Origin of the sequence: Aliidiomarina sanyensis (assembly GCF_003987175.1) — a bacterium.
GTDB lineage: Bacteria > Pseudomonadota > Gammaproteobacteria > Enterobacterales > Alteromonadaceae > Aliidiomarina > Aliidiomarina sanyensis.
The window spans coordinates 287,925-333,461 of sequence record NZ_PIPM01000002.1; the positions used below are offsets into that span (position 1 = coordinate 287,925).

41 protein-coding genes (1 of these 41 cut by a window edge) are annotated in these 45,537 nt (G+C 51.3%); 20 read left to right on the top strand and 21 right to left on the bottom strand.

What is annotated here, in order from left to right:
- The 4 genes in view from CWE11_RS03585 to mnhG are tightly spaced (at most 17 nt apart) and all read left to right on the top strand, a layout consistent with a single transcriptional unit that may run on beyond the window.
- Positions 1 to 1,426, top strand: the 3' portion of a protein-coding gene (locus CWE11_RS03585) for a Na+/H+ antiporter subunit D (RefSeq protein WP_126776226.1). The gene continues 86 nt to the left of window position 1, outside the view; only the last 1,426 of its 1,512 coding nucleotides appear in the window; its start codon lies beyond the left edge, outside the window; its stop codon occupies positions 1,424 to 1,426.
- Positions 1,423 to 1,896, top strand: coding sequence for a Na+/H+ antiporter subunit E (locus CWE11_RS03590; protein ID WP_126776227.1), 474 nt, complete (start codon positions 1,423 to 1,425; stop codon positions 1,894 to 1,896). The genes CWE11_RS03585 and CWE11_RS03590 overlap by 4 nt, the downstream gene beginning before the upstream one ends.
- A 17-nt stretch (positions 1,897 to 1,913) precedes the next feature.
- Positions 1,914 to 2,183 carry an MrpF/PhaF family protein gene (locus CWE11_RS03595; protein ID WP_126776228.1) on the top strand — a complete coding sequence of 90 codons (270 nt, stop codon included), beginning with the start codon at positions 1,914 to 1,916 and terminating at the stop codon, positions 2,181 to 2,183.
- Positions 2,176 to 2,610 (top strand): monovalent cation/H(+) antiporter subunit G, encoded by a 435-nt coding sequence (gene mnhG, locus CWE11_RS03600; protein WP_126776229.1) that lies wholly within the window; start codon positions 2,176 to 2,178, stop codon positions 2,608 to 2,610. Before CWE11_RS03595 ends, mnhG begins: the two co-directional genes overlap by 8 nt.
- A 55-nt stretch (positions 2,611 to 2,665) precedes the next feature.
- Here the strand turns inward: mnhG and cysK are convergent, their stop codons facing one another.
- Complete coding sequence (cysK, locus tag CWE11_RS03605) at positions 2,666 to 3,661, bottom strand: cysteine synthase A (RefSeq protein ID WP_198675577.1); 996 nt, start codon at positions 3,659 to 3,661, stop codon at positions 2,666 to 2,668.
- Positions 3,661 to 4,557 (bottom strand): serine O-acetyltransferase, encoded by an 897-nt coding sequence (gene cysE / locus CWE11_RS03610; protein ID WP_338022160.1) that lies wholly within the window; start codon positions 4,555 to 4,557, stop codon positions 3,661 to 3,663. Before cysE ends, cysK begins: the two co-directional genes overlap by 1 nt.
- Before the next feature lie 120 nt (positions 4,558 to 4,677).
- On the opposite strand from cysE, the gene CWE11_RS03615 reads away from it, so the two are divergent.
- Positions 4,678 to 5,982, top strand: coding sequence for a metal-dependent hydrolase family protein (locus tag CWE11_RS03615; RefSeq protein ID WP_126776231.1), 1,305 nt, complete (start codon positions 4,678 to 4,680; stop codon positions 5,980 to 5,982).
- Positions 5,983 to 6,032: 50 nt separating this feature from the next.
- On the opposite strand, the gene CWE11_RS03620 is transcribed toward CWE11_RS03615, so the two are convergent.
- Both CWE11_RS03620 and yihI read right to left on the bottom strand, forming a co-directional pair.
- Complete coding sequence (locus CWE11_RS03620) at positions 6,033 to 6,491, bottom strand: DUF2489 domain-containing protein (RefSeq protein ID WP_241971712.1); 459 nt, start codon at positions 6,489 to 6,491, stop codon at positions 6,033 to 6,035.
- Positions 6,492 to 6,551: 60 nt separating this feature from the next.
- Positions 6,552 to 7,049, bottom strand: a complete 498-nt coding sequence (gene yihI / locus CWE11_RS03625) for a Der GTPase-activating protein YihI (RefSeq protein WP_126776233.1) — start codon at positions 7,047 to 7,049, stop codon at positions 6,552 to 6,554.
- A gap of 847 nt (positions 7,050 to 7,896) precedes the next feature.
- Here yihI and CWE11_RS03630 point away from each other — a divergent pair.
- Positions 7,897 to 9,696, top strand: coding sequence for a DUF885 domain-containing protein (locus CWE11_RS03630; protein WP_126776234.1), 1,800 nt, complete (start codon positions 7,897 to 7,899; stop codon positions 9,694 to 9,696).
- Between the two features lie 89 nt (positions 9,697 to 9,785).
- Here CWE11_RS03630 and CWE11_RS03635 read toward each other — a convergent pair whose 3' ends face one another.
- Together CWE11_RS03635 and yihA are read right to left on the bottom strand one after the other, a co-directional pair.
- Complete coding sequence (locus CWE11_RS03635) at positions 9,786 to 10,733, bottom strand: DMT family transporter (protein WP_126776235.1); 948 nt, start codon at positions 10,731 to 10,733, stop codon at positions 9,786 to 9,788.
- Positions 10,730 to 11,341, bottom strand: a complete 612-nt coding sequence (yihA, locus tag CWE11_RS03640; RefSeq protein ID WP_420808384.1) for a ribosome biogenesis GTP-binding protein YihA/YsxC — start codon at positions 11,339 to 11,341, stop codon at positions 10,730 to 10,732. Before yihA ends, CWE11_RS03635 begins: the two co-directional genes overlap by 4 nt.
- 200 nt (positions 11,342 to 11,541) lie before the next feature.
- Here yihA and CWE11_RS03645 point away from each other — a divergent pair, with 200 nt between their 5' ends.
- Entirely contained in the window at positions 11,542 to 12,183 is a 642-nt protein-coding gene (locus tag CWE11_RS03645) for a c-type cytochrome (RefSeq protein ID WP_126776237.1), read from the top strand.
- A 204-nt stretch (positions 12,184 to 12,387) separates the two neighbouring features.
- Here CWE11_RS03645 and polA read toward each other — a convergent pair whose 3' ends face one another.
- Positions 12,388 to 15,189: a DNA polymerase I gene (gene polA, locus CWE11_RS03650; protein ID WP_126776238.1), complete on the bottom strand. Its 2,802-nt coding sequence runs from the start codon at positions 15,187 to 15,189 to the stop codon at positions 12,388 to 12,390.
- A 473-nt stretch (positions 15,190 to 15,662) separates the two neighbouring features.
- Here polA and elbB point away from each other — a divergent pair, with 473 nt between their 5' ends.
- Entirely contained in the window at positions 15,663 to 16,316 is a 654-nt protein-coding gene (gene elbB, locus CWE11_RS03655; protein WP_126776239.1) for an isoprenoid biosynthesis glyoxalase ElbB, read from the top strand.
- 52 nt (positions 16,317 to 16,368) lie between these two features.
- Here elbB and CWE11_RS03660 read toward each other — a convergent pair whose 3' ends face one another.
- The 3 genes from CWE11_RS03660 to aroE all read right to left on the bottom strand — a co-directional run bounded on the left by CWE11_RS03660 (position 16,369) and on the right by aroE (position 20,450).
- Positions 16,369 to 17,571, bottom strand: a complete 1,203-nt coding sequence (locus tag CWE11_RS03660; protein ID WP_126776240.1) for a YdgA family protein — start codon at positions 17,569 to 17,571, stop codon at positions 16,369 to 16,371.
- A 72-nt stretch (positions 17,572 to 17,643) separates the two neighbouring features.
- Positions 17,644 to 19,569, bottom strand: coding sequence for an SLC13 family permease (locus CWE11_RS03665; RefSeq protein WP_126776241.1), 1,926 nt, complete (start codon positions 19,567 to 19,569; stop codon positions 17,644 to 17,646).
- Entirely contained in the window at positions 19,566 to 20,450 is an 885-nt protein-coding gene (gene aroE, locus CWE11_RS03670) for a shikimate dehydrogenase (protein ID WP_126776242.1), read from the bottom strand. Before aroE ends, CWE11_RS03665 begins: the two co-directional genes overlap by 4 nt.
- A gap of 5 nt (positions 20,451 to 20,455) precedes the next feature.
- Here aroE and CWE11_RS03675 point away from each other — a divergent pair, with 5 nt between their 5' ends.
- Positions 20,456 to 20,914: a group II truncated hemoglobin gene (locus CWE11_RS03675; protein WP_126776243.1), complete on the top strand. Its 459-nt coding sequence runs from the start codon at positions 20,456 to 20,458 to the stop codon at positions 20,912 to 20,914.
- Between the two features lie 26 nt (positions 20,915 to 20,940).
- Here CWE11_RS03675 and CWE11_RS03680 read toward each other — a convergent pair whose 3' ends face one another.
- From CWE11_RS03680 to dprA, 6 genes are all read right to left on the bottom strand, one after another.
- A complete protein-coding gene (locus CWE11_RS03680; RefSeq protein ID WP_126776244.1) occupies positions 20,941 to 21,585 on the bottom strand; it encodes a hypothetical protein in 645 nt (214 codons plus the stop codon).
- 113 nt (positions 21,586 to 21,698) lie between these two features.
- Entirely contained in the window at positions 21,699 to 22,634 is a 936-nt protein-coding gene (gene hemF, locus CWE11_RS03685; protein ID WP_126776245.1) for an oxygen-dependent coproporphyrinogen oxidase, read from the bottom strand.
- A complete protein-coding gene (tsaC, locus tag CWE11_RS03690; protein ID WP_126776246.1) occupies positions 22,631 to 23,314 on the bottom strand; it encodes an L-threonylcarbamoyladenylate synthase type 1 TsaC in 684 nt (227 codons plus the stop codon). Before tsaC ends, hemF begins: the two co-directional genes overlap by 4 nt.
- Positions 23,256 to 23,816 (bottom strand): DNA topoisomerase family protein, encoded by a 561-nt coding sequence (locus CWE11_RS03695; protein WP_126776247.1) that lies wholly within the window; start codon positions 23,814 to 23,816, stop codon positions 23,256 to 23,258. The genes tsaC and CWE11_RS03695 overlap by 59 nt, the downstream gene beginning before the upstream one ends.
- 14 nt (positions 23,817 to 23,830) lie before the next feature.
- Positions 23,831 to 24,307, bottom strand: a complete 477-nt coding sequence (locus CWE11_RS03700; RefSeq protein ID WP_126776248.1) for a DUF494 family protein — start codon at positions 24,305 to 24,307, stop codon at positions 23,831 to 23,833.
- A gap of 5 nt (positions 24,308 to 24,312) precedes the next feature.
- A complete protein-coding gene (gene dprA, locus CWE11_RS03705) occupies positions 24,313 to 25,425 on the bottom strand; it encodes a DNA-processing protein DprA (RefSeq protein WP_198675578.1) in 1,113 nt (370 codons plus the stop codon).
- A 163-nt stretch (positions 25,426 to 25,588) separates the two neighbouring features.
- On the opposite strand from dprA, the gene def reads away from it, so the two are divergent.
- The 4 genes from def to trkA are packed head-to-tail and all read left to right on the top strand — an operon-like array spanning position 25,589 to position 29,813.
- Positions 25,589 to 26,101, top strand: a complete 513-nt coding sequence (def, locus tag CWE11_RS03710) for a peptide deformylase (RefSeq protein ID WP_126776250.1) — start codon at positions 25,589 to 25,591, stop codon at positions 26,099 to 26,101.
- A gap of 3 nt (positions 26,102 to 26,104) precedes the next feature.
- Positions 26,105 to 27,073 (top strand): methionyl-tRNA formyltransferase, encoded by a 969-nt coding sequence (gene fmt, locus CWE11_RS03715; RefSeq protein WP_198675588.1) that lies wholly within the window; start codon positions 26,105 to 26,107, stop codon positions 27,071 to 27,073.
- On the top strand, positions 27,066 to 28,397 hold the full coding sequence (rsmB, locus tag CWE11_RS03720; RefSeq protein ID WP_126776252.1) for a 16S rRNA (cytosine(967)-C(5))-methyltransferase RsmB: 1,332 nt from the start codon (positions 27,066 to 27,068) through the stop codon (positions 28,395 to 28,397). Before fmt ends, rsmB begins: the two co-directional genes overlap by 8 nt.
- Before the next feature lie 36 nt (positions 28,398 to 28,433).
- Positions 28,434 to 29,813, top strand: a complete 1,380-nt coding sequence (trkA, locus tag CWE11_RS03725) for a Trk system potassium transporter TrkA (RefSeq protein ID WP_126776253.1) — start codon at positions 28,434 to 28,436, stop codon at positions 29,811 to 29,813.
- A gap of 58 nt (positions 29,814 to 29,871) precedes the next feature.
- Here trkA and CWE11_RS03730 read toward each other — a convergent pair whose 3' ends face one another.
- Both CWE11_RS03730 and CWE11_RS03735 read right to left on the bottom strand, forming a co-directional pair.
- A complete protein-coding gene (locus CWE11_RS03730; RefSeq protein ID WP_126776254.1) occupies positions 29,872 to 31,371 on the bottom strand; it encodes a TrkH family potassium uptake protein in 1,500 nt (499 codons plus the stop codon).
- 84 nt (positions 31,372 to 31,455) lie between these two features.
- Positions 31,456 to 33,423: a transglycosylase SLT domain-containing protein gene (locus CWE11_RS03735; RefSeq protein WP_198675579.1), complete on the bottom strand. Its 1,968-nt coding sequence runs from the start codon at positions 33,421 to 33,423 to the stop codon at positions 31,456 to 31,458.
- Positions 33,424 to 33,613: 190 nt separating this feature from the next.
- On the opposite strand from CWE11_RS03735, the gene fadB reads away from it, so the two are divergent.
- The 3 genes from fadB to tusA all read left to right on the top strand — a co-directional run bounded on the left by fadB (position 33,614) and on the right by tusA (position 37,296).
- Positions 33,614 to 35,755, top strand: a complete 2,142-nt coding sequence (gene fadB / locus CWE11_RS03740) for a fatty acid oxidation complex subunit alpha FadB (protein WP_126776256.1) — start codon at positions 33,614 to 33,616, stop codon at positions 35,753 to 35,755.
- Between the two features lie 18 nt (positions 35,756 to 35,773).
- Positions 35,774 to 36,937, top strand: a complete 1,164-nt coding sequence (gene fadA / locus CWE11_RS03745; RefSeq protein ID WP_126776257.1) for an acetyl-CoA C-acyltransferase FadA — start codon at positions 35,774 to 35,776, stop codon at positions 36,935 to 36,937.
- Between the two features lie 116 nt (positions 36,938 to 37,053).
- A complete protein-coding gene (tusA, locus tag CWE11_RS03750; protein ID WP_126776258.1) occupies positions 37,054 to 37,296 on the top strand; it encodes a sulfurtransferase TusA in 243 nt (80 codons plus the stop codon).
- A gap of 15 nt (positions 37,297 to 37,311) precedes the next feature.
- On the opposite strand, the gene CWE11_RS03755 is transcribed toward tusA, so the two are convergent.
- The 3 genes from CWE11_RS03755 to CWE11_RS03765 are packed head-to-tail and all read right to left on the bottom strand — an operon-like array spanning position 37,312 to position 39,545.
- Positions 37,312 to 37,794, bottom strand: coding sequence for a GNAT family N-acetyltransferase (locus CWE11_RS03755; RefSeq protein ID WP_126776259.1), 483 nt, complete (start codon positions 37,792 to 37,794; stop codon positions 37,312 to 37,314).
- 20 nt (positions 37,795 to 37,814) lie between these two features.
- Complete coding sequence (locus tag CWE11_RS03760) at positions 37,815 to 38,930, bottom strand: serine aminopeptidase domain-containing protein (RefSeq protein WP_157981281.1); 1,116 nt, start codon at positions 38,928 to 38,930, stop codon at positions 37,815 to 37,817.
- 24 nt (positions 38,931 to 38,954) lie between these two features.
- Positions 38,955 to 39,545, bottom strand: coding sequence for a DNA-3-methyladenine glycosylase I (locus CWE11_RS03765; RefSeq protein ID WP_241971714.1), 591 nt, complete (start codon positions 39,543 to 39,545; stop codon positions 38,955 to 38,957).
- A gap of 98 nt (positions 39,546 to 39,643) precedes the next feature.
- Here CWE11_RS03765 and glyQ point away from each other — a divergent pair, with 98 nt between their 5' ends.
- The 4 genes from glyQ (at position 39,644) to CWE11_RS03785 (ending at position 45,341) form a co-directional block, all read left to right on the top strand.
- Positions 39,644 to 40,561 carry a glycine--tRNA ligase subunit alpha gene (gene glyQ / locus CWE11_RS03770; protein WP_126776262.1) on the top strand — a complete coding sequence of 306 codons (918 nt, stop codon included), beginning with the start codon at positions 39,644 to 39,646 and terminating at the stop codon, positions 40,559 to 40,561.
- Positions 40,562 to 40,563: 2 nt separating this feature from the next.
- On the top strand, positions 40,564 to 42,633 hold the full coding sequence (glyS, locus tag CWE11_RS03775) for a glycine--tRNA ligase subunit beta (RefSeq protein WP_126776286.1): 2,070 nt from the start codon (positions 40,564 to 40,566) through the stop codon (positions 42,631 to 42,633).
- A 153-nt stretch (positions 42,634 to 42,786) separates the two neighbouring features.
- The gene (locus CWE11_RS03780) at positions 42,787 to 43,791 is read left to right on the top strand and encodes a 2-hydroxyacid dehydrogenase (RefSeq protein ID WP_126776263.1); all 1,005 of its coding nucleotides are present in this window, start codon (positions 42,787 to 42,789) and stop codon (positions 43,789 to 43,791) included.
- The gene (locus CWE11_RS03785; RefSeq protein WP_126776264.1) at positions 43,791 to 45,341 is read left to right on the top strand and encodes an L-lactate permease; all 1,551 of its coding nucleotides are present in this window, start codon (positions 43,791 to 43,793) and stop codon (positions 45,339 to 45,341) included. Before CWE11_RS03780 ends, CWE11_RS03785 begins: the two co-directional genes overlap by 1 nt.
- Positions 45,342 to 45,537 lie beyond the last annotated feature (196 nt).

The following is a 45,537-nucleotide window of genomic DNA, read 5'->3' on the forward strand; positions in this document are numbered from 1 at the left end:
GCGGGTTCTATCGCTTGTAGGAAGCATTGCACTACTTGCCAGCAGCATCTGGCTCATGGTGTCGGTGCTCCGTGAAGGCCATGTCGTGATGTACATGGGGAATTGGGTTGCGCCATATGGCATTACCCTTGTGGGAGATATGCTGAGCGCCATCATGGTCGTACTGACCGGTATGATGGCGGTCGCCATTGCTATTTTCTCGCTCTCTTCTGCCTCTAAAAGTCACGAGCGCTTTGGCTATTACCCACTGATGCACTTGTTGTTGGCTGGGGTCGCTGGGTCGTTCCTAACCGGTGACATCTTCAACCTATTTGTTTGGTTTGAGGTGATGCTGATCGCATCGTTCGCTTTACTCATTTTGGGTGGTGAACGGGCACAGATGGAAGGTGCGGTGAAATACGTCACTCTGAACCTCCTGTCGTCCGCCATCTTCCTCAGTGCCATCGGTCTGCTTTACGGCATTACCGGCACCCTGAATTTTGCTGACATCTCCGTCAAACTTGCGGCGGCAGAACACACCGGCATGGTCGATGTCATTGCCGTCATGTTCATGATTTCATTCGGCATCAAGGCTGCGGCATTCCCCTTGTTCTTCTGGCTACCCGCGTCCTATCACACGGGTCCGGTCGCCGTGTCTGCCCTGTTTGCTGGATTGTTGACGAAGGTTGGTGTCTACGCACTATTCCGCGTGTTTACCCTTATCTTCAACCAGAATCCGGATTTCACCCATGAGTTATTGTTGTGGGTAGCAGTAGGCACCATGCTGACCGGTGTACTCGGTGCGGCGGCACAGTTCGAGTTCCGTCGGATTTTGTCATTCCATATCGTCAGTCAGATTGGTTACATGATTTTGGGGCTTGCACTATTTACACCGCTCGCGATTATTGGCGGCGTGTTCTACATCATGCACCACATCATTGTGAAGACGAATCTCTTCTTGATTAGCGGGATTACCCATCGCTTGCTCGGAACTTACGATCTCAAGCGCCTGGGAGGCATGTACAAAGCAAGGCCCTTCTTGAGCATCTTGTTCCTGATTCCTGCTCTCTCACTCGCCGGAATTCCTCCGCTCAGTGGGTTCTTTGCCAAGTTCATCATCATTAAGGCGGGTATTGAAGTCGAAGCATGGTTTGTCACCTTTGTCGCCTTACTGGTTGGCTTACTGACCTTATACTCAATGATTAAGATTTGGGCCGAAGTGTTTTGGAAGAAGCTTCCTGAGGGGATTGACCCCACCCCGCTTAAAGAAGGAAAAACATCCGGTTCGTTGGCTGTCTTGTATTTGCCGGTTGTCTTACTGGCGGCCTGTACGCTCGTAATCGGCTTACACGGCCAGCCCATTTATGAGTGGGCCGAATTCTCAGCCAGTCAGTTATTAAATCCGGAAGGCTACATTGACGCCGTATTGGGAGGAAATCGCCCATGACAGGATTTATGTGGAATCTGTTACTCGCGCTCATGTGGGTCGTTTTGACCGGAGACGTGGGTGGAATCAATCTCTTGTTCGGCTTGCTGATTGGATACTGTGTGCTTGGTGTAATGCAGCGGCAAATGCCTAGTTTGCGCGGCTATACCCGCCGTTTGCCGCGCTTGATTCGCTTTATTGGATTCTTTATCAAAGAATTGATCGTTGCGAATCTGCAGGTTGCATTCGACATCATCACACCCGTTTGGCATATGAAGCCTGGTGTGATTGCGATGCCACTGGAAGCGAAAACAGAGCTTGAAATCACCATGGTGGCAAATCTTATTTCGATGACGCCGGGAACCCTCAGCTTGGATGTATCCGATGACCGCCGGGTTCTCTACATTCATGCGATGTTCTTGGATAACGAACAAGAACTGCGTGACAGTCTTAAAGATATGGAGCGTCGGGTTCTCGGAATCCTGCGCTAAACGCTGAAGGAGGCATTGTGCATTATATTTATTTGATTACCTTCGGCTTGCTTAGCATAGCGCTCGTGCTTATTTTTGCACGCTTGCTTATCGGGCCGACTTTACCGGACCGCGTTGTGGCACTCGAACTGCTGGCAACCGTCATTGTTGCCATGACAGGAACCTATGCAATTTTCCATGATCGCTCCAATTTTATCGATGTAGCTATCGTGGCCGCATTGACCGCATTTTTAGCGGCCATTGGTTTTGCCCGTTTCTTAGAGCGAGGAGGCCCGCGCGATGACTGAGACCGTGATTAATGTATTGATCTCCATCTTCATGCTGTCGAGCGGAATCTTTATTCTGGTCGCTGCGGTCGGTATCTTGCGCTTACCGGATTTGTTGACCCGCATGCATGCGAGCACGAAAGCGGGGGCGCTCGGCGTTGCTTTGATGATGGTTGCAGCTATGTTGCACTTCAATGACTTGGTATTGATCGCCAAGGCCATGGCGGTGATTTTGTTTATTTTCATCACTGCACCGGTTGCCGCTCATGCCATTGGGCGTGCCGGATACTTTGTAGGCGTGCCGATCTGGGTCAAAACCGTCAAGGATGAGCTATTTAGCAATTATGATGCGGACACACACCGATTGCGCAGCGGGATGGAAACTAAAGAAGAGCTCGCGAAGCCATCGAAAGATAAACCTCGCATACGCATAAGCTCGAAGAAATAAAAAAACGGGAACTTCGGTTCCCGTTTTTGTTACGTTGGTTCGTGAGGTGAGGTGCCTAAGGCTCGAGCTCCTGCTCGGTAAATAACTCCTTAAACAACGGAGTACTCAAGTAACGCTCAGCGGAACTTGGCAAAACCACCACAATGTTCTTGCCCGCATAATTCGGGAGCTGCGCAATGCGGATCGCAGCCACAACTGCTGCACCGGAAGAAATCCCCGCTAGAATCCCTTCTTCACGACACAGCCGCAACGCCATGGCATAAGCGTCTTCATTGGTGACTTGCTGGGTACCCGCTAATAAACTGAGATCGAGGTTTGCAGGCACAAATCCGGCACTAATTCCCTGGATTTTATGAGGCACATGCGTCAATTCCGCGCCTGCCAAGGTTTGGCTAATCAAAGGGCTATCAGCTGCTTCGACCGCCCAACAATCCACCGCTTTGCCGACTTTCTGAAAGTATCGGCCGACGCCGGTCAAGGTTCCGCCGGTGCCAACCCCAGCAACAAAGGCGGCAATTTTTCCCCGTAAGCTATGATCAATCTCCGGACCGGTTGTCTGCTCATGAATCGCTGGATTTGCAGGGTTTTCGAATTGCCGAACGTAGATATATTTGTCGGGCTCCGCCTCCATCATCTCTGCAACTTTCGCTAGCGCGCCCTTCATGCCGTTTTCTGCCGGCGTCAGCACGAGCTCTGCACCAAGGGCTTTCATCAACTTGCGTCGCTCGAGACTTGCGGATCGCGGCATCACCAATGTCACCGGAATTCCTTTACTCGCCGCCACCGATGCCAAGGCAATCCCGGTATTTCCTGATGTTGATTCCAGAAGGACTTTACCGGGCCGAATCAGACCTTTGGCCTCCGCATCGGCAATCAGGCCATATCCCAGACGGTCCTTCACGCTTCCCGCGGGATTTCGACTTTCGAGTTTTGCATAGATGTTTGCCTGGAGCCCAGCCGGAAGCACGCGATTAAGCTTTACCAGTGGCGTGTAGCCAATGCTCTCGGCAACATCAGAAAAAACCGTTGGGATTTGTGGCGATTCTTGCATTACTCCTCCGATTCCATTTGACTCCGCGCTTTTTCGGCCTTGTCCTTCTCCGCGAGCACTTCTTCGTCTTCCAGCTCAATTTTTGGCAGTTCGCTGCAAACATTACCACCCATTCGATTGATGGCATTGCACATTTCTGCAACCCGCTCGTCCAAAATATACATATGGTCGAGCATTCGGCCCATGGAAGTTGCGACGGGGTCGGGGTTATCTGCCGAAACCGCGTAAGCATCAAATCCATATTTGCGGGCGATGGCCTCGCGCTTGCCGTCTTTATCGGCCGCAGCTTTGACGGAACTTGTGGCGACGATACGGCCAGGAATCCCTACCACGGTCGCGCCAGCGGGAACATCTTTCACCACAACCGCATTCGAACCGATTCGCGCATGCTCACCAATTTGCAGCGGCCCAAGAACCTTCGCGCCAGCACCAATCACCACACCATTGGCAAGCGTTGGATGACGCTTCCCGGCCTTCCAACTTGTTCCGCCTAGCGTAACGCCATGATAGAGCGTACAGTCATCGCCGATTTCAGCGGTTTCTCCGATCACCACACCCATACCGTGATCGATAAAGAAACGCCGTCCAATTTTCGCGCCGGGATGGATTTCCACTCCGGTAAGCCATCGCGCGATGGTCGAAATCCAGCGGGCAAGCCACTTCAAGCGCCACTGCCAAAGACAATGACTGAACCGATGAATCCAAATCGCGTGGAGCCCCGGATAATTGGTCAACACTTCAAAGAAATGACGAGCCGCAGGGTCACGTTCGTACACGCTGGCAATATCTTCACGGATTCCGCGAAATAACATAGAACACTCTCGCTCAGCAGATGATGTTTTGCGGCAAGGCGTCTGTCGAGCCGCTCGAAATATGCTACTTTGTGGTAAGTATATCGTTTATCAAGGGCCTCGGTGAAGCCAAGGCTGGGAATGATATACGCAGCATACGGACTTACAGCCTAAACCTTAGCAAAAAAACCAGTGAAAACGCTGATACAAGCCGCCGGAGTTCCAATGAAAAAAACAATCTTCGCCCTGCTTGCTGGAGCCACCTTGAGCGCAAGTTTCCTTGCCACCTCGGTCACAGCCGAAGCCGCCACCCTGATTCATGCTGGGCGTCTTATTGATGGCACCAGTAATAACCCACAACAAAACGTCACCATTCGTATTGATGGAAATGAAATCGTTGCCATTGAGCGCGGATTTTCACAAGCCAGCGAAGGCGATACGGTTGTTGATATGCGTCACGCGACTGTCATGCCCGGTTTTATCGACATGCACACGCATATCACGTCGCAACTCGAACCCGGCTCCTACATGCATCGCTTTACACTCAATGAAGCGGATATCGCGTATCGTGGTCAACATTTTGCCAATATCACCTTGCAAGCAGGTTTTACAACCGTCCGCGATCTGGGTGATTCCTTTGGTGTCAGTATTGCGCTGCGAAATGCAATCAACAACGGCTTAGTAGATGGCCCGCGTATTTTCACCTCCGGGAAATCGCTTGCCACCACGGGGGGGCATGCAGACCCAACCAATGGATACCGTCGAGGACTGGTGGATACTCCCAGTCCAGCCGACGGCGTGCTGAATGGCCCCTATGAAGCCCGACAAGCGGTGCGCGCGCGTTATCAAGAAGGCGCCAACGTCATCAAGCTAACGGCCACCGGAGGCGTCCTGAGTCTGGCTGATAGTGGGGACAATCCGCAGTTTATGGATGACGAGTTGGCCGCTATTGTCGCCGCCGCTCGCGATTACGGCATGAAGGTTGCCGTTCATGCCCATGGTAAGGACGGAATGGTGCGCGCAATCAAGGCAGGTGTCGATTCGATTGAGCATGGCACCTATATGGATGACGAAGTCTTTGCACTGATGAAGGAATATGGCACTTACTATGTGCCGACCATTACCGCCGGAAAATCAGTCGCCGAGCGTGCAGAGATCGAAGGTTACTTCCCAGCGCAGGTCCGCCCAAAAGCACGCGCTATTGGTCCCTTGATTCAAAACACCTTTAGCCGTGCTTATGCCGCAGGCGTGAAGATTGCCTTTGGCACCGATGCGAGTGTCTATGACCATGGCGAGAATGCGCGAGAGTTTGTTTACATGGTCGAAGCGGGCATGCCTCCGATTGAAGCCATTCGTTCAGCGACTTACCACGCATCTATCCTATTAGGACAAGCGGATCGACTAGGAACAATTGAGGTCGGAAAATTAGCGGATATCGTGGCGGTAGAGGGGAATCCTCTCGACAACATTGCTTTACTTCACGACATTCACTTTGTCATGAAAGATGGGATAATTTATAAACAGCCCTGAAGGTATTCAGAGAAAAGCGCCCTACCTGTGAAGGTGGGGCGCTTCGTATTTTATTGTGCAGCCGATCGTTGCTCGCGTACCCACACCAATATCGTTTGCACATCGGTTTGAATACCGGCTTCCATTTCCACTTCATAGCCTTCACGCTCGCGATCCATCTTACGAATCTCTTTTTTCGGATATTCCTTGCGCGCCTCGTGCGTGGGCATGTGTTTGATGCGATCGTACATCGCATGAATCGACGGCCAACGCATTGCATAATTGGCTGTGTCAGCATCTGGAAGGTTATCGAGCAACACGGCGATTCGAATGCACCCTTCGGATAGAGGGCATTGTTCTTGTTGCATCGCTTTCGCGATCGTCTCAATACTCTCGTGCACGTAATTCAAGCGTTTGCTCTCTGCCGCTCGTGTTGCTTTGGTTTGCGCCCGCAACCGCGTCAGCAACATCCCTGCATAAATACTGAGCACAGCCACGACCGCAATCGCACAAATAATCAGAATCCACATGAACAAGGTTCTACTCCTTAGCAACCCTAAAAAGGGCGTACAGCGTTTGTATTGCGTCTGTTAGGACTTATCTAAGTCGGGCAAATCCTCGTCTAGCATATCCGAGGTGTCATACTCCCAATCGTCATCATCTTCGCGATCGTCATCCTCTGCTTCAAGGTCAATTCCTAGCTCGGCTGCCAACGCTTGATAACGCTCAAGTTGGCTATCCACGTAAGCTTGATCCGTTTTATTGAGGACTTGTCCATCTTCAATACGCGCCAATAATGATTGTAGTTTTTCATCGTCCTCAATGGCCGCAAAAGCCTCGGCGGGCGTCAATGCTGCTTTTGACACTGCGAGAGGAATGGGTTTTTTACTCCCATGACGCGGATCCGTCGAACCCGGTACTTTCTGATTGGATATTTCCTTTGGCTTTACAGGAGCGAGGCGGCTTCCTGCTGGACGTCCTTTGCCTTTTGCCTTTTTAGGCGTACTTGCAACTTTGGGTACCGAGAGGCGATCAACTTTACGAGGGGCAAGGGGGCCTGATTTACGGCTTTTCTTCTGACGCGTCATAGCGGTCCTTTCACAAGATTACTGAGTCAACGAACATGTAATGTCTATTTTAGCCTATCCCGCGGGTTGGTACGAGCCATGCGCAGTGGTTAGAAGATCAATAGGTATCCTGAGGTGGGACAGCGAACGGAGGGTTGAGCCAACATCAAGCAATAAAAAAGGCGATGAAAATCATCGCCTTGATATGAACCCGTTGCACCCCCCAGGGTGATTTCGAGAACGATTGTCGCATTGTCCGTTATTTTTTGTTTTTCTTCCCTGTGCTTGGCCGTTTCTTTTTATCGACCTAGTTCTCTAGGTCCCTTATTCACAACGGTCAAAGTCTATTTTTTCGCGCATTGGACGCTTTCTCAGCGTGCGGGCCCGCGCGAATGCCCTCTCCCAAAATGTTTCCGCCTCAAAAAGCGCGGATGCGTTTCTTATTATTGTTTGTTGTTATTTTTGTTTTCTTTCTTGTTTTATTGAAAAGATTTTGGGGTTTTCGATGAGTGGTTCGAAAACCGCGCCAAAATCATGAGTCCACGTTGTTCTCTCGCGCGAAACAATTTGTTAACACGTAAGATTTCCCCGCAACGTTTCCTCGCTTCCCCCTCGCGAGCCTTTATTTATAAGGCTTTTGCTCGGTAACTCTGTTTATCACGGAGCCTAGATTACGTGATTCAGCGAGATTCGCAACAACTTTATTGATCTATAAAATCATTTTTTATTACAAAAGACGATAAAACACAACAAAACACATAACATTTGTTATTGCAAGAACACCTCCGACGGCTCTGCTACAGGCTAGTATTCTTGGGGCGTTCGTAGCAGAATGAATTTCTCTTTCAAGAACTTCGAGGTACTTTTCATGCGTAAGTTGAGTCTGTTGAGCACAGCACTTACTGCTCTCTTGGTCCTGGCTGCTTGTCAGACCACCTCTGCACCCGAATCAGCCCGCTCGGCTCCGTCTGCAGATCAAGCGTTTACTGACCTGGCCGATCAAGCCTGGGCTTTTAATCAGCAAAATAGTGGCCTACTAGCGCCAGGAGCACGAACTGCAGGCGCGGAAGCGCGACTTGCCGATATCAGCCCCGATACACTCGCTGCAGCGACCGAGCAGCGGAAAGCATACTACGCACAAATTACCGCAATTGCTCCGAGTCAATTGAGCGAAGAGAACCAGATTAATCGCGACATGATTTTGTACGCATTGCGCAACCAAATTTCGCGCATTGAGCACAATATGCATTTAATGCCGCTCACGAACGAAACCGGTCCACATAATGCCATTGCACGGCTCGGTGACATGTTCCGCATTCAGAACGAGCAAGACGCACAAACTTACCTAGCGGTCCTGCGCGATATCCCGACCTGGCTTGGGCAGCAAACAGCGTACATGCGTGAAGGCGTGGCACGGGGAATCACGCAACCACAGGTGGTTTTGCGCACCTTCCCGCAAGGCGTAGAAGCCTATGTAACCCAAGATCCGAGCGAGAGTGTGTTTTACCGTCCCATGGTGCACGCACAGCGCAATTTAAGCGACGAACAAGCCAGAGCGTTTGAAATTGAATTGCAAACGGTCATTGCCACAGTCGTCAACACGGCCCTGATGGATTTTCACGATTTCTTAGTGGAAGAATATATCCCGAACGCACGCACCGATATTGCAGCACACAATCTGCCAAATGGTGAAGCCTTCTATGCCAACCGTGTGAAACACTACACCACGCTCGATTTAAGCCCAGAAGAGATTCACCAAATTGGTCTCGAGCAGGTTGCGTTGATTCGTGCCGAGATGGAAGCGGTCATTGAGCAAGTCGGCTTTGAAGGAACATTCGCAGAGTTTATTCACTTTTTACGAACCGATCCCCAATTCTACACAGATTCCGCCGATGAATTACTGCGCGAAGCCGCATGGATAGCCAAGCAAGCCGATGCGGTATTGCCGCGTTTGTTCTACCGGATGCCACGCACACCATACGGCGTTGCTCCTGTTCCAGCCGAGATTGCGCCGAATTACACGCAAGGGCGCTATGTTCGCCCCAGCGGAGACGATCAGCCTGGGTACTACTGGGTAAACACCTATGCGGTCGAAACGCGTCCGCTCTACGAGCTTGAAGCATTAACATTGCATGAGGGTGTTCCGGGTCACCATTTCCAAATCGCTTTGGCCATGGAAATGGAAAACGTCCCTGCGTACCGCCAATTCACATACATTTCTGCCTTCGGTGAAGGCTGGGGTCTCTATGCGGAGTATCTTGGACTTGAGACCGGATTCTACCAAGACCCCTACAGTAACTTTGGTCGCTTGACCTACGCAATGTGGCGTGCGGCGCGTCTGGTCGTAGATACCGGCATGCATGCGCTTGGATGGAGCCGCGACGAGGCGGTTGAATTCCTCGGGAGCAACACGGCACTTTCATTGCACAACGTCAATACTGAAATTGACCGTTACATCAGCTGGCCTGGGCAAGCCTTGTCTTACAAACTAGGTCTACTCACCATCCAGCAGTTGCGAGCTGAGGCAGAAGAAGCGCACGGTCGCCACTTCGACGTTCGTGAATTCCACGACGAGGTGTTGCGCAACGGCAGTGTTCCTCTTGCGACCCTTGAGCAGCAAGTTCGTGCTTACATCGAGCGCAAACGTCAAGAACTTGAAGATGCGTAACGCCGGCTTAAGGTAAAGCAAGCGACGAAGCGCAATAAAAAAGGTCGGCATCTGCATGCCGACCTTTTTCATTTCTGATTCAGAAGCCGTTACTTAACTGTTCTTTCCTGTCCAGGTTGTTGTCCCGGCTCACTCGCGACCGGCGTCACTCCCGCGGTTGCGAGTGTCTTCCGATTCGCGAGCCAGACACCCAATAGAATCAGTCCCATTCCGGTAATTTGCCAAACCCCAATCATTTCGCCATCCAAAACGCCAAGCGTCATTGCGACGACCGGGATCAAATACGTCACCGAGCTGGCAAACACAGTACTCGCAACCTGCACAAGATGATTAAATAAAATGAGGGCCAAAGCAGTACCGACCACCCCAAGAATAATCACAGCAACCAGTGAACCCCATGCTTGCGCATCGGTAAGTTTTGGCATGATCTCCGCAGGCCCGAGGAGATACAAGCAAGCAACCGGCAAGACCATCAAAAGTGAAACACCGGTAATAGTGAGCGGACTTTGGTCCGGCAAAAATGTCCGAATTAAGTTGACGTTCGCGCCGTAACAGACGGTCGCAATCACAACAAACAAAGCATAGCCATTCAAGGCGAGCTCTCCAGACGCATTCATTAGCACAAGCAACAAGGTTCCAAAGAACCCAACGAAGAGACCTACGACCGTTGGGCCGGTCACGACTTGGCGGAAAATCAGCGCACCAATAATCAGGGTGAACAACGGTGTCAACGCATTCAAAGCGCCCGTTACACCGCTATCAATTTGCGTTTGCGCCAAGGCAAATAGGAATGCAGGTAATAAACTACCGGTCATTCCAACCGAGAGCAGCACAGGCCATTGATGCTTGCGCACACGACGAATTCGAACGAGGGCGAATGGCGCTAAACAAGCGGCCGCAGCAGCTAAGCGCAAGGCGGCAACTTCCGTTGGAGTGAACGTTTGTAATCCGGTTTTAATGAGCCAAAACGAACTGCCCCACACAAGTGCGAGCAAAAAGAGTTTCGCCCACGAGCTCAGTGGATGGGCTTGATTCATGAACGCTCCGGTGCGGTCGCCTCAAACCATTGAAAGAGCACATGCTCCATATCAGCGAGACCGCTTTTGTTAAGAGAAGAGAAAGTAATGACAGATACGTCGCCACCGAAGCCTGGGATCGCTTCTTGGACCTTCATCAGGGTTGCTTTGCGTACGCCGCTCTTCAATTTGTCTGCTTTCGTCAAAACAACGAGCACCGGGAGATCACTCGCAACCGCCCAATGAATCAATTCTTGATCCAAATCTTTCAGCGGGTGCCGAATATCCATCAATACCACAAGGCCACGTAAACATTTGCGTGCTTGCAAATATTCCGAGAGCGCCTGCTGCCACTTGAGCTTCATTTCAAGCGGAACCTTGGCAAACCCGTATCCGGGCAAATCAATAAGACGACGTTTTTCGTCTAGCGCGAACACGTTGATCTGTTGCGTGCGACCGGGCGTTTTACTGGTACGTGCGAGGCTTTTTTGCCGAGTCAGTACGTTGAGGGCGCTGGATTTTCCGGCATTTGAACGCCCCGCGAATGCGACCTCCATTCCCTCATCAGCAGAGAGATGACGAATGTCGGGTGCGCTCGTCACGAACCGCGCATTTTGAAAATTCAAGATATCCTGACTCACACTAAGCCTCGATTACACAAAAAGGACGCACATTATGACGGATCTATGCCCGATCTCCAAACACAGATCCTGCATTCAGACGTTTCATCACGCGCAGAATCGTGTAAAATAGCGTCTGAAATTTTTAATATTCTCAGCCAAAATTTTCCGGGCAGCTAAGCCCAACCGAAGACTAGAGAAGAGAGATCATGAAAAAACTCGCGATTCTATGTGGTTTTGTGTTGTTCGCCAGTGGCGCAGCGTTCGCGTCTGAGTCTGATCGCCTGGTGGGCGATGCTGAAGCCGGACAAGAAAAAGCAGCCGTCTGTGCGGCTTGTCACGGTCCGACCGGAAACAGCCCGTCGGGTGATTTCCCGAACATCGCTGGGCAAGGCAAAAAGTACCTTGTAAAGCAATTAAAAGACTATCAACTCGGCAATGAGACCGATGGTGAGCGCGGGCGCTACCACATGTTGATGGCAGACCAAGTCCGAAATTTGAGCGCACAAGACATTTATGACTTGGCGGCATTTTACGCGGCACAAGAACACGAAGTGGGTAGCACACCAGAGGACGTCATCGAAGAAGGCCGTCGGCTGTGGCTTGGTGGCGATGTTGATCGCGGAATTACGGCGTGTGCAGCATGCCATGGTCCAAGCGGTCTTGGTATGAGTCTGGCGACCTTCCCATTAGTCAGTGGCCAGCATCCAGAATACACGCGCGCGCAACTCGAAGCGTTCCGCTCAGGTGAACGTGCGAACGATCCAAACGGCATGATGCGGGATATCGCAGTCAAGCTGACCGATCGCGACATCGAAGTACTTTCGCAGTTTATCCGCGGATTGTACTAACGCAGCAGGCGCTAAGGCTGCAACAAAGAACCCGGCTTTCGCCGGGTTTTTTTATGGTTGAAACAATCACGCATGCATAAAAAGCCCCGGCAAAAGCCGGGGCAAAAGTGATGTCCAGGGAAAACATCTTAGGAGAGAGCGCATTGCGCTCACTAAGTCAGAGTCTCCCTTTACAAAAAAGTTCGGTTAAAATTTCGTCAATTATCAATGGGCTTCATCCCAGTTATCGCCCACCCCTGCTTCCGCGATCAGCGGCACATCAATTTTGACCGCCTGCTCCATGACCTCAACAAGCGCTTTCACATAGTGATCAACTTTTGATTCGCGGATTTCGAACACCAATTCATCGTGAACTTGCATGGTCATGAACACATCCCCTTCTTCACGATTTTCTGGATTGTCCAACCATGCCGCGACATCCAGCATGGCCTTCTTCATGATGTCAGCCGCAGAGCCTTGCATTGGTGCATTAATCGCAGCACGCTCCGCTGCTTTGCGGCGCGGTACATTACGCGCATTAATTTCCGGCAAATACAGGCGACGTCCAAAGATGGTCTCTACGTAACCTTGCGCAGAGGCCTGCTTCCGGGTCCGCTCCATATAATCTTGCACCCCCGGGAAGCGCTCAAAATACACATTCATATAATGCTGTGCGTCTTTTTGCGGAATTCCAAGTTGTCGTGACAGGCCAAACGCCGACATGCCGTAGATCAAGCCGAAGTTTACCGCTTTTGCACTGCGTCGTTGCTCACTGGAAACCTGCTCCAGGGACACCCCAAAAACTTCTGCGGCGGTTGCCTTATGAATATCGCGTCCCCGCGCGAACGCTTCGAGTAAGCCCTTTGACTGAGACAGATGCGCCATGATTCGCAATTCGATTTGACTGTAATCAATCGCGACCACACGATAGCCTTTCGGCGCAATAAATGCCTTCCGAACGCGTCGGCCGGCTTCATTTCGGATGGGAATATTTTGCAAATTCGGATCGGTCGATGACAGACGCCCTGTTGCAGTCACTGCTTGATGATACGAAGTATGAATCCTTCCGGTCTCGCTGTTGATCATGCGTGGCAACTTGTCGGTGTACGTCGATTTGAGTTTCGCTAAACCACGATGACGCAAAATAAGATCCGGCAACGGATAATCGAGCGCAAGCTCTTGTAGCACTTCTTCCGCAGTCGATGGCGCACCTTTTGGCGTTTTTTTCGTGACGGGCAGTCCAAGATCCTCGAATAAGATGGTCTGTAGCTGCTTCGTCGAGTTCAAGTTAAACGGCTGCCCGGCGATATCGTAGGCCTGCTTTTCGATCGTCGCCAATTCCTTACGAATCGTCTCACTCTGGGCATTCAATAACGCAGGATCAATCAACACGCCGCGACGCTCCATCATCGCGAGAACGGGCAATAGAGGAAGCTCTAGCTGGCGCAGTACCTCGGGTAACTTGCCCTCTTTCTGTACCTTGGGCCAGAGCACTTCATGCAACTGTAGCGTGACGTCGGCATCCTCAGCTGCGTAGCGCGCTGCTTCGGCGATAGGGATCTCATCAAAGCGTTTTTGCTTCGCGCCTTTGCCAGCAATCTCCTCAAACGAAATCGGCTTATGGCCAAGGTACTGTAATGAAAGGGTGTCCATGTCGTGGCGGGATCCTGTGCTATTGAGCACATAGGAATTCAACATGGTGTCATTCAAAATTCCCCGTAAATGGATGCCTTGCGTTCTTAAAACGTGGAGATCGTACTTGAGATTTTGCCCAATCTTTTTTGGTTCCGTATCCTCAAGCAACGGCTTAAGTTGCTCAAGAACCCAAGCTCGGTCAAGCTGTTTAGGGCCTTCCATATCCTGATGGATCAATGGAATATAGGCTGCTTCCCCAGGCGCAACGGCAAAGGAAATCCCGACGAGGTCCGCCTGCATGTAATCGAGGCTTGTGGTTTCAGTATCGACCGCATAATAAGGCGCCGAACGAAGCTTTTCGAGCCACTCATGGAGTGTCGCTTCGTCGGTAATGGTCACATAATCATCATGGCGGATGCCGCCGAGATCGAGGGCGCCTGAAGAACCGGAGTCGTCTGCAGTTCCACCCGCAGTATCCGTGTCACCGCCATGCTCCGGCGATTTTTCGCCCTTCTCAAGCAGTTCACTGAGCCACCGACGGAATTCACAGGCCTTGTACAATTCCGCGAGACGTTGATCATCGGGCTCGCTTAAGGTCAATTGCTCTGGTTTAAACTCCAGCTCAACATCAAGCTTGATGGTCGCTAACTCTTTCGATAGCAACAGAATGTCTCGATGTTCGCGAATCTTATCGGGCATTGATTTGGCTCCGCGAAAACTCAGTTCGGCAAGCTTATCAGGCTCCTCTAACATCGCATCAATACTCCCCATGCCCTGAAGCATCGCGAGCGCCGTTTTCTCACCGACACCGGGTAAGCCGGGAATATTGTCTGAGCTATCGCCCATCAATGCGAGAAAATCAATCATTTGATCGGGGCGAACCCCATATTTCTCAATCACCGCATCATGATCCAATACGGTATTCGTCATGGTGTTGATTAGGATGACATGGTCGTTCACCAGCTGCGCCATATCCTTATCACCAGTACTAATCAGCGTCGTCCGCCCCTCTTCTGAGGCCTGCATCGCTAAAGTACCAATCACATCATCGGCTTCAACGCCTTCAATTGATATCAATGGCAAACCCAATGCTCGGATTATTTGATGGAGAGGCTCGATTTGACTCCGTAAATCGTCTGGCATCGGCGGTCGGTTGGCTTTGTACTCAGCATACATGTCGTTGCGAAAGGTCTCGCCTTTGGCATCAAAAATAACCGCCATGTGGGTCGGATTGTATTGCTTTAATAAACTACGGAGCATATTAACCACCCCGTAGATTGCACCGGTCGGCTCCCCTGCCGAGTTTGTTAAATGAGGGGGGGCATAATAGGCACGAAAGAGATAAGAAGAACCATCTACCAAAATAAACGGTTGTGCTGGAATGCTTGCCATAACCGAGACCTTGTTCCAAAAGCGTTGCGAATAACGGTAAGGATGCCACATACGCACGAATCAAGCGACAGGCGGCTCAAAAATTGCTGCGGGCGTTGCTCAAAAAGCCATCAAACGTGGCGAATAACCTGTGGATAACTCTGTGAAGAAATAGCGGAATCTGCCGTGAATCTGACAAATCAGATGGCAGCATAGAATGCGTAAGTGTTTGATTTAACGGGACGAAACAGCGGAACCCGGATCACTTTCTTTGTTATTTTTGTACTACCCGAGAATGTGGAAATTAATTTCTGGCGGGTTGACTTCTGCGCCTGACTGTTGCCGTATAGTGAAAACTTTTTTGAAGTTTTGTACGTTATTTCCACATCAGGAAGACAGATTAGCACAACCAGAAACGAGCGCTAGATCAAATTGTGATCTTTTTTAACATTTTTTGATCTGAAGAATGCGCGATTTAGACGAGGAGCGACATAATGAAAAAAATTGCCGTTTTATTAAGTGGTTGCGGAGTTTTCGACGGGAGTGAGATCTATGAAACCGTCGTCACATTGCTCTCGATCGAACGAAATGGTGCTCAATATCAATGCTTTGCGCCGGATAAGGCACAAATGCACGTGATCAATCACCGGACGCAAGATATCAATGCAAACAGCAAACGAAATGTACTCACGGAGTCAGCACGCCTCGCTCGGGGCGAGATCAAAGCGATCCAAGATCTTGATATCCGTGACTTCGACGCATTGATCGTCCCCGGAGGATTTGGGGCTGCCAAGAATTTTTCCGACTTTGCACTGAAGGGACCTGATGCGACCGCGGATGAAAAGGTGGTTGAATTCTGTAAAGCCTTTGCGAATAACCAAAAGCCTGTGGGTTACATGTGCATCGCTCCCTCCCTCCTTCCGTTTGTTTACGGAAAAGGCGTCAAACTGACCATCGGCAATGACAAGGGAACGGCCGAGGCACTCACAAAACTCGGCGCCGAACATGTGGACTGTGCGGTCAATGATATTGTGGTTGACGAGACGAATCGTGTTGTGACCACACCGGCTTATATGCTGGCAAACTCTATATCAGAAGCCGCAGAAGGCATTGAGAAGCTGGTGAAGCGAGTCGTATCGATGACCTAATCAAGAAAAGGAGCGCTCTGCGCTCCTTTTTCATACACTCAGGCCATCCGCACTATTGTGGGAGCCCGAAATCCGAGAGGTTCAGGACCTCGTTGTTCAGTAATAGCTCACCATCATGGAAATCGAAAGTCCAAGGCAATGGATCGGTGGTAATCATCATCATGGTCATCATTGCCAGCAAAGGCAGCTCCTCTACCTTTAAATGGACGCGAATATGGCGAATCAAATCATCCGAGTTCTCACCGAATAGTAACTCAACTTCTTCATCATTGAGGCCTCGACGATCAAAGCGAAGATAACCATTCATTTGTGTTCGACCAATCTCTTCGATAGTCAAATCAAAGGTATCAATATGCAGCACCGGCTCACCTTGCGTCATGAGTAAACGAAGAGCTCCTGATTGAGCGCTCGTGTCATTGGTATTCGTTGAATCGCCCCATGCTTGAAGGGCTGAAAAACTGAAATCTTCATAGCGCAAACCCAGTTCCGCGAACCCGGCTACCTCGCCAAATTGGAAGCTGCCAAGCTCATACATCAGGGTTCCGTTCACAACGTCCTGATCCACGGAGAAATCACTGGTCAGCACGGAGTCTTGCATACTAAAAGCGGCGTCAGCAGCGGTGGATACAACCGAGTTAATCCGATACTCCATTTGCTGCTGGCGTAACTGGTTGTCTGCTAAAACTGATTGAGACGCGATGCGAATTCCTTCAACCTGAATCTCCTCTTCAGAGTCAGGCATCGTCAACGTGACGCCTTCACTATCTAACTCGTAATGCATCGCGCTATCGGTGAAGACCATCTTCACGGTAAATGGAGGGGCGCTTAAAAGAAGACGGCCAAAATGCTCCGAACTAATTGCTGGAAAGCGATACTCCGTAGAATAACCCTGCATGGATGCCAAGCCTTTCGAGGTGATCTTCCCATCAAAAAGCTGCTCTGATAGCGATTCTCCATCCAACAAAATGTTGGCCTCTCCGGTCACACGGGTGCGCAAAAATCCGTAGCGCAGTTTCATTGCTTCTTGGAATGTAAGTTCAGACTCATCGAATTGCATGGTCGCGGTAACCTGAAGGTTGCCTCTGAAAAAGCCGTTATCAAGCCATTGAATATCAACGTCATAGCCACTTTCTTCCGCCATGCGCTCTGTTATATTTTCAATAATTGAGCCGGTCGCATTACGAGTGACAGCCGTGCCAACAAAGTAGGCGCCCACCACGAGCAGCAATACTGCAATGATGATTCCCTTTTTCATGATTTTTATTCTCCTTTCGCTATTCCTGCTTTTTGTGGGTCAATACCGACGAACGATCGCCTTATCATACGCTTACAACGGCCAGAAGAACAACAACGCAGGGATTCCAACAGCCACCACAAGAATTTCCACCGGCAAACCGAGTCGCCAATAATCCCCAAACTTAAATCCACCCGGACCGAGGATCAGGGTGTTATTTTGGTGACCGATGGGCGTCAGGAAGGCACATGAAGCACCGACCGCGACGGCCATCAAATAAGCATCGGGGTTGACCCCAAGCTGCGCTGACGAGCTCAGGGCAATTGGACACATAACCGCTGCTGTCGCGGCATTGTTCATGACATCAGACAAGAACATGGTTAAGACAAGAATTACAACCAAGGCGACCACCGCATTACCGAGGGCCATGTACTCAAGAATAAAGCTTGCAAGGGTATCCGCTGCGCCTGTTTCGGCAAGGGCAAACGCAACCGGAATCAAGGCCGCAAGAAGCACCACAACCGACCAATCGATACTCTCATACACCTGCCGCAGCGGAATCACGCGCAGCATCATGATCATGAGGACACCCCCAACAAAAGTGACGGCTGCCGGAGCGACGCCAAACGCTGCGAGAGCCACCGCACCAATCATAATGGCCGATGCAAACATCGCGCGTTTCTTGGACGGTACTCGGACCGTTCGCTCCGCTAATGGAACACACCCAAAGACGCTGGCAAATTGCGTCAGTGTTTCTGGATCTCCTTGCATCAGTAGCACGCTGCCTGACTGAATTTTGGTTCGGCGCAAACGGCGAACGCGCTGACTCCCCTCATATGAAATAGCTAACAGGTTAATCCCCATTCGACTCCGGAGACGTAAGTCCGCAGCAGTATTATTAATAAGCTTGGAGTCCGGCATGACGACCATCTCGACGAGGATAACTTCGCTATTGTCCGAAGCGCGAGGAACAGAATCTGCATCCCCTCGGCTCGTCACGCTGGTACGTATGCTACTTTTGCCGTAGGCCGTTACCTTTCGGTCAAACCAAGGCGGTCGCTCTTCGAACTCTTCATCCACATGCGGGGGCACATCCTCTTCATCCTCATCTTTCTCCAGCTCAGGCGGACGGACGTTATCGACTAAGCGTAATCCAAGTACATTTAATGCTTGGCTCAGGGTTTCCGGTTCGGCTTTGATCACCAGTAGATCGCCTTTGCTCAGGCGTTCAAATCCACGGGTGTTGACCACTTTCATTTTTCCACGAACCAAGCCAATAATCTCCGCATCGGATTCCTGCAATGCTTCATCGAGCTCTCGTACCGTGAGTCCTTCTGCTTTCCCACCCTCAATCACACGAACTTCTGTGAGGTATTTTCCAATATCAAAACCTTCTGCATCGGAGCGCTCACGTTTGGGTACGAGCCGCCAACCCACAATCGCAATAAACACGACACCCACCAACGCGACCAATACGCCAACTGGTGCAAAATCGAACATTCGGTAACCCTCTCCCAGGGCCTCGGCCCGAATCCCCGAAACAATCAAGTTCGGTGGTGTCCCGATCAAGGTGGTCATGCCCCCAAGAATCGAACCAAAGGCGACCGGCATCAAAACCCGCCCCGGTGGGATCCCAATTTTGTTCGCAAGTTGAATGGCTATGGGCATAATTAAGGCCATGGCCCCAACGTTGTTCATAAATGCTGAAAGAACGGCCGCAAGTCCGGTTAATGAAGCAATGGTTGAAATGACACCGCCGCCGGATGGCGTTAATTTGTGGGTGACCACATCAATCGCCCCAGTAATCTGCAAACTTGCACTCAACACTAAAACGGCTGCAACGGTGATGACGGCCGGGTGGCCAAAGCCATAAAAAGCAGTTTCAGGGGAAACAAGTCCAAGCGGAATGCACACGATCAGCGCGAACAGTGCGACGACATCATGACGCCATTTGCCCCAAATAAAGAGTGCCATGGTCACCAAAAGCACAGTGAAGATCTTAATTTCCGGTAAGGTCATTGGGCATCCTTTTCGTTCGCTCGGATTGACGCTCTAAGGTCATGTAGGACCGTCGCGCGATCGGGGCGAAATCCTGTCCATAAATAAAAACTCTCGGCCGCTTGACCGACTAACATGCCCAAGCCATCGGCAATCGGACATTGTTGCTCACTCGCCCACTGCAAAAACGGTGTCGGAGCGGCGCCATACACCATGTCATAACAGAATGGTCTGTGCTGCAATATAGCATTCGGCAATGGCGGGCGTTCGCCCTGTAAGCCACTGGAGGTGGCATTGATGATTACCGCCCAAGGCGTTTCATTCTGGGCTAAGTCACTGAAGGATGATGCAGACACGGGAATTTGGCGGGGATTCGCCCGCTCGCTTTGCCATACATCCGCGAGACGTTTCGCGCGCTCTAACGTTCGATTTGCGATGACCAGAGTTCGCGGTTCGGCTGCTAATAGTGCTGGAATGACGCCCCGAGCCGCACCGCCGGCACCAACCAACAAAATATCGGCATCTTTCAAAGCAACGTGCAGATCACATAAATCGACATAGAGCCCAATTCCGTCCGTATTTTCGCCATGCCAGCCTTGCTCAGTTCGCACCAAGGTGTTCACGGCTCCCGCAAGCTCTGCTTGAGGGCTTCTCGTCGTGGCAAGCTCCCACGCTAACTCCTTCAGTGGAACGGTGACATTCGCCCCCATTCCGCCGAGGGCTCGAAAGGCATTGAGCAGCTCCGGAAATTCTCCACGGGATGCTAAAGTCCGCGTATAATGAATCCCAACTTGGGGATCCACCATAGACGCCTGCCATTGTTGAGCAAACGCCGAATGAATTTGCGGCGAACGACTATGGGCTATCGGATCGCCAAAAACCGTCAATTGATAATATTTCATACCTTATGAACCGATTCTTCCAACGCTGGCTCGAAAAGTTTCAGTCTGACCACAGAACGCCCGATCCGCAAGTCCTTCCTGCCGATAATTCATCAATTTATGCGCAACTTGGAGGTGACCAGGGAGTGCGCGCAATGGCGCATCGCTTCTATCAAATCATGGATGAGGATCCCGAAGTGCATGCGCTCCGCTCGATCCACCCTGAAGCATTAGCGGGAAGCGAAGACAAGTTTTTTGATTTTCTGAGTGGCTGGTTTGATGGCCCGCAACGCTATGTTGAGAAGTATGGGCATCCTATGCTGCGGGCGCGGCACCTGCCATTTCGAATTGATATCGCGATGCGTGACCAATGGCTCCATTGTATTTATCAGACGCTGGACGAACAGGTTACGGATCCGGTGCTTAAAAATGAATTGCGCCAGCGGTTTACCCGACTGGCGCATCATATGATCAATACCGACTAAGATATTAGAGCGGTGTCGACGCCCGATTATGCTTTTGCTTTTTGCTTCTCAATGCGCGCTTTACGCCCTGCAAATCCGCTTTTTGTCTTATCGTCTAAACCAAAACGAATAGCGGCTTCGCACACAGCGATCGCGCCATCAAACTCACCATCTTCCGCCAACAAGTTTGCGTAATTTTGGAACGTCGCCACGTGCGGCAGCTTACCACCGTTGGCCTTTTTCAGTGGTTTGCTGATTGCACCAAACTCATCCACATGGCGTTGTGAATAGACTTTGCAAAGTGCACGCGTTGCTGCATCATCACGATTCTTATAACTTGCTTCCGTGATGGTTTGGTACAAGCGATGACGAGCGACTGGATCCTTTTCATGTTCGAGCGCTGCAATGGATTGTTCAAGTTCAGGAGGTACGTCAGCCGCTAAGGGCGAAGGAGCCGTTTGACTCTCGCCTTTGATGACAGGTTCTGCTTTCGGCCGTGCTGCAGACTTTTCTGTTTCGCTGGGCTCTGGACTTGGTGGCGCAGAAACCTTGGTGTCTTGCTTCGGCGGTTTAGCTGCCTTTGCCGCAGGTGCAACTGGTTTGCTCTCCGATGCACCCTCTGTTTTTGATTTTCGCACCGCGATGATCGCGATCACAACAACCGCAACAACGATAAGAAATAAGATTTCCACGAGTATCCTCTGCTTCGTTTATTTTTTATGCAAAACAGCATAATAGCAAAGCGACGCCCTGACAAGGCTTGTGGCCCACGAGGATTTATGACCGCCGGCCGGCGAATGCGCTATCAAGCTGTTCGCTCAAGCCAGTCCTGCGGGGTGAGAAATTCGCTCAGTTGTGCTTCAGGTGAGTTTTCATCCGGCGTATACATATATTCCCAGCGCGCAAGCGGTGGCATGGACATTAAGATGGACTCTGTCCGCCCCCCAGTCTGAAGCCCAAACAAGGTGCCTCGGTCATACACCAAATTAAACTCCACATACCGACCGCGTCGATACAGTTGAAACTGACGCTCTTGCTCGCTGAACGGCGTATCTTTTCGTGCTTCCAAAATCGGTAGATAAGCTCTTGTGTAATGATCACCAATTGAACGCATCAGGCCAAATGCATGCTCAAAATCGATTTCCCCGGCTGGATTGGTGTTTAAATCATCGAAAAATAGCCCACCGACGCCCCGGGTTTCATTCCGATGCGGTAAGAAAAAATAGCGATCACACCATGCTTTATATTCATCATAGTAATGAGGACCAAAAGGGTCACATGCGTCTTTAGCCACTTGATGCCAATGATTGATGTCCGCTCGTTGTGGGTAAAACGGTGTGAGGTCGAATCCGCCGCCAAACCACCAGACCGGAGGCTCACCCGCTTTCTCTGCTATGAAGAAGCGGACATTTGCATGGGAGGTTGGAATGTGTGGATTATGGGGATGAATCACGAGCGACACGCCACATGCATTAAAACTCCGGCCTGCAAGCTCTGGTCGATGGGCGGTCGCAGAAGCGGGCATTGCCTCCCCGAAAACATGCGAATAATTAACCCCACCTTGCTCGATGACCCCGCCGTGGCGTAAAACGCGAGAACGCCCGCCACCCCCCTGCTCTCGTGTCCAAGCATCCTCGCGAAACTGACCGGCACCGTCGGCAGACTCAAGTTCCGCACAAATACGATCTTGCAAATCCATCAGGTACGCTTTTACACGCTCCAGATACTGATGTTCGCTCATCGTAATGTTTCTCCTGTTAGCGGGTTCAGAATCATTGAAGGCTGCTCTCGCCCTCCCGTTGCTCCCTCCATGATCCATGCCAGATCATGACCGAGCTCACGCCGAACATCCTCCGCAGTGCGCAAGGGTGGCTTCCCACTGTAGTTGGCAGATGTGGAGACCAACGGGGTTTTCAGAGCCCGACAGAGTTGACGGACCGGTTCAAAGGCGGTCACTCGAACCGCAATCGTATCAAAATCTCCGCGCAGATAGCGTGGGACTTCCGGCCGCGCGGGCAACACTAAGGTCACAGGCCCAGGCCAGTGCGAGAACACCGAAAAACGCTTGTCTTGGGGAATCTTTGTATCGTCGACATAGTCCAGCAGCTGGCTGTAGTCTGCGGCAATCAGAATCAACCCCTTGTGCTCGGGTCGCTGCTTTAGAGCCAATAATTTACGGACCGCCAACTCATCGTAGGGCGCACAGCCGAGGCCAAAAACAGCTTCGGTCGGATAGGCAATCAACCCATGTTGTGCCAAGGCGTCGCGCGCGCCCTGAAAGAAATCAGATGATGTAGATTCAGTGTAATTCAAGGAGCCCTCTTCCACGATTTTCGCCTCGCGATCAATAAAACTGAGGCTATTATACGGATTCTTGCCGGTGGCCGCAGGACTTTTGCGGGCAACGGAGGTAGGGTCCATCCGCGCCTTCCCGCTCGACCATGACGGCCCAACCGCATGCAGGACAGGCAATCGGCTTGGGGGGCTCGTTTAATGCGTATTCACATTTGGGATAACGATTACAGGCGTAGAACAGGCTCCCTCGCTTGGATGCTCGTTGCACAAGGGTTCCTTGCTGACAGGAAGGACACGCAATCCCCGGTTCTGCCGATTTCGGCGCGCTCGGATCCAGCATAAAATGACAGGTGGGAAAACCACTGCAACCAATAAAGAAGCCGTATCGGCCTTTTTTGAGCAGCAACTCCATCCCACATTCTGGGCAATGCTCGCCGGGTAACGGCTCCGGCTCAAAATCACCGGTTTCATGCAATGATTGGGTATAGGAACATGTGGGGTAAGCTGTGCAACCCCAGAACGAATGATGCCCAGAATGTTTGAGTGTCACCGGATTTGCACAAAGCGGACAAGGCTCGTCGCGCTCATTTTTACGATCCGGCGCGTCAAAAAGGTGTGATGGAGTCATCAGGGGCCCTGCGTTTAGTGCATGAAACCCTGCGGCTCTTCGAACAACAAGTCTTCCATCTGAGAATATGCATCCTCACGACCTGGCACATTAAATAGCACCATGAGAATTACCCACTTCATATCATCCAGACAGAATTGCGGTGTATCGAGCTCCATCACTCGATCTATCACCATTTCGCGTGTGGTGAAATCGAGTACACCGATTTGCTCTAAATACATTAAAAAACCACGTGACTGGACGTCGAGACGTGCCAGCTCTTCGGGAGTGTATACACGAAATGAGGCCACTGGGGCCGCCTGCGTTAAGTAAGGAGTGTCCTTACTGTCTTGCAGTTCTGCCAAACGCTCTAACCACGCAAGTGCTTTATTGATTTCCTGTTCATGGAAACCAGCACGGGTCAACTCGTCAGTCAGTTCATCGTGGTCCACTACCACTTCCATTTCAGAATGGACGTAGTTTTCAAAGAGGTACATGAGAATCTCGAACATAACTCCTACCTCCTCACCCTGACGTAACCGCCAGGTACTTGCTTGATCCACCCACCCAACTCGAGACTGATGAGCTGGTTCACTACTTCTGAGACCCCGAGTTCGCTCCGCTCGAGGAGCACTTCAAACGAGGTGGTCTCAAAATCCACGTTAGCTAATAAATGGGGGTTTGCCAACCCTGTTTCAAGAAATTTCCCACCGTTTTCACAAAAATTCTCAACTTCTCCATGATTGCCCTGTAGCAAGCAACCTTGGGCTGGGTAGTCCGCGAGCACGTCCTCGGCACAGGTCACTAATTGTGCTCCTTGCTGAATAAGTCGGTGACAACCCTGCACCATCGGATTCATCAAAGAACCGGGAACCGCGTAAATATTTCGGTTCTGATCGATGGCATGCTGAGCCGATTGTAACGAACCACTGTGAAGTCCGGCCTCAACCACCAATAGACCTTGGCTTAGTCCAGTAATAATACGGTTTCGACGAGGAAATTGTTCAATTCGCGGTGGCGTGCCCGGTAGATACTCGCTCACCAAGAGGCCCTTTTCACGCATCTGATAATATAAGGGACGATTTCGCGCAGGATAGATCCGATCGATTCCACACCCCAGCACCCCGATACTTGCCCCTGCCACATCTAAAGCCGATCGATGGGCGACCGCATCGATTCCCATGGCCATTCCGCTAACCAAACAGACCCCAGCGCGAGCCAAAGGCCGACACAGCTCCTCAGCGACAGCGAGTCCCGCGGGAGTTGCATGGCGGCTGCCAACCACGCCCAGAGACGGGTGCGCGAGTATACCTGAATCACCGCTTAGAAACAGCACCAGCGGTGGAGCATGGATCGCACGGAGGGCGGTCGGATATTCGGGGCATAAGAAGGTCAAGATACTGTGACGGTCATTATCGTCGAGCCAGCGGATCACGGTTTCAAAATGCCCCGCAGCAAGCTCGGGAAGCTGAATCGCCAACGAATGCGGGATCCTTAGCTTTTCGCGTGTTTGAGCCTGCTCGTCCCTCTCATTCTGCGCGCGCCATTCACGTTGCAGCACAGCGGAAGCGCAGTGCAGTTGCAACCACTGCATGAGTTCATCCGGTTGAATTGTTTCAGCGTAAACCATAAAGCGTCCTTGCGGTTTTAAAGGCCGAGTAAAGCCGGCCAAGAGCCTGCAAGATATCTGTGAAAATCCAGTTTGGGACAAGGGAAAACCTGTCTTTTCAGCCAGAATCCCGTTAAAATTAAAGATCCCGGATCGGTATAGGTAAACGAGGTAGAAAATTAGTATGGCGACGATGACCATCTTAAAATATCCAGATGAGCGCTTGCGGACCGTGGCAAAGCCAGTTGAATCGGTCGATGACGCCTTGCGCCAAACCATCGACGATATGTTTGAGACGATGTATGAGTCTCAAGGTGTCGGTCTCGCAGCAACTCAAGTAAACGTGCATCAACGGTTCTTCATTGCGGACTGTGGTGACGAGAAACCAGAACCCCTAGTCTTTATTAATCCGGAAATTATTGAACAAGAGGGTCACTTCGAGAACGAAGAAGGGTGCCTGAGTTTCCCCGGTGTTTACGCCAAAGTTGAGCGTGCCGGAAAAATCAAGGTTCGCGCTTTGGATCGGAATGGTGAAACTTTTGAACGGGAAGCCGAGGGACTGCTGTGTATTTGTATCCAGCACGAACTGGATCACCTCAATGGCAAATTATTCGTCGACTATTTATCACCACTCAAACGCGACCGCATTCGCAAGAAATTAGAAAAAGAAGCGCGCATCGCCGCGAAAATGGCTTAAGGAATCAATCACGTGCGTGTACTTTTTGCGGGGACTCCTGACTTCGCGGCGCGGCATCTCCAAGCGCTGCTCGATACCAGTGACATGGAGGTTGTTGGTGTTTACACCCAGCCTGATCGTCCCGCTGGTCGTGGCAAAAAACTCCAAGCCAGCGCCGTCAAAGAGCTAGCACTCAAACATGATGTTCCTGTTGAGCAACCGGAGTCATTAAAGTCGGCTGAGGCGCAGGCACAGCTCGCGGCGTATCAGGCAGATATCATGGTGGTGGTCGCCTACGGTCTGTTGCTCCCTAAAGCTGTTTTGGACACACCACGATTAGGATGTGTCAACGTCCACGGTTCCTTGCTGCCTCGTTGGCGAGGTGCCGCACCGATTCAACGGGCGATTTGGGCCGGTGACCTTGAAACGGGTGTCACGATTATGCAAATGGATGAAGGGCTTGATACGGGTCCGATGCTTGCCAAAGCGCACCTTTTAATCTGTAAAACCGACACCAGCGCCTCTTTGTATGAAAAACTTGCACGGCTCGGCCCCCCGACGCTCATCGAAACACTGCGGGCAATGAATACGGGAGATATTCGTGCGGTTCCGCAAGAAGACAAGCAAGCCACTTACGCTAAGAAGCTGACGAAAGCTGAAGGAGAAATCGATTGGCATGAATCTGCGGCCTTTTTGGAACGCTGCGTTCGGGCCTTCAATCCATGGCCTGGTTCGAGCTTCCTATTTCATGGCGAGCCAATCAAAGTATGGGCTTCCACCGTATTGGAACACCCCAAGGAGGCCCCGCCCGGAACCATTTTGCGGGCCGACAAACATGGCATCTTGATTAAATGCGGTGATAAAGCGTTGAATCTTGAACGATTGCAACCACCCGGTAAAAAGCCGATGTCGGCTGCCGATCTGTTAAATGCTCGCCGAGAGCAGTTTATGCCCGGACTCGTGTTGACCAATAAACTGGTGCGTGATGAGTAAGCCCGGCGCTGCCCGTGCAGCGGCGGCCAAAGCGCTGTTTGATGTGTTACACGAAGGGCGGTCGCTTAATCAAGCGCTTCCAGAAGCAAGTCAGACCCTCACGCCTGCGGATAGGGCGTTCTGCCAAGCCATGTGTTTCCAAGTCTTACGCGCTCTGCCGAGCTACGAATGGTTTGTAAATCAGCTCCTCGCGAAACCGCTTAAGAGCAAAGTACGTATCGTTCACTATGTTCTATTGGTTGGTATTTGCCAGCTCCGCGACCTTCGAACACCGGCACATGCCGCAGTAGGTGAAACCGTAAATGCGATGCCGCTGCTGAAACAAAAAGCATTACAAGGCCTCGTGAACGGTGTACTGCGAAACTTTCAGCGTCAGCAAGCGTCACTCGAAGCCCGGCTCGCGTCTGATCAGCAGAAAAGTGCCTCATTGCGAACGCAACATCCGGGCTGGTTGCAGAAGCGCTTGGAGCGAGCGTATCCGGACCAATGGGAGCGCATTTGTGAAGCCAACAATCAACCGGCTCCGCTGTGGCTTCGCATTAATTTGCAACACACCTCACGCGACGCGTATCTCGATTTGCTGCAAGCACAAGGCATCGACGCAATAACGGACCAACAACTTCCTACGGCAATTGCCCTACAAAAAGCAGGCGATGTGACTGCCCTTCCTGGGTTTGCTGAGGGCTGGGTCTCGGTCCAAGATCGGTCCGCTCAGTTCGCTGCCGTGCTGCTTGACGCCCAACCCGGCGAACGGGTGCTTGATGCCTGTTCAGCACCCGGAGGAAAAACCGTTCATATACTCGAGCGCACGCCCGAACTGCAAGTCGATGCGATGGATCATGACGCCACGCGACTGCAACGAGTCGCACAAAATCTCGCGCGAATGGGATTTAGCGCGCAGATTATCTGCGGTGATGCGGCCGATCCCACATCATGGTGGGATGGAACCCTTTACGACAGAATTTTACTCGATGCCCCGTGCTCAGCAACCGGGGTTATTCGTCGCCATCCGGATATCAAGTGGCTACGACGCGACGCAGATATTGATGCCTTGGTGAATCTACAAAAGCAAATCCTGCGCGCGCAATGGGCACTTTTAAAGCCCGGGGGTCGATTACTCTATGCGACTTGTTCCGTCTTGCCGCAAGAAAATGAGCTGCAAATCATCGAGTTTTTGGAGGATGAACCCACGGCCCGCGTGGTGCCCATTGAACATGCACAGGGGCACGGCTGGCAGCTACTCCCTTCCTCTCTTCTCGCTGATGGTCATGGCGGAGATGGTTTTTATTACTGTCTCCTCGAAAAATCGACAGATAAGGCGTAAGCTGAAGACAAATAAGAACAAAGGTGCGCTGCCGGGATGAAGAAGATAATTATCGTGGGTGCTGGGCAAGTGGGGGCAACACTAGCCGAGAGTCTAGTCAGTGAGCGGAATGAAATTACCGTTGTCGACCCTGATCGCAACATGCTCAACGAGCTTCAAGATAAATACGATCTCCGAGTGATTCAGGGCAATGGCGCCCATCCTGATGTCTTGCGCAGTGCGGGTGCAGATGACGCGGATATGCTCGTCGCTGTCAGCAGCCTTGATGAAGTCAACATGCTGGCCTGTCAGGTTGCGCACAGTATCTTTAACTGCCCCTTGAAAATAGCGCGTATCCGATCCGAGCAATACACCAAATATCATGACCGACTATTTCGCAAAGAACAGTTGCCCGTCGATCATATCATTTCCCCCGAGCAGCTCGTCACCGGTTACATCAAGCGGCTTATCGATTACCCCGGTGCGCTCCAAGTTCTTGAGTTTGCTGACGGGAAGGTGAGTCTCGTTGCCGTTCGGGCATCTTACGGGGGCAAATTGGTGGGCCATGCAATTGCTGCACTTCGGAAACATATCCCGAACATTGATACACGGGTTGCGGCAATTTTTCGTCAGGGCCGCCCGATTCGCCCGCTTGGTAGCACCATTATCGAAGCCGATGATGAAGTGTTTTTCGTTGCTGATACACAGCACATTCGTGCCGTTATGGATGAGTTGCAACCCCGCGAGGCCCACTATAAGCGCGTGATGATTGTCGGCGGTGGAAATATTGGTGCAGGGCTTGCCCGCCAGCTAGAAGACACCCATCGATTGAAGCTGATCGAACTCAGCTTGCATCGTGCCGAAGAATTGAGTGCGCAATTCGACAAAACACTCGTCCTGCATGGCGACGCCTCGGATCAACAGATGTTGAGTGAAGAACGGATTGAAGACATTGATGTATTCATCGCGGTCACGAACGATGATGAAGCGAATATCATGTCCGCCCTACTCGCCAAGCGAATGGGTGCCAAAAAGACCATGGTCTTGATTCAACGCAGCGCTTACGTTGATTTAGTTCAGGGCGGCGATATCGATGTTGCCATCTCGCCTCAACAAGCAACAATTTCTGCTTTGTTGCGGCACATTCACCGGAGTGACTTTGCAAATGCATACTCCCTTCGTCGAGGGGCTGCGGAGGCCATTGAAGCAGTCGCTCGAGGAGATGAAAACACCTCCCAGGTTGTCGGGCGTGAGATTGGAGCGCTGAAGTTACCTCCGGGTACCACGATTGGAGCCGTGGTGCGAGGCACTGAAGTATTGATTGCTCACGACGACACCCTCATCCAAGCAGATGACCATGTGATTCTCTTTTTGGTGGATAAGAAATACGTCAGCGAAATTGAGCGGCTATTTGCGCCCGGAGCACTTTACTTCTAAGACCTTTGTTGGATGGAGGCGCCCCAAGCTAAGGCGCCTTCTTAAAACAGATGGCCGCTTATTGCTTCCAAAAAGCCGGCGAGAACAACACGAGCAGCGTAAATATTTCAAGTCGACCAAAAACCATCGCAAGCATCGCGATCCATTTTCCTGCCATCGAAACCTCGGTAAAGTTTGCGCCGACAACACCCAATCCCGGTCCGAGGTTATTCAAGGTCGCCGCCGTTGCGCCAAACGCCGAGTAATCATCCAGGCCGGTCGCAATAAAAAGCAACATCAGAATCACGAAAAGCAGTGCATACGCTGCAAAGAAGCCCCAAACCGCCTGAACGACACGGTCTGGTAGAGGCCGTTTTCCATATTTAACGGTAAATACTCCTTTCGGGTGAATGAGCCGATTCATTTCGCGTACACCCTGACGATAAAGCAAAAGCACTCGAACGACTTTGAGTCCCCCGCCGGTGGAGCCGGCACTCCCTCCAATAAAACTCGCGAAGATGAGGATCATCGGGAGAAATACTGGCCACACGGTGTAATCGGCTGTGGTAAAGCCTGCGGTCGAGCTAATACTCACGGCTTGGAAAATCCCGTGAACAATATTATCCAGTGTGTTGGTAAATTGCTGATGGAAGAGCAAGGTGGAAACCACGATGACCATCAAAGAGAACTGGATAATAATCAGTGCTCGAAATTCGGGATCCCGGAAATAGGTCTGAACCGACCCGATGCTCCAATCATAGTGCGTCTGACCATCCACGCGTTTTCGATGCATCCGAGGAAATGCCGCAAAATGCAGTGAAAAATTCACTGCGGCAATCAGTAAGAACAGAACTCCAATCATCGGAATTGCGGGATTGTCATAATACCCCATGCTCGCATCATGGGTAGAAAAACCACCAATGGCTACGGTCGAGAACGCATGGCCTATCGCATTGAAGGGTGTCATGCCCGCAAACCAATACGCTGCGGCACAGGCAATCGTGAGCCCCAAATAGATATACCAAAGCTGCTTCGCGGTATCGGCAATCCGAGGGGTCATTTTTGCATCTTTTACCGGCCCTGGGATTTCGGCCCGATACAGCTGCATGCCACCAATCCCGAGCAAGGGAAGAATCGCAACGGCCAGCACGATGATTCCCATCCCCCCAAGCCACTGAAGTTGTTGGCGATAGTAACGGTAGGCATGGGGGAGTTCATCAATTCCAACTAGAATGGTGGCGCCAGTGGTGGTGAGCCCAGAGAAAGACTCAAACATCGAGTCGGTGAACGACAAGGTATGTTCGTCCGGCATCCAAAAGGGAATAGCTCCCACAGTACCCAGTACGACCCAAAATAATACGACTATTACGAACCCTTCACGGGTTTTGAGATCGCGCTTGAAGAGTCGATTCGGATACCAAAGAAAGAAACCAATCAACAGCGACACAATAAAGGCGGAGAGGAAAGCCCAGCCGCCGCCGTCTTGGTAGAAATATGCGAGTACTGCGGGTGGCAGCATTGTGACGCTAAAAAGCGCGACGAGTAACCCAAGAATCCGCAGTATGGTGCGTACTTGCATGTGAGCGCCTGTCCTCGGCCATCAGATTATTATTGGTGTTATTGTGGACGCAAAGGTGCAAAAGTTCCACGTGGAACCAAGAACTTAGCCGCGTCGCCCGCCATTGATTTGCATGCGAATCATTGGTGCCAATACATTAACATCTTTTCCAAGCAGCATCGCGTAAATTTGTTGATAGGCCAATACCGCTTTCACGTAATCGCGGGTTTCTTGGAAAGGAATCATCTCAACCCACATATCCGCGGCCACACTCTCCTCTGGCAACCATTCCTGCATGCGATGAATTCCAGCATTATACGCTGCTGTCGCAAGGAGCCAATTGTCATCGGTCCGACGCAGTAATTCCGCAAGGTATGTTGTGCCTAATCGGACATTATCTTCTGGGTTAAACAACTGATTTTGAATGTTCACACGGGGATTTGGCCCGGGTGCACCACGCTGCAAGTACTCCGCAGTTCCCGGCATGATTTGCATCAGTCCCCGTGCGCCAGCGGGTGAGACTGCATCAACCTGAAACGAACTTTCACGACGCGTAATGGCGAAAACCCAGGCCGGATCGATGCTCGCTCGCTGCGCATTCTCGGTGAGAAGTTCGGAGAAGGCCAGCGGGAAACGACGATGGACATCATTTAGGGTTCCGCTTTGCGCAAAAGCAAATATCGCCTGATCATACCAGCCCCATTCAGATGCGAGGATAGCTGGAAGGACGCGCTCCTCTTCAGTCAGCCCACTGCGTAAATGATTCCACTCACGACGCGCATCCATAAAGCGCGATAACTGGCGAAGCTCATAAGCCCGCTGGGCAGCAGGTTGCTGAGCCAATACGTGGAGTGCTTCCGGATGAAACTCAGGCTCTTCATGCTGGAGGGAAGGCATCAATGTAAGCCGCGCACTTGCAAGAAAACCATAATAGTTCCGTTGTTGCGCTGCCTGTTCCATGAGCTCCAATGCACGATCAATATGGCCAAGCTCTGCTTTCGCCCGCGCCGCCCAATATTGCCACTGAGCCCGGCTCGCAACATCCGGTGGGAGCCGGTCTGTAAAACGCGCGATCGCTTGGAAATTTCGGGTATTCAGATGTGCCGCTAAATACCATTGACGGGCCGTATCCGACATATCCGCGGGGTCAATACCCTCGAACCACTGTTTCGCCCGCGGGTCCCCACGGAGCGCGAGTGTAACGGCAATATCAGATTCCATTTGGCCGCGCTCCGCCGGTGTAAATGCATACCGGTCCCGGAAATGCTCCCACACTTCAACGAGCGTATTATGATTTGTCCACCGAATTCGATTTAAGCCATAAAGCACAATCTCTCGCTCTCGCTCATCTTTTCCGGGAAACTCTTGAAAGCGTCTGATGGTATTTGGCGTCGCATGAACACGGCGCATCAAATCGGCGAGATAGCGCGTCTCATCATCCATGAATCGCGTCAGATAACGCGCAAGGCCTTGTTGACGTTCGTTCAGTGCGAGAAGAATGCGCTCCCACACAATTTGATCCGTACGCTGCCCTGCATTCGCCCACGCCGCAAACACGGGATCACAAGCCGAAGGCAAACTCCGCCCATGACGCCACTGATCGCTCACTTCATTCCAGAATGGCTCCAAAATCCCATCGGAAGCGCCGTCTCGGATTTCACGCTGAAGCGCACGATACTTTTCTCGAAGGTAGAAACATTGTAAGTGGGTGGAATTTTGCCAACGATAATCTCTGAGAAATCGCTCCCCATCATTGCGTCGAACAAGGTACTGCAGCCATGCCGTTCGGAGTTGACGCTCGGCTGGCGTCCCTGTGAATTCGTTGAAGAACTCCAAAACAACAGGCTCATTCGCGAGGCTAAAGTTTTGCTCTAGCAATGCCACTTCGAGATAGGGTAACAACGGATAGTCCGAAAGCTGCAGCATCTTTTCGCGCGCTTGAGTAAACTGGCGCCGCTCAATCAAACGCTCTGCCTGTAAAAACATATCCCGCTGGTCCGCCCGCACCGCTTCAGAGCCTAATTGTACTGGGTTAGTATCCTGTAGTTCGGTCACAGCCTGGGCCGACGCCACGGCCAACATTCCCCAACAAAGTGAGGCGGAAAATAGGAATTTAAACGGGTGTTTAATTTTGTTTCTCATTATGGGATGATTACTGCCGTTGTTTTACCATACTCTTGTAGCACACTATCATAAGGACTCAAGAGTAAAACATGCGAGTTTGCAGAGGTCCGCTCTGCTCATTAGTCTCGGGAGACCACAGATGATCTACCAAGGTACGAACCTGTCCGTCGATTTTATCGAGCCGGGTATTGCTGAAATTCTTTTTAATGCGCCGGGCTCAGTTAACAAGTTCGACGAGAAAACATTAAACGAGTTCAGTGATGCATTAGATGCCCTTGCCTCAAACTCTGATTTGAAAGGAGTTTTAGTTCGTAGCGGCAAGCCAACCTTCATTGTTGGCGCTGATATCACCGAATTTTTGACCCTCTTCTCCGACCTCGAAAAGACCAAGGTCTGGGTCCATAAAGCATCTCGAGTGTTCGACAAGCTCGAGGATTTACCCGTTCCAAGTATTGCTGCTGTGAATGGTTTTGCGCTCGGAGGCGGTTGTGAAGCAATCCTCGCGTGTGACTATCGTGTTGCGGACGAAACCGCAGTGATTGGCTTGCCAGAAGTCAAGCTGGGGCTCATTCCCGGCTTTGGTGGTACCGTTCGGTTACCTCGGGTAATCGGTCCCGACAACGCACTCGAAGCCATCGCCTCAGGTGCCAACCACAAGCCGGAAAAAGCACTCGCCCTTGGGCTGGTGGATGCTGTCGTGAAATCTGATCGCCTCAAAGAAGGCGCACTGGCAATGCTTCGTGATGCGATTGCCGGCGACCTGAATTGGAAAGAAAAACGTCAGCCGAAACTTGAGCCCCTCAAAGCAAATGATACCGAGAAGCTGATGACCTTCTCGACCGCGAAAGGGTTTGTCTGGGCAAAAGCTGGTAAGCACTACCCTGCACCGCATGCGGCTGTGGAAGTTGTTGAGCGCGGCGCCGGCGAAGCGCGTGAACAAGCACTGAACATCGAGAACGAACTGTTCGTAAAACTTACCCAAACCGATGCCGCGCGCGCCCAGGTCGGCATTTTCTTGGCCGATCAAGTGGTCAAGGGCAAAAGCAAGAAAGTGTCCAAAGCAGCAACAAAAGATATTAAACGCGCCGGCGTACTCGGAGCAGGTATCATGGGTGGCGGTATCGCGTACCAAAGCGCTGTGAAAGGTGTTCCGGTGGTGATGAAAGATATCCGCCGAGAAGCGCTGGACCTAGGACTTGCTGAGGCATCAAAGATTCTTGGAAAAGGCCTTGAGCGCGGTAAAATTGACCAAAAAGCTGTTGCGAAAACGCTCACTTCCATTACACCGACCCTCAACAACAGTGAGTTGGCGGATGTCGATATCATCGTTGAGGCTGTGGTTGAGAATCCAAAAATTAAAGGTTCGGTCCTTGCCGAAGTTGAGAAAGTTGTCGCTAAAGACGCCATCATTACTTCGAATACTTCAACAATTTCGATCGATACCCTAGCAGAGAATCTTCAAGACCCGTCACGGTTCTGCGGTATGCACTTCTTTAATCCAGTGCATAAAATGCCGCTTGTTGAAATCATTCGCGGTAAACATACCTCCGATGAAACCATCGCTGCTGTTACCGCTTATGCAATGCGCATGGGCAAGACTCCTATCGTCGTGAATGACTGTCCCGGTTTCTTGGTCAACCGCGTATTGTTCCCTTACTTTGCTGGCTTCAGCAAGTTGCTTGACGATGGCATCGATTTCCCAGCCATTGATAAAGTAATGGAAAAAGAATTTGGTTGGCCTATGGGTCCGGCTTATCTGTGCGATGTGGTTGGCCTCGATACCGCAGACCACGCCACCCACGTGATGGCTGCCGGATTCCCAAGTCGTATGGCACGGGATGAGAACGGTGCTATTGCTCAGTTAGCGAAAAATGAACGCTACGGGCAGAAAAACGGCAAAGGATTTTACGAGTACACGGTCGACAAAAAAGGTCGTCCGAAGAAAGTCGTCAATCCCGATGTGTACGGCATTATTGGCAAAAAAGAGGCCTCCGCCGAGAAAGATGAAATCATCGCACGCTGCATGATTCCCATGGTGAATGAAATGATTCGCTGCCTTGAAGAAGGCATCGTGGATTCAGCGGAAGAAGCAGATATCGCACTCATTTACGGACTTGGCTTCCCGCCATTCCGCGGGGGCGCCTTCCGTTACCTCGAAACCGTAGGTTTAAAGAAATTCATCGAGTTGGCCGACAAGTTCGCCGATCTTGGCGAGATGTACCAAGTAACCGATGGCTTGCGCAAGAAAGCAGCCAATGGCGAATCTTACTTTAAAAGCTAACTTCGAACGGAGATTGTTATGAAAGACGTCGTTATTGTAGATGCAATTCGTACCCCGATGGGCCGTTCGAAAGGCGGAGCGTTTCGCAACGTCCGAGCGGAAGATTTATCAGCAGAACTGATGAAAGGCCTTTTGGCCCGCAATCCAAATGTTGATCCAAATGAGCTGGAAGATATTTATTGGGGATGTGTCCAACAGACTCTCGAGCAAGGCTTCAACGTGGCACGCAACAGTGCGCTGTTGGCCGGCATTCCACACCAAGTTGGCGCCGTCACAGTAAATCGCTTGTGTGGAAGTTCGATGCAAGCCATCCATGACGCTGCTCGGGCCATCCAAACCGGCAATGGCGATATCTTTATCGCGGGCGGTGTCGAGCACATGGGGCACGTTCCCATGATGCATGGTGTTGATTTTCACCCCGGCTTGAATCGGTCTGTGGCAAAAGCCGCTGGTTCGATGGGGTTAACCGCTGAGCTTCTCGGCAAGAAATTTGGCATTTCTCGTGAAGATCAAGACGCGTTCGGTGCACGATCGCATCAGTTAGCCCATAAGGCCACCTTGAGTGGCGAGTTCAAGAATGAGATTTGGGCAGTCAACGGCCATGATGAGCATGGGGTTCTGAAACGTTTTGCCCATGACGAAGTCATTCGCCCAGAAACCACAGCGGACGGCTTAAGCAAGCTACCCGCGGTGTTCGATCCAGCGAATGGAACCGTGACGGCGGGAACGTCTTCGGCAATTTCCGACGGCGCCGCAGCAACCTTGGTGATGTCAGCGGATCGTGCAAAATCGCTCGGCCTCACACCACGGGTTAAGATTCGCTCGATGGCGGTTGCCGGCTGTGACCCCTCAATTATGGGTTACGGTCCAGTTCCTGCGACTGAGAAAGCCTTGCAACGCGCAGGTTTAACGCTCGATGACATTGATGTTTTCGAACTAAACGAAGCGTTCGCGGCGCAAGCCTTGGCGGTGATGAAAGGCCTTGGCATCGATAGACACATGGAAACCAAGATTAACTTGCATGGCGGCGCGATCGCGTTGGGCCACCCACTGGGCTGCTCAGGCGCGCGAATCAGCACGACGCTCATCAATCTGATGGAACAGAAGGACGCGAAGTTTGGTCTTGCAACCATGTGTATCGGTCTTGGCCAAGGTATCGCAACCATTTTCGAGCGGGTGTAACCGAATGGTCAGGCATGGATTCTGCATGACCTGGCATTGGCTGCACAATCGAAATCTCCTATAATCAAAGCCGGCACGCAAGTGCCGGCTTTTTTAGTTTATCAGGACATGAAGTCATGGCACCTTTTCAAAGTGCAGATCAGCAGCTCGACACCCTAGGCCTCCGTTGCCCTGAGCCCGTTATGCTGATTCGCGGAAAAATTCGCACCATGAAGGCCGGCGAAAAACTGCTCGTTATCGCGGATGACCCAGCGACCAAACGAGATATTCCCTCGTTCTGCCGTTTTATGGACCATGAACTCCTAGCGGCACAAACCGACCAGACACCGTTTCATTATTTGATTCAAAAAGGTGGGTAATCGAACCGTTAACGGTTATAGGTATTTTTGCCAGAACTCCGCCCTGCCCATGGCCTTATCTAACTCATAGGGCTTAAATCCAAATTTTTCATAGGCGAGCTTGGCTGGCTCATTTCCGGTCAAAACTTCGAGAGTTAATTTACAACAGCCTCGTGCTACCGCTTCGTCGGCTACCGCCTGAAGCAATTGTTGTGCAAGTCCCTGCCCTCGGTAGCCAGACCGCACGGCAATATCGTGAATGTTACAGACGGGCTTCGCTGCAAAGGTCGAAAACCCTTCGACACAATTGACTAGCCCCACGGGCTGCCCATGTTCATCCCAAGCGAGTAGACTCCAAACGTGCGGACGCTGCGCCATTTCAGCAGCCAGCGTTTTTCGTGTCGAAGACGGTAAAGCTTCGCCGCCACCCATCGGGTCTTGGGCATAATGATCAAGCATCTCGATAAGCGCGTCGGCATCTTCTTTTTTCGTATAATCAACTTTGCTAATTCGTATCATTTCAAAACTCGCTTCCAAATCTATTCGGTTTCTTCTTCATCTGAGGTGTGCGTGCTTCCTTCCTCGGCGCTCTCCTCAAAGCCAGTCACCTCACGAACCCAGTGACGTAGGTGGAACCGCATTTCAGCCATTGTGAGCGAAGCAACAATATGGTCAAGCATATTGTAAACATTGACTTGCCACCCTTCGTCCGTCAGGTAACTTCGGCTTAACAAGGGTGCGGCGTCGCTCTCGAAAGCGGCAGGGGCATGCTCATTTGCTTTTGGGAAAATATCCAAGATGCGCTCGAGGGGGATTGCACCATCCTCTTTAGATACTAAAACCAATGTGTTTTTCGGCAACAGGTGACGGCGATTCTCAAGCTGTAACGAGCTCTTGCTTTGATTCACGCGAGATTGAACATTTGCCACCGCTTTGTGAAATGTTCCACGTGGAACAGCACGAGCCAAAAGGCGCTCCCCTCGTTCTATTTCATAGAGTCGAGATGCCGTGTCCGCAAAATCAAGCATGGGGGCAATCAAAACGGTTCCCGCGACCGGTGTTTCGTTGTCTTGCATCCGAGCGTTGAATTCTGTGGCGGCAATCATACCCATGGAATTTCCAAGTGTGATGATTGGTCGGTTCGGGTGCTCCGTATGAATGGTGTCGATGAGCGCTGAAATACCATTCAGCCCAAAGCTAAAGGGCTGTCGCTCGGTGGGCCCCGCCACGACCCAGGTTGCATAACCATAATGCCGTAGCTCCAAGCCTAACGGCATGGAAGCAATTAGTGATGTCGTGCCATATCCGGGGAAGATAACGATCAAGGGTGCGTTTTCCTCAGGAGCCCGACTTAAATCGTAACGTGAAGTTTCCGAAAGATCCTTGAGGTCCTCACCACTTCGAAACGCGATATTTGCTGTCCAACGGAAGTGATCCATCGGAAGGTCATCGGTGATATCAAAAAACACATGGCACTCCGAGGTATTACACACCTCTCGCACCTTCGGTTCAAACACCTCAGTGACCGGCGCAATCCCAACAAAATCAATGGTTGAGGTCTCAATTCGCCGCTCAATCATGCTGGTGCAGCCTGCCAGTGAGAGCCACACGAATGTAGCAATGACGCCGCGTACCACTGACCCTTGATATGTCATGATCCTGCTTCCCTGTTGGTTCATTTAATCTCCGTTCTTAAAGTCACAGTCCACCAAATGATCATTCACCATCCCGACCGCTTGCATAAATGCATAACAAATGGTCGGACCCACAAAATTAAAACCCGCTTTACGCAGCGCTTTCGACATGGCACGAGACGCATCGGTTTCAGTCGGAACGTCAGCCATTGTTTTTGGAAAGTTTTCCACCGGTGAACCATCCACAAAAGCCCAAAGCCACTCAGAAAAATCAATCCCCTGATGGAGCATCTGCATATAGGCATCCGCATTACGGAATATGGATTGGATTTTGAGTCGATTTCTTACAATCCCCGCATTCGTCATCTGTTCAGCCACAAATGCCTCACGCTCTGTACCCTGAATGGCTGCCAACCGAGCGGGCTCAAAGTGAAAAAATGCGGCCTCGTATGCCGCTTGTTTGCGTAAAATTGTAATCCAACTTAAACCCGCTTGCTGTCCGTCCAGACAGAGCTTTGCAAACAATTCACGCGCATCATAAACCGGTCGTCCCCACACGTGGTCATGATAAGCCTGATAATCCGGTGCATCTCCACACCAAGGGCAGCGTTTCGTTTGTCTTTCAAATGGATTCACATCGATTCTCCCTGTGATTTCGCGGGACTGTCGGGGTATAATCACACAAATCCCTAGTGCTTCACAGCAGACATTCGGCCGAATTGAGTGGGAACTCCATGGAAAAATTTGATGTAAAAACATTTCAGGGCTTAATCTTCGCCCTGCAGGACTATTGGGCGCAACACGGTTGCGCTATCGTACAGCCGCTCGACATGGAAGTGGGTGCAGGCACATTTCACCCGATGACATTTTTGCGCGCTATCGGGCCCGAGCCGGCAAGCTTTGCTTATGTGCAACCATGCCGTCGTCCTACCGATGGTCGGTATGGAGAAAACCCGAACCGCCTGCAACACTACTATCAATTCCAAGTCATCATGAAGCCGTCCCCTGCGGACATTCAGGAGCTGTATCTTGGTTCACTTAAACTTCTCGGTTTTGACCCACTCGTCCACGATATCCGATTCGTTGAGGACAACTGGGAATCGCCTACCCTCGGTGCGTGGGGACTCGGCTGGGAAGTCTGGCTGAATGGCATGGAAGTAACCCAGTTTACGTATTTCCAGCAGGTCGGTGGTTTAGAGTGTAAACCCGTATCCGGTGAGATCACCTACGGATTAGAGCGCCTGGCGATGTACATTCAAGGCGTGGACAGCATTTATGATCTCGTTTGGGCACGGGGACCTCGTGGCACCATTTATTATCGGGATGTGTTTCACCAAAACGAAGTTGAGCAGTCTGCCTATAACTTCGAGCACGCTGATGTCGACGTATTATTTTCCCGTTTCGATGCCTGTGAAAAGGAATGTGAGTTATTAATCGAGAAGAATTTACCCCTTCCTGCGTACGAGCAAGTCATGCGTGCGTCCCACGCCTTTAACTTACTTGATGCACGTCACGCAATTTCAGTCACTGAGCGTCAGCGCTATATTCTGCGGGTACGCACTATGGCAAAGGCCTGTGCTGAAGCCTATTATGCCGCACGAGAAGCGCTCGGATTCCCCATGGCTGCAGAACAGGGAGAGACAGCAGAATGACTATTAAGACAAACGATTTATTGATTGAGCTGGGGACCGAAGAGCTTCCACCTAAGGCCTTAAAGAGCCTCAGTGAAGCGTTTACGCAAGCCTGGATTCAGCAGCTTGAACAAGCGCGTCTGTCTGCCGAACGCGTACAATCCTTCGCGTCTCCACGCCGTCTTGCTGTATTGATTGAAGGCGTCCAAACAGCGCAAGCTGACGAAGTCGTTGAAAAACGGGGGCCTGCTGTTCAAGCAGCCTTTGATGCCGATGGAAAGCCAACCAAAGCCGCCCTTGGATGGGCTCGTGGTTTAGGGATCGATATCAGTGAAGCGCAACGCCTCAGTACCGATAAGGGCGAGTGGCTCCTGCATGAAGCGAAAGTACCAGGCAAATCCTTAACTGACCTGTTACAGGGTATGTTGGACGCGTCGGTAAAACAAATCCCAGTCCCCAAAGCCATGCGCTGGGGCTCAGGTGACTATCAGTTTATCCGTCCGTTGCACCGCCTGACGGTCCTTCTAGGACAAGAAATTATCCCAGCGACGCTTTTTGGGGTTCAAAGCTCCAATAAGGTGACCGGACATCGTTTTCATCATCCAACTGATGTCACTCTATCGCACGCAAAAGACTACGCCCAAGCACTGCGAGATGCATACGTTATTGCAGATTTTGCAGAACGCAAAGCGATGATTGAGCAATCGGTCGTAAACTTGGCTGAAAGCGAGAATGGAATCCCTGTCTGGGATGACGCGCTAGTGGAAGAAGTCGCCTCCTTGGTCGAATACCCCGTTGCATTAGTGGCCGGATTTGATGAAGCTTTCCTCTCCGTGCCAAAGGAAGCACTGATCTATACGATGAAAGATGATCAGCGCTATTTCCCGCTCGTTGATACTCAAAATAACTTGCTGCCGCGCTTCATCTTTATCAGCAACATCCAAAGCCTTGATCCCGTGCAAGTGGTGTCAGGCAATGAAAAGGTGATCCGTCCGCGTTTAGCAGATGCTCAATTCTTCTTTGAAACCGATAAGAAGCAAACGCTAGCGAGTCGGATCGCAAAGCTCGATTCCGTATTGTTCCAGAAGGAACTCGGCTCAACTGGGGATAAAGCACGAAGAATTGCTACAAATGCCCGCAAGATTGCAGAACTTCTTGGAGTTGACGCTTCAGCCGCCGAACGTGCAGGCCTACTCGCAAAAGCGGATTTAGTCTCCAATATGGTGATGGAATTCCCTGAAGTTCAGGGCATCATGGGAATGCATTATGCACGTCATGATGGTGAGCCCGAGGTGGTCGCCCAAGCTATTGAGGCGCACTACCGTCCACGCTTTGCTGGAGATGAGCTACCGGTCAGCTCAGAAGGCTGCGCAGTCGCTCTCGCGGACAAGCTCGATACCTTAGTTGGTATTTTTGCCATCGGTCAGACACCAAAAGGCGACCGTGACCCCTTTGGCCTCCGACGCGCCGCCATTGGAATGTTACGAATTCTGGTAGAGAAAGAACTCCCATTGGACTTGAACAAACTAGTTGAGATAGCGGTCGCCTCATACGGCGAGATCGTGAAGTCACCGGAGTTGGTTCAAACCCAAGTGGTCGATTTCTTACTCGGCCGTTTCCGCCCTTGGTATCAAGATCAACATATCCCAGTTGATGTTATCCAAGCGGTACTCGCGCGCCGCCCCACGGTAGCGCTCGACTTCGACCGTCGCGTGAAGGCCGTCGCCGAGTTCCGTGCTCACCCGCAGTCAGAAGCCCTTGCTGCCGCCAACAAACGGGTGAGTAATATCCTGGCTAAGGCTGACACTGTGAACCACCAAATCAATGAATCACTCTTACAAGAGGATGCTGAGCACGCCTTGTTTAAGGGACTAACCGGTATTGAAGCCCAGGTAGAAGACGCCACGAACGAAGGCGACTATCAAGCTGCAATGGAAGCGCTGGCGACACTTCGTGAGCCTATCGATGCATTCTTTGAAAACGTGATGGTGAATGCCGACGATGATGCGGTTCGGAATAACCGCTTAGCGATGCTTCACGCGCTTCGTAATCAGTTTCTACGTATTGCGGATATCTCCCTTTTGCAGAATTGATGGGTGGTTCAAATCAAACGCAGTTTGACACTCAAAGCCTCCACCTTAGGTGGGGGCTTTTTTTATTCTAGCGCAATGAAAAGCTTGAACTTTCGCTCTATGCTTAAGCCATGAGTAATGATTATTGTTTTAGGGAGCGAGGCACCGATACCAATGAAGATTGCATTCTTTAGCAGCAAAACTTATGACCAGAATTCGTTTACACTTGCGAATGCCGGCCATGCTCATGCCATGACATTTTTCGAGGCGCCCTTAAATGCAGATACCGCATCAATGGCCCAAGGATTTCCGGCCGTATGTGTTTTTGTGAATGATGTGGTGAATCGTCCCGTGTTGGAGACGCTTAAAGCCCAAGGGACTGAGCTTATTGTCCTCCGGTGTGCAGGTTTTAATAACGTCGATCTGAATGCTGCATCCGAGTTAGGAATTCGGGTAGCTCGCGTCCCTGCCTACTCTCCTCATGCGGTGGCAGAACATGCCCTCGCATTAATTCTAACGCTCAATCGTAAAACCCATCGGGCCTATAACCGCGTGCGTGAAGGCAACTTTTCGCTCGACGGGCTGTTAGGGTTTGACCTAGCCGGCAGAACCGTGGGCGTCGTTGGAGCAGGCAAGATCGGCGAGATTTTCGCGCACATCATGGAGGCGATTGGCTGCAAAGTTCTCATCTCTGATCCCTACCCGAGCAATACAATACAAGAAAAATACGAGATTGTGCCATTCGAGACCTTGGTTAAGGCATCGGATATTATTTCATTGCATTGTCCATTAACCCCGAGCACGCATCATTTGATCAATGAAGCTGTTCTGAGCCAATGCAAACGCGGGGTCATGCTGATTAACACCAGTCGGGGAAAAATGGTCGACACGAAAGCCGCGATTCAGGCACTCAAAACCGGACAGCTTGGGGCATTGGGTTTAGACGTTTACGAGGAGGAAGGCGACCTCTTCTTCGCGGACTTGTCCTCAGAGGTTATCCAGGATGATGTGTTCATGCGGTTACTATCATTTCCGAACGTGTTGATCACAGGGCATCAAGGCTTCTTTACACGCGAAGCATTAAAGAATATCGCCGACACAACGCTTGCGAATGTGACCGCTTTCGCAACCGGAGAAGGAGAGTTTTTCGAAGTTGGGACCGAGAAGATTGTTGGCTGATGATGGACCTTACACCACTCCTTATCACACTGCCTTTTTTAGCCATTTTGATTGGAATGATAGGCTTACGATGGACAGCACTGAAAGCTGGCTTCGTCGCAGTGTGTATTACCATCCCAATACTCATAGGTGTCCTTGGGAACAACATCGCAGAGTTTACGTCACGGATGGCACCCGGTGCTTTTCTCGAAGCCGCATTTATGAGTGGCAGTATTTTGTGGATTATCTTTGGAGCACTTTGCATCTATCACGCCCAAGAAAAGCAAGGCGCGACTTTGGTAATCCGCAACGCGTTGGCACGGCTGCATCCGAATCCGCGAGTTAGCGCGCTCTTTATCGCATGGTTTTTTAGTTTATTTATGGAGGGTGCTGCTGGCTTCGGAACCTCGGCTGCGCTTACCGCGCCCTTTCTGGTATCGGCGGGGTATCGTCCAGTGCTCGCAGTCGTCCTTGCATTATGGGGACATTCACTTGGAGTAGTCTTCGGTGCCGTGGGCACGCCCGTTTTAACTCAAGCTATGTTGGTTTCCTTCACAGACTTAGCACTCTCTCAGGCCGCCATTCCATCCATGATTCTACCAACATTAACCCTTGGGGCGATTTTGAGTATTGGTTGTTTTGCTTTCGCTCGTAGTTCAGGGAACCAGGCACCTCACTCCCGACCTCCCATGGGAATTATCATTTTCTTTGGCATCCTTGCAGCGGTGGCCTTTCTTGTTCCTGCCGCCTTGATTGGTTTGTTCTTAGGGCCGGAACTCCCAACGCTACTTGGGGCCGTACTCGGTGCAATCATTTTCACGGTGGTCGTTCGGTATCGACAGCGAGGCGGCTTTTTGAACGCCCCACAAGCATCCTCTATCGATCCGAAGGGGTTGCTCCTAGCTCTGGCACCATACTTGGTTTTAATTGCCCTTGTCCTAATGACACGCTTAATTCCTGACGTAAAGCACCTCGTTCAACACGCACGGATCGGCTTTCATTGGTACCATTACCAAAGCAGTATCCAAATTTTCTATCATCCAGGGACTCTCTTATTCGTGAGTTTCTTACTCGGGGCCACAATTCAGCGCGTCCCCTTTAATTCACTGAACTTCGCCGTCCGACAAAGTCTATTGAAAATTCTCAGTGTGTTAGGGGCATTGTTTGTCATGTTATTTCTATCCCGCATCCTACTTCACGGCGGGGCCATCGATGTACTGAGCCGCGAGGCAATCAAGCTGAGCGGCATAACCTGGCCTTTCTGGGTTGCTTGGTTCGGGGCATTGGGGACCTTTATTACCGGCTCTGCGACCGCTTCCAATATCTTGTTTAGCGAATTCCAACGCACAGCGGCGCTCAATGGCGGTTACCCGATTGCTCCGCTCCTTGGTGCACAATCCGTTGGGGCTGCGGTCGGAAACATGGTCTGCCCGCACAACATTATTGCGGCGGGGGCAACCGTTCAATTGAATGGTCAAGAAGGTGAAGTTATGCGATACACGCTACCCGTCGCACTTTTGCTATGCTGCTTGGTGGGAATCAGCGCGTTACTTTGGATTCACCTCCTCTGAATTAACCTTCCCTCACGCCGTAAGCAGACATCGACTGGATACTCGAGACCTGTGGTAACCTAAAATTCGATCGAGTAGGAGGAGGCCTCCTGGCCTCCGTCCTCTCACACCACCGGGCATACGGTTCCGTACCACGGCGGTTCATAGGTTACATTTGAGCTGATGGTAACTGTCCATCAGCGATACCAGACCCAGT

What these genes read in the sequence shown, in the direction of transcription:
- CWE11_RS03590 (WP_126776227.1), top strand. Translation starts at nt 1,423, where the DNA reads ATGACAGGATTTATGTGGAATCTGTTACTCGCGCTCATGTGGGTCGTT.
- mnhG (WP_126776229.1), top strand. Translation starts at nt 2,176, where the DNA reads ATGACTGAGACCGTGATTAATGTATTGATCTCCATCTTCATGCTGTCG.
- cysK (WP_198675577.1), bottom strand. Translation starts at nt 3,661, where the DNA reads ATGCAAGAATCGCCACAAATCCCAACGGTTTTTTCTGATGTTGCCGAG.
- CWE11_RS03615 (WP_126776231.1), top strand. Translation starts at nt 4,678, where the DNA reads ATGAAAAAAACAATCTTCGCCCTGCTTGCTGGAGCCACCTTGAGCGCA.
- CWE11_RS03620 (WP_241971712.1), bottom strand. Translation starts at nt 6,491, where the DNA reads ATGTGGATTCTGATTATTTGTGCGATTGCGGTCGTGGCTGTGCTCAGT.
- yihI (WP_126776233.1), bottom strand. Translation starts at nt 7,049, where the DNA reads ATGACGCGTCAGAAGAAAAGCCGTAAATCAGGCCCCCTTGCCCCTCGT.
- CWE11_RS03630 (WP_126776234.1), top strand. Translation starts at nt 7,897, where the DNA reads ATGCGTAAGTTGAGTCTGTTGAGCACAGCACTTACTGCTCTCTTGGTC.
- CWE11_RS03635 (WP_126776235.1), bottom strand. Translation starts at nt 10,733, where the DNA reads ATGAATCAAGCCCATCCACTGAGCTCGTGGGCGAAACTCTTTTTGCTC.
- CWE11_RS03645 (WP_126776237.1), top strand. Translation starts at nt 11,542, where the DNA reads ATGAAAAAACTCGCGATTCTATGTGGTTTTGTGTTGTTCGCCAGTGGC.
- polA (WP_126776238.1), bottom strand. Translation starts at nt 15,189, where the DNA reads ATGGCAAGCATTCCAGCACAACCGTTTATTTTGGTAGATGGTTCTTCT.
- elbB (WP_126776239.1), top strand. Translation starts at nt 15,663, where the DNA reads ATGAAAAAAATTGCCGTTTTATTAAGTGGTTGCGGAGTTTTCGACGGG.
- CWE11_RS03660 (WP_126776240.1), bottom strand. Translation starts at nt 17,571, where the DNA reads ATGAAAAAGGGAATCATCATTGCAGTATTGCTGCTCGTGGTGGGCGCC.
- CWE11_RS03665 (WP_126776241.1), bottom strand. Translation starts at nt 19,569, where the DNA reads ATGACCTTACCGGAAATTAAGATCTTCACTGTGCTTTTGGTGACCATG.
- aroE (WP_126776242.1), bottom strand. Translation starts at nt 20,450, where the DNA reads ATGAAATATTATCAATTGACGGTTTTTGGCGATCCGATAGCCCATAGT.
- CWE11_RS03675 (WP_126776243.1), top strand. Translation starts at nt 20,456, where the DNA reads ATGAACCGATTCTTCCAACGCTGGCTCGAAAAGTTTCAGTCTGACCAC.
- hemF (WP_126776245.1), bottom strand. Translation starts at nt 22,634, where the DNA reads ATGAGCGAACATCAGTATCTGGAGCGTGTAAAAGCGTACCTGATGGAT.
- tsaC (WP_126776246.1), bottom strand. Translation starts at nt 23,314, where the DNA reads ATGGACCCTACCTCCGTTGCCCGCAAAAGTCCTGCGGCCACCGGCAAG.
- CWE11_RS03695 (WP_126776247.1), bottom strand. Translation starts at nt 23,816, where the DNA reads ATGACTCCATCACACCTTTTTGACGCGCCGGATCGTAAAAATGAGCGC.
- CWE11_RS03700 (WP_126776248.1), bottom strand. Translation starts at nt 24,307, where the DNA reads ATGTTCGAGATTCTCATGTACCTCTTTGAAAACTACGTCCATTCTGAA.
- dprA (WP_198675578.1), bottom strand. Translation starts at nt 25,425, where the DNA reads ATGGTTTACGCTGAAACAATTCAACCGGATGAACTCATGCAGTGGTTG.
- def (WP_126776250.1), top strand. Translation starts at nt 25,589, where the DNA reads ATGGCGACGATGACCATCTTAAAATATCCAGATGAGCGCTTGCGGACC.
- rsmB (WP_126776252.1), top strand. Translation starts at nt 27,066, where the DNA reads ATGAGTAAGCCCGGCGCTGCCCGTGCAGCGGCGGCCAAAGCGCTGTTT.
- trkA (WP_126776253.1), top strand. Translation starts at nt 28,434, where the DNA reads ATGAAGAAGATAATTATCGTGGGTGCTGGGCAAGTGGGGGCAACACTA.
- CWE11_RS03730 (WP_126776254.1), bottom strand. Translation starts at nt 31,371, where the DNA reads ATGCAAGTACGCACCATACTGCGGATTCTTGGGTTACTCGTCGCGCTT.
- fadB (WP_126776256.1), top strand. Translation starts at nt 33,614, where the DNA reads ATGATCTACCAAGGTACGAACCTGTCCGTCGATTTTATCGAGCCGGGT.
- fadA (WP_126776257.1), top strand. Translation starts at nt 35,774, where the DNA reads ATGAAAGACGTCGTTATTGTAGATGCAATTCGTACCCCGATGGGCCGT.
- tusA (WP_126776258.1), top strand. Translation starts at nt 37,054, where the DNA reads ATGGCACCTTTTCAAAGTGCAGATCAGCAGCTCGACACCCTAGGCCTC.
- CWE11_RS03755 (WP_126776259.1), bottom strand. Translation starts at nt 37,794, where the DNA reads ATGATACGAATTAGCAAAGTTGATTATACGAAAAAAGAAGATGCCGAC.
- CWE11_RS03760 (WP_157981281.1), bottom strand. Translation starts at nt 38,930, where the DNA reads ATGACATATCAAGGGTCAGTGGTACGCGGCGTCATTGCTACATTCGTG.
- glyQ (WP_126776262.1), top strand. Translation starts at nt 39,644, where the DNA reads ATGGAAAAATTTGATGTAAAAACATTTCAGGGCTTAATCTTCGCCCTG.
- CWE11_RS03780 (WP_126776263.1), top strand. Translation starts at nt 42,787, where the DNA reads ATGAAGATTGCATTCTTTAGCAGCAAAACTTATGACCAGAATTCGTTT.
- CWE11_RS03785 (WP_126776264.1), top strand. Translation starts at nt 43,791, where the DNA reads ATGATGGACCTTACACCACTCCTTATCACACTGCCTTTTTTAGCCATT.